This window comes from Acinetobacter sp. ANC 4216, from assembly GCF_004331195.1.
GTDB classification, from domain to species: Bacteria; Pseudomonadota; Gammaproteobacteria; order Pseudomonadales; family Moraxellaceae; genus Acinetobacter; species Acinetobacter kookii.
In genome coordinates, this window is sequence record NZ_SJOC01000008.1 from 1 (window position 1) to 57,671 (window position 57,671).

At 38.6% G+C, this 57,671-nt stretch carries 52 protein-coding genes, 3 pseudogenes and 1 other annotated feature; of the genes and pseudogenes, 22 read left to right on the forward strand and 33 right to left on the reverse strand.

Annotation, left to right across the window (positions count from 1 at the left end; genetic code table 11):
- Nucleotides 1-224 (reverse strand): transposase (locus E0H88_RS07695; protein WP_131273706.1); only part of this gene is annotated, 224 nt, incomplete at its 3' end.
- Between the two features lie 350 nt (nucleotides 225-574).
- On the opposite strand from E0H88_RS07695, the gene E0H88_RS15900 reads away from it, so the two are divergent.
- Nucleotides 575-739, forward strand: coding sequence for a hypothetical protein (locus tag E0H88_RS15900; RefSeq protein ID WP_165493299.1), 165 nt, complete (start codon nucleotides 575-577; stop codon nucleotides 737-739).
- Nucleotides 740-841: 102 nt separating this feature from the next.
- On the opposite strand, the gene E0H88_RS07700 is transcribed toward E0H88_RS15900, so the two are convergent.
- Together E0H88_RS07700 and E0H88_RS07705 are read right to left on the reverse strand one after the other, a co-directional pair.
- Nucleotides 842-1,282, reverse strand: coding sequence for an META domain-containing protein (locus E0H88_RS07700; RefSeq protein WP_092818141.1), 441 nt, complete (start codon nucleotides 1,280-1,282; stop codon nucleotides 842-844).
- Nucleotides 1,283-2,116: 834 nt separating this feature from the next.
- Nucleotides 2,117-3,331, reverse strand: coding sequence for an alpha/beta fold hydrolase (locus E0H88_RS07705; protein ID WP_502699719.1), 1,215 nt, complete (start codon nucleotides 3,329-3,331; stop codon nucleotides 2,117-2,119).
- A gap of 583 nt (nucleotides 3,332-3,914) precedes the next feature.
- Between E0H88_RS07705 and E0H88_RS07710 the strand changes: the two genes are divergently transcribed.
- Entirely contained in the window at nucleotides 3,915-5,072 is a 1,158-nt protein-coding gene (locus E0H88_RS07710; RefSeq protein WP_092818139.1) for an MFS transporter, read from the forward strand.
- 90 nt (nucleotides 5,073-5,162) lie between these two features.
- Here the strand turns inward: E0H88_RS07710 and E0H88_RS07715 are convergent, their stop codons facing one another.
- Entirely contained in the window at nucleotides 5,163-6,596 is a 1,434-nt protein-coding gene (locus E0H88_RS07715; RefSeq protein ID WP_425122034.1) for a GGDEF domain-containing protein, read from the reverse strand.
- A 301-nt stretch (nucleotides 6,597-6,897) separates the two neighbouring features.
- Between E0H88_RS07715 and E0H88_RS07720 the strand changes: the two genes are divergently transcribed.
- Nucleotides 6,898-7,377, forward strand: a complete 480-nt coding sequence (locus tag E0H88_RS07720; RefSeq protein ID WP_092818138.1) for a hypothetical protein — start codon at nucleotides 6,898-6,900, stop codon at nucleotides 7,375-7,377.
- A gap of 87 nt (nucleotides 7,378-7,464) precedes the next feature.
- Here E0H88_RS07720 and accC read toward each other — a convergent pair whose 3' ends face one another.
- The 4 genes from accC to E0H88_RS07740 all read right to left on the reverse strand — a co-directional run bounded on the left by accC (nucleotide 7,465) and on the right by E0H88_RS07740 (nucleotide 11,289).
- Nucleotides 7,465-8,829: an acetyl-CoA carboxylase biotin carboxylase subunit gene (gene accC / locus E0H88_RS07725; protein ID WP_092818137.1), complete on the reverse strand. Its 1,365-nt coding sequence runs from the start codon at nucleotides 8,827-8,829 to the stop codon at nucleotides 7,465-7,467.
- A gap of 17 nt (nucleotides 8,830-8,846) precedes the next feature.
- Nucleotides 8,847-9,263 carry an acetyl-CoA carboxylase biotin carboxyl carrier protein gene (locus E0H88_RS07730; protein ID WP_131273708.1) on the reverse strand — a complete coding sequence of 139 codons (417 nt, stop codon included), beginning with the start codon at nucleotides 9,261-9,263 and terminating at the stop codon, nucleotides 8,847-8,849.
- Between the two features lie 16 nt (nucleotides 9,264-9,279).
- Entirely contained in the window at nucleotides 9,280-9,735 is a 456-nt protein-coding gene (aroQ, locus tag E0H88_RS07735) for a type II 3-dehydroquinate dehydratase (protein WP_092818135.1), read from the reverse strand.
- A 237-nt stretch (nucleotides 9,736-9,972) separates the two neighbouring features.
- Entirely contained in the window at nucleotides 9,973-11,289 is a 1,317-nt protein-coding gene (locus E0H88_RS07740; RefSeq protein WP_131273709.1) for a Y-family DNA polymerase, read from the reverse strand.
- A gap of 333 nt (nucleotides 11,290-11,622) precedes the next feature.
- Between E0H88_RS07740 and E0H88_RS15905 the strand changes: the two genes are divergently transcribed.
- Nucleotides 11,623-11,763 carry a hypothetical protein gene (locus tag E0H88_RS15905; protein ID WP_165493300.1) on the forward strand — a complete coding sequence of 47 codons (141 nt, stop codon included), beginning with the start codon at nucleotides 11,623-11,625 and terminating at the stop codon, nucleotides 11,761-11,763.
- 121 nt (nucleotides 11,764-11,884) lie between these two features.
- On the opposite strand, the gene E0H88_RS07745 is transcribed toward E0H88_RS15905, so the two are convergent.
- The gene (locus E0H88_RS07745) at nucleotides 11,885-12,505 is read right to left on the reverse strand and encodes a LexA family protein (protein WP_131273710.1); all 621 of its coding nucleotides are present in this window, start codon (nucleotides 12,503-12,505) and stop codon (nucleotides 11,885-11,887) included.
- A 127-nt stretch (nucleotides 12,506-12,632) separates the two neighbouring features.
- On the opposite strand from E0H88_RS07745, the gene E0H88_RS07750 reads away from it, so the two are divergent.
- The 5 genes and pseudogenes from E0H88_RS07750 (at nucleotide 12,633) to E0H88_RS07770 (ending at nucleotide 15,634) form a co-directional block, all read left to right on the forward strand.
- Nucleotides 12,633-12,998 (forward strand): immunity protein Imm33 domain-containing protein, encoded by a 366-nt coding sequence (locus tag E0H88_RS07750; protein WP_092818132.1) that lies wholly within the window; start codon nucleotides 12,633-12,635, stop codon nucleotides 12,996-12,998.
- Between the two features lie 139 nt (nucleotides 12,999-13,137).
- On the forward strand, nucleotides 13,138-13,395 hold the full coding sequence (locus E0H88_RS07755; RefSeq protein ID WP_131273711.1) for a hypothetical protein: 258 nt from the start codon (nucleotides 13,138-13,140) through the stop codon (nucleotides 13,393-13,395).
- 4 nt (nucleotides 13,396-13,399) lie between these two features.
- A complete protein-coding gene (locus E0H88_RS07760; RefSeq protein ID WP_131273712.1) occupies nucleotides 13,400-14,149 on the forward strand; it encodes an ATPase in 750 nt (249 codons plus the stop codon).
- 288 nt (nucleotides 14,150-14,437) lie between these two features.
- A pseudogene (locus E0H88_RS07765) lies at nucleotides 14,438-14,641 on the forward strand (MBL fold metallo-hydrolase); the annotation flags it as partial.
- Between the two features lie 228 nt (nucleotides 14,642-14,869).
- Nucleotides 14,870-15,634 carry an alpha/beta fold hydrolase gene (locus tag E0H88_RS07770; RefSeq protein WP_131273713.1) on the forward strand — a complete coding sequence of 255 codons (765 nt, stop codon included), beginning with the start codon at nucleotides 14,870-14,872 and terminating at the stop codon, nucleotides 15,632-15,634.
- A gap of 25 nt (nucleotides 15,635-15,659) precedes the next feature.
- Here E0H88_RS07770 and E0H88_RS07775 read toward each other — a convergent pair whose 3' ends face one another.
- Genes E0H88_RS07775 through tssH form a run of 6 tightly spaced genes read right to left on the reverse strand, consistent with a single transcriptional unit; the run spans nucleotide 15,660 to nucleotide 23,086 of the window.
- Nucleotides 15,660-16,625 carry a M15 family metallopeptidase gene (locus tag E0H88_RS07775; RefSeq protein ID WP_131273714.1) on the reverse strand — a complete coding sequence of 322 codons (966 nt, stop codon included), beginning with the start codon at nucleotides 16,623-16,625 and terminating at the stop codon, nucleotides 15,660-15,662.
- Nucleotides 16,622-17,068 carry a hypothetical protein gene (locus tag E0H88_RS07780; RefSeq protein WP_131273715.1) on the reverse strand — a complete coding sequence of 149 codons (447 nt, stop codon included), beginning with the start codon at nucleotides 17,066-17,068 and terminating at the stop codon, nucleotides 16,622-16,624. Before E0H88_RS07780 ends, E0H88_RS07775 begins: the two co-directional genes overlap by 4 nt.
- A 23-nt stretch (nucleotides 17,069-17,091) precedes the next feature.
- Complete coding sequence (locus E0H88_RS07785) at nucleotides 17,092-17,892, reverse strand: DotU family type IV/VI secretion system protein (protein ID WP_131273716.1); 801 nt, start codon at nucleotides 17,890-17,892, stop codon at nucleotides 17,092-17,094.
- A gap of 11 nt (nucleotides 17,893-17,903) precedes the next feature.
- A complete protein-coding gene (gene tssK, locus E0H88_RS07790; RefSeq protein ID WP_131273717.1) occupies nucleotides 17,904-19,268 on the reverse strand; it encodes a type VI secretion system baseplate subunit TssK in 1,365 nt (454 codons plus the stop codon).
- Between the two features lie 33 nt (nucleotides 19,269-19,301).
- The gene (gene tssA, locus E0H88_RS07795; RefSeq protein ID WP_092818124.1) at nucleotides 19,302-20,393 is read right to left on the reverse strand and encodes a type VI secretion system protein TssA; all 1,092 of its coding nucleotides are present in this window, start codon (nucleotides 20,391-20,393) and stop codon (nucleotides 19,302-19,304) included.
- 23 nt (nucleotides 20,394-20,416) lie between these two features.
- Nucleotides 20,417-23,086 carry a type VI secretion system ATPase TssH gene (tssH, locus tag E0H88_RS07800; RefSeq protein WP_131273718.1) on the reverse strand — a complete coding sequence of 890 codons (2,670 nt, stop codon included), beginning with the start codon at nucleotides 23,084-23,086 and terminating at the stop codon, nucleotides 20,417-20,419.
- A gap of 378 nt (nucleotides 23,087-23,464) precedes the next feature.
- Between tssH and E0H88_RS07805 the strand changes: the two genes are divergently transcribed.
- The 10 genes from E0H88_RS07805 (at nucleotide 23,465) to E0H88_RS07850 (ending at nucleotide 36,144) form a co-directional block, all read left to right on the forward strand.
- Nucleotides 23,465-24,163, forward strand: a complete 699-nt coding sequence (locus tag E0H88_RS07805) for a hypothetical protein (RefSeq protein WP_131273719.1) — start codon at nucleotides 23,465-23,467, stop codon at nucleotides 24,161-24,163.
- Between the two features lie 15 nt (nucleotides 24,164-24,178).
- A complete protein-coding gene (tssB, locus tag E0H88_RS07810) occupies nucleotides 24,179-24,682 on the forward strand; it encodes a type VI secretion system contractile sheath small subunit (protein WP_131273720.1) in 504 nt (167 codons plus the stop codon).
- Nucleotides 24,675-26,153: a type VI secretion system contractile sheath large subunit gene (gene tssC / locus E0H88_RS07815; protein WP_131273721.1), complete on the forward strand. Its 1,479-nt coding sequence runs from the start codon at nucleotides 24,675-24,677 to the stop codon at nucleotides 26,151-26,153. Before tssB ends, tssC begins: the two co-directional genes overlap by 8 nt.
- Before the next feature lie 56 nt (nucleotides 26,154-26,209).
- Entirely contained in the window at nucleotides 26,210-26,713 is a 504-nt protein-coding gene (locus E0H88_RS07820; RefSeq protein WP_131273722.1) for an Hcp family type VI secretion system effector, read from the forward strand.
- 72 nt (nucleotides 26,714-26,785) lie between these two features.
- Complete coding sequence (gene tssE, locus E0H88_RS07825; RefSeq protein WP_131273723.1) at nucleotides 26,786-27,262, forward strand: type VI secretion system baseplate subunit TssE; 477 nt, start codon at nucleotides 26,786-26,788, stop codon at nucleotides 27,260-27,262.
- A gap of 11 nt (nucleotides 27,263-27,273) precedes the next feature.
- On the forward strand, nucleotides 27,274-29,082 hold the full coding sequence (tssF, locus tag E0H88_RS07830) for a type VI secretion system baseplate subunit TssF (protein WP_131273724.1): 1,809 nt from the start codon (nucleotides 27,274-27,276) through the stop codon (nucleotides 29,080-29,082).
- Nucleotides 29,046-30,041 carry a type VI secretion system baseplate subunit TssG gene (tssG, locus tag E0H88_RS07835; RefSeq protein ID WP_131273725.1) on the forward strand — a complete coding sequence of 332 codons (996 nt, stop codon included), beginning with the start codon at nucleotides 29,046-29,048 and terminating at the stop codon, nucleotides 30,039-30,041. The genes tssF and tssG overlap by 37 nt, the downstream gene beginning before the upstream one ends.
- On the forward strand, nucleotides 30,038-31,444 hold the full coding sequence (locus E0H88_RS07840; protein WP_131273726.1) for a hypothetical protein: 1,407 nt from the start codon (nucleotides 30,038-30,040) through the stop codon (nucleotides 31,442-31,444). The genes tssG and E0H88_RS07840 overlap by 4 nt, the downstream gene beginning before the upstream one ends.
- Before the next feature lie 57 nt (nucleotides 31,445-31,501).
- Complete coding sequence (gene tssM, locus E0H88_RS07845; protein WP_131273727.1) at nucleotides 31,502-35,308, forward strand: type VI secretion system membrane subunit TssM; 3,807 nt, start codon at nucleotides 31,502-31,504, stop codon at nucleotides 35,306-35,308.
- A gap of 74 nt (nucleotides 35,309-35,382) precedes the next feature.
- Nucleotides 35,383-36,144 carry an OmpA family protein gene (locus E0H88_RS07850; protein ID WP_131273728.1) on the forward strand — a complete coding sequence of 254 codons (762 nt, stop codon included), beginning with the start codon at nucleotides 35,383-35,385 and terminating at the stop codon, nucleotides 36,142-36,144.
- Between the two features lie 173 nt (nucleotides 36,145-36,317).
- Here E0H88_RS07850 and E0H88_RS07855 read toward each other — a convergent pair whose 3' ends face one another.
- Nucleotides 36,318-37,739, reverse strand: coding sequence for an amidase (locus E0H88_RS07855; protein WP_131273730.1), 1,422 nt, complete (start codon nucleotides 37,737-37,739; stop codon nucleotides 36,318-36,320).
- Nucleotides 37,740-37,871: 132 nt separating this feature from the next.
- Nucleotides 37,872-39,287, reverse strand: coding sequence for an aminotransferase-like domain-containing protein (locus tag E0H88_RS07860; RefSeq protein WP_131273731.1), 1,416 nt, complete (start codon nucleotides 39,285-39,287; stop codon nucleotides 37,872-37,874).
- A 217-nt stretch (nucleotides 39,288-39,504) separates the two neighbouring features.
- Here E0H88_RS07860 and E0H88_RS07865 point away from each other — a divergent pair, with 217 nt between their 5' ends.
- A complete protein-coding gene (locus E0H88_RS07865) occupies nucleotides 39,505-40,299 on the forward strand; it encodes a hypothetical protein (RefSeq protein WP_131273733.1) in 795 nt (264 codons plus the stop codon).
- Between the two features lie 62 nt (nucleotides 40,300-40,361).
- On the opposite strand, the gene E0H88_RS15910 is transcribed toward E0H88_RS07865, so the two are convergent.
- The 9 genes from E0H88_RS15910 to E0H88_RS07905 form a co-directional block, all read right to left on the reverse strand.
- Nucleotides 40,362-40,520: a hypothetical protein gene (locus E0H88_RS15910; protein ID WP_165493301.1), complete on the reverse strand. Its 159-nt coding sequence runs from the start codon at nucleotides 40,518-40,520 to the stop codon at nucleotides 40,362-40,364.
- A gap of 995 nt (nucleotides 40,521-41,515) precedes the next feature.
- Nucleotides 41,516-41,794, reverse strand: coding sequence for a DUF971 domain-containing protein (locus E0H88_RS07870; RefSeq protein WP_131273735.1), 279 nt, complete (start codon nucleotides 41,792-41,794; stop codon nucleotides 41,516-41,518).
- Nucleotides 41,781-42,773 carry a HEAT repeat domain-containing protein gene (locus tag E0H88_RS07875; protein ID WP_131273737.1) on the reverse strand — a complete coding sequence of 331 codons (993 nt, stop codon included), beginning with the start codon at nucleotides 42,771-42,773 and terminating at the stop codon, nucleotides 41,781-41,783. Before E0H88_RS07875 ends, E0H88_RS07870 begins: the two co-directional genes overlap by 14 nt.
- A 7-nt stretch (nucleotides 42,774-42,780) precedes the next feature.
- Nucleotides 42,781-43,602, reverse strand: a complete 822-nt coding sequence (locus E0H88_RS07880) for an ABC transporter ATP-binding protein (RefSeq protein ID WP_131273739.1) — start codon at nucleotides 43,600-43,602, stop codon at nucleotides 42,781-42,783.
- Nucleotides 43,603-44,451 carry an ABC transporter permease gene (locus tag E0H88_RS07885; RefSeq protein WP_131273740.1) on the reverse strand — a complete coding sequence of 283 codons (849 nt, stop codon included), beginning with the start codon at nucleotides 44,449-44,451 and terminating at the stop codon, nucleotides 43,603-43,605.
- A 43-nt stretch (nucleotides 44,452-44,494) separates the two neighbouring features.
- Nucleotides 44,495-45,940 (reverse strand): ABC transporter substrate-binding protein, encoded by a 1,446-nt coding sequence (locus E0H88_RS07890; protein ID WP_131273742.1) that lies wholly within the window; start codon nucleotides 45,938-45,940, stop codon nucleotides 44,495-44,497.
- Between the two features lie 10 nt (nucleotides 45,941-45,950).
- Nucleotides 45,951-46,196 (reverse strand): 4Fe-4S dicluster domain-containing protein, encoded by a 246-nt coding sequence (locus tag E0H88_RS07895; protein WP_131273744.1) that lies wholly within the window; start codon nucleotides 46,194-46,196, stop codon nucleotides 45,951-45,953.
- A gap of 49 nt (nucleotides 46,197-46,245) precedes the next feature.
- Entirely contained in the window at nucleotides 46,246-47,991 is a 1,746-nt protein-coding gene (locus E0H88_RS07900) for a fumarate reductase/succinate dehydrogenase flavoprotein subunit (RefSeq protein WP_131273746.1), read from the reverse strand.
- A 29-nt stretch (nucleotides 47,992-48,020) separates the two neighbouring features.
- The gene (locus tag E0H88_RS07905; protein WP_131273748.1) at nucleotides 48,021-48,761 is read right to left on the reverse strand and encodes a GntR family transcriptional regulator; all 741 of its coding nucleotides are present in this window, start codon (nucleotides 48,759-48,761) and stop codon (nucleotides 48,021-48,023) included.
- A gap of 617 nt (nucleotides 48,762-49,378) precedes the next feature.
- On the opposite strand from E0H88_RS07905, the pseudogene E0H88_RS07910 reads away from it, so the two are divergent.
- Nucleotides 49,379-49,525, forward strand: a pseudogene (locus tag E0H88_RS07910) (VF530 family DNA-binding protein); the annotation flags it as partial.
- An 80-nt stretch (nucleotides 49,526-49,605) separates the two neighbouring features.
- On the opposite strand, the pseudogene E0H88_RS07915 reads toward E0H88_RS07910, so the two are convergent.
- Nucleotides 49,606-50,191: pseudogene (locus tag E0H88_RS07915) on the reverse strand (transposase); the annotation flags it as partial.
- Nucleotides 49,809-49,925, reverse strand: a sequence feature (AL1L pseudoknot). Its footprint overlaps the pseudogene before it by 117 nt.
- Before the next feature lie 24 nt (nucleotides 50,192-50,215).
- Between E0H88_RS07915 and E0H88_RS16225 the strand changes: the two are divergent.
- Nucleotides 50,216-50,371 carry a VF530 family DNA-binding protein gene (locus E0H88_RS16225; protein WP_257234909.1) on the forward strand — a complete coding sequence of 52 codons (156 nt, stop codon included), beginning with the start codon at nucleotides 50,216-50,218 and terminating at the stop codon, nucleotides 50,369-50,371.
- Nucleotides 50,372-50,688: 317 nt separating this feature from the next.
- On the opposite strand, the gene E0H88_RS07925 is transcribed toward E0H88_RS16225, so the two are convergent.
- From E0H88_RS07925 to E0H88_RS07950, 6 genes are read right to left on the reverse strand one after another with little or no spacing between them, the layout of a single operon-like run.
- The gene (locus E0H88_RS07925) at nucleotides 50,689-51,747 is read right to left on the reverse strand and encodes a 2,3-butanediol dehydrogenase (protein ID WP_005105897.1); all 1,059 of its coding nucleotides are present in this window, start codon (nucleotides 51,745-51,747) and stop codon (nucleotides 50,689-50,691) included.
- Between the two features lie 21 nt (nucleotides 51,748-51,768).
- On the reverse strand, nucleotides 51,769-52,554 hold the full coding sequence (locus tag E0H88_RS07930; RefSeq protein WP_131273751.1) for an acetoin reductase: 786 nt from the start codon (nucleotides 52,552-52,554) through the stop codon (nucleotides 51,769-51,771).
- Between the two features lie 11 nt (nucleotides 52,555-52,565).
- A complete protein-coding gene (gene lpdA, locus E0H88_RS07935) occupies nucleotides 52,566-53,966 on the reverse strand; it encodes a dihydrolipoyl dehydrogenase (RefSeq protein WP_131273754.1) in 1,401 nt (466 codons plus the stop codon).
- Nucleotides 53,967-53,977: 11 nt separating this feature from the next.
- Nucleotides 53,978-55,513, reverse strand: a complete 1,536-nt coding sequence (locus E0H88_RS07940) for a dihydrolipoamide acetyltransferase family protein (RefSeq protein ID WP_131273756.1) — start codon at nucleotides 55,511-55,513, stop codon at nucleotides 53,978-53,980.
- Between the two features lies 1 nt (nucleotide 55,514).
- Nucleotides 55,515-56,534, reverse strand: coding sequence for an alpha-ketoacid dehydrogenase subunit beta (locus E0H88_RS07945; RefSeq protein WP_131273759.1), 1,020 nt, complete (start codon nucleotides 56,532-56,534; stop codon nucleotides 55,515-55,517).
- 15 nt (nucleotides 56,535-56,549) lie between these two features.
- Nucleotides 56,550-57,512, reverse strand: coding sequence for a thiamine pyrophosphate-dependent dehydrogenase E1 component subunit alpha (locus E0H88_RS07950; RefSeq protein ID WP_075166713.1), 963 nt, complete (start codon nucleotides 57,510-57,512; stop codon nucleotides 56,550-56,552).
- Nucleotides 57,513-57,671: the final 159 nt, after the last annotated feature.

Consider the following 57,671-nt stretch of genomic DNA (forward strand, 5'->3'; position numbering starts at 1 on the left):
AATTTATCCCATAATCCCTTACTTGCCCAGCGATTAAAGCGATTGTAAGCAGTTTGCCAAGGGCAAAGTTCTTGAGGAATATCACGCCATGTCGCACCCGTACGTAGTTTCCATAAGATGGCTTCCATAATATTTCTACTGTTTTTTGAACAGTAACAACCGTGTAATCGCATAGTATCTTGAATTTGCTGCCAAATATCATCGGTGAGAAGAGTACGTGCCATTGAAAAAATATAGAAATGAAAAGAGCTTAAAGGAGGATTTTAAGTATTTAAAACCAATTCTTCAAATGAGGACACCCCCTAAGGCATTTTACCGGTTAACTCAAGCGAAAATGACAGTTCTGAATAGTTTAACTTACTCCAATTTGATTGGAGGGGAATAGATTTTGTCTTGGATAAAACGGTCATATCATAAAGAAATGTTAACAGGGTTAAAACCGCCTTGTTGCAGATCAATCATATAGATGCATCTAAATTACATTGAATGAAATTGACACAAAGTTAAGATTGGATAAAAAAGATTAAATAGTAGATTAGCTCATGTAAATTCTAAATTGAGGAAGGACATGCAAATGATTAATCAACAACCTCTTCAAATGAGCCAGCATAATCAAGAGCGCGATCGAGACAAACAAAAGGAAAAACAAGAGAATCGGCAAGGTAATCAGCAAAACCAGCAGTCCAATGTGCAGCAACAACCCAATCAACAAAACAATCCGCAAAGACAACATAAATAACATGTTGTTCTGTTCTTAAGCGGAATGTGTTTTTGAATGATGCAGGTAATAGGATTGATCAATAAAAGCCCTCTGGTGAGGGCTAAGTTTTATCCGTATTCTCTATTTAAGGTTCTTAAACTTAAGTACCACGCGACGATTGTTATCCAAGAGCTTTAATTCACTATCGGTCGCATCATAGCTGACCACCTGGTTTAACGCCTGTGAAAATTTTTGCGGTAAATCGGTTGGATTTAAACAGGCTTTTTCGGTAGTGACCAAATTTGAAAATTTAATCTGGTTGCCTTTTATGGCATACCCACCCATAAATTGGTTACAGCCATCACTGCCGCTGAGTTGGCTGTGACCAAAACTAAGCGTTGGAACTGCGGATAAGGTAGGGTCGGCTTTATAATTCATTTGATTAATTTCGGTCATCACCCAGTTTTTATTTTGCAATTTCGCTAAATTTCTTTCGGTAGAAGGATTCAGCATTGAGGACGTACAACCTGCCAAAACTATAGAGACAGCGAAGCTGCTTGCGATCATCGTTTTATTTAACATTTGCTTTCTCCAATTGATTTACCTAAAAGATAATTGTGAGACAAACAACACATGATAATTTTATAAAAAATTTCTCAATTCATTTGATTATTAACGAATAATCCACATAAACTGATCGAAAAATAAACATGGATTTTTCAAACGAAACAGCAATTTTTAAGTGAGTCCGTTTATATCTGTACTGATTTTTAAAAATGCAATAGAGCATTAAGGTCTTTGACATTATGCATTTCAAATCATGCAATTGCAGGTATCATAGTCAACTGGAAAGCGTGATTTTAAAATAATTAACTTTCAATTAAGTTCATTTAAAAATTGTGTATGATTCATATAGATCGTTTCAATTTAGCGGTCTTTAAATCCTTTTGTAAGGGATGTTTTGAATGCGTTCATTTTTAGGACGAATTTTCTAATCGTTTTGACTTGAGGGGGAGATAAGACTTTAGGGATGGTCTTTAAAGCCAGCGAGATTCCATGAAGCCTCATCCATTCTGTTTGTAAAGGTCGAGCCCAAGATTTCTAGCCCAATGCATTTCTAATATGAAGACCGTCAGTTCATTGACTTGATATTAGAAGATTTTAACGGCGTTTACGCAGGATATTTAATTCATCAATGCCTTGTTCAGTATATGGTTTCCATCATTTGCGTAAAAGCTGTCTGGAAATACCACATCTCCGACAAACTCATCCAGCATTATTGGTTTCTTCAAATAATTTGACCTATAGGAATCTTTGTTGAATTTCTCTGTTCATAGACATCCATTATATTCAAAATGCTGTCTATGAATTCCATAAATAACCCGTATAACCTTGATTCTTAAGATTGCATCTAAGCTATTTTGCACTGCAAGTGCTTAAGCTTTTTTTATTTTCAATTGAGTTTATAAAATTTCCAATTAAAAATTCACTTTGTCTTAAGGAGTCCCGATGGTCGCCTTCTTTCAAAGGATAAAACGCAATAGGTTTTCCCATCTTGCAGATTTGTTGATAGTAGGCATAAGTACCGCGTGAATCTACTAACTGATCTTTCTCACCTTGAACAACCATAACTGGCACAGTGGGGATCATATTCTCAATAGACTGCTTCTTTAGATAATTGGTCAAAGGTGTCAGATTTACATTCGGTTTAAAGACAGTTTTAGGTGCTTGCTTCAGATCAGATTGTAATTCGGATAAACAGCGGCTACGTGCCTGATTAAGAATTTCCCCCATTTCCGGGCTAACTAAATTTGCTGGAACGAGGCTAGGGTCTGCAGCTTCCGCTCCCAGAAGAACGATTGGAAAAAATGCTGCAACACTGGTGTCAATTTGAGAGTGGGTTGCTACATATTCTGCAATTCCTTCATATTGATAACCGCCTGGAGCAAGGGCAATTGCCCCGCGCAAATTAAGTTCGGGTGCATCTTTTTGTCCATACGCTGCAACAGCAAGAGATGCAGCCCCGCCTTGACTATGCCCCATGACATACCAATTTTTATTAAATTTGTAAGGTTTTAAATGGTGTGTCGTCCTTACAGCATCCACTACAGTATGTAATTGGCTTTGAGCATTCATATAGGGATGTCCGCTTGGTGTACCTAAGCCCTGATAGTCTGGTGCAACCACCGCATATCCACGAGCAAGCCAGGCATTCAAAGCTTTTGCTGCTATTTGTTGATATATATGAACAGGTCCACCCACATAATCACTCGAAGGAGCACAAGTATCTGCAACACCTGTTGTACCATGCGCCCAAGCTAAAATAGGCCAACCTTCTTTTGGTGCTTTTCCTTTAGGCAGTAAAATAAATCCGGAAGCTACAATTGGTTCCGACTGTATTCCGCGGCTGCGATAGGTAATTAGGAAGCGTTGTGATGCATTCGGAAATAGATTGGTATTTTGTGCTTGTATGGATAATAGAGTACCGGGTGTTTTAGCGGGAAGATTTGATATTTGAATTTTACTGTTATTGGAAAGTTCAGGCGAGGCAATTGCGTATGTTGAACCTAAACATAGGCAGCTCACCGTCAGTTTGAGAACAAGGTCTTTAATTTTCATCACTTGCACCATCCTTCTTTTTTATAATGTCATTTTTAATGTACCAGTTTTTACTTGTCTTTCTGAATGAACTATTAACAAAGTTTGTAAATTAAATAAAAATAGGCAGATACCATGCTGTATTTGGCTTTAATCTCTTACATCTATAAATTATTTTTTAAAAGTGAGACCCTCATTCGAGGCTGACTTAAATTTATTTCCATGCTTTCAATCCTATTTTTTCTGCTTTAGACATTTCTTCGCATGTCCACCCGGCAAGCAATCATATGTTTGACCATTGCTGTTAAGGCCTAAACTTTTCCAGTTTTTTGTCCTGATTTTTTTCGTTGTTCAAACCATTTCTGCGCTTGTTTGAACTGAAAAGGCTGTCACAGCAGAAATATAATTTACTTATATAAAATAGACCATCTGAACGGGCGGCTTTTTATATGATGTCGCAACTTTTTTAATTTTTTACCTGCACTGTGCTTGGTGATAAAATATTAAAAATTAATGACTTTTTAAAATATTGAAATACAGGTATAGACAGTTATATGCAAATATATGCAACCCTAAATGAATTTAAATTATTGATAATGCAAGGATATGCAATGTAATGCAGCCTATTTCAATTCAGCACAGACTGGCAGGATTCTACTTCTTCTACTATTCCATAGTCGGTACGTTCATGCCTTTTTGGAATTTGTATCTGGAAGATCAGGGCTTTAATTATCAAGAAATCGGACTGTTATCTTCAATCGCAATCATTACCCGCTTTTTCGCACCGTTCATTTGGGGATGGATTGCCGATAAATCGGGCAAAAGAATGCTGTTGGTCCGTATAGCCACCTGGATGGAAGCCTGTATCTGGTTCATGATTTTTCTGATTCCAAATACCTTCCAGTCTGTGGCATTGCTGATGCTGATTTTCAGCTTTTTTCAGAATGCCATTTTAGCGCAATTTGAAGGGGTTACGCTGTTCTGGCTGGCTGAAAAGCGTACTCAGCTGTATGGGAAAGTAAGAAAATGGGGCTCGGTGGGTTTTATTGTGGGCGTTTTCGGTATTGGTGCCTTACTTGAAATTGTCCCTATTTCCATGCTGCCACTGATGTTGTTGTGTATTGCATTTTTGGCTTTCCTTTGGTCTTTTAGCATCAAAGAACCCAGCACAGCGCCGCGATCACAACAAAAACTAGAACCATTAATGCCGATATTAAAACGACCTGTAGTTGCTGCATTTTTTGCTATTGAATTTGTTTTATTATTTTCCCATGCTCCATTTTATAGTTTCTATAGTAACTACTTGCATCAAACAGGTTTTTCGACCACTGAAATTGGCCTGTTGTGGTCAGTGGGGGTGGTTGCGGAAATTATTATGTTTGCATTTGCGCATATTTTTTTAACCCGTTTTTCATGGCGCAGTCTGGCCAGTGTGTGTCTGGTCCTGACCGGTGCACGCTGGATTGTTGTGGGACTATTGCCTCATTTCTTTATGGCACAGTTCTTAGCCCAGAGTATTCACGCTTTTAGTTTTGGCCTGTTTCATATGATTGCCATGCGCATTATCTTTCAAAACTTTTCTGCCGGTCAGCAAGGTCGTGGTCAGGCCATGTACAGTACCATGTGGGGTTTAGGCGTGGCTTTAGGAAGTATTCTGGCGGGAAAATATTGGCAAGTCATCTCCGGCGAAATGGTTTTTGTTCTGGCTGGGCTTTCAACAGCTGTGGGTTTGCTGTTTGTACGCTGGCTACCGAAAGATATCCAGCAAAGCTAAAAAACCGTAAAGAAAAGTCAGCATTCTACGTAGTTAATGACAAGATTGTTGCTGTGCTATGGTTCTGGGCAGTATGCAACCGGTTTTATATTAAGAAGCAATGGTGATCTGATTGCGTCCCAAAGCTTTTGAACGATACAGGGCATGATCTGCCTGATTAATAATATGTTGCAAGCTCAGCTCGGTAGGCAAGCTTTGATGGGCAATACCAATACTGGTGGTAATAAACAATAAATCTCCATCAGGCAGTTGCATCGGGGTTAGCTCGGTTTTAATCCGGATTCTTTCAGCAATAGTTTGGGTTTCCTGTAAAGTCGTATTCATGAGGAGGATCAGAAATTCTTCACCCCCTATACGGGCGAAAAGTTCATTGGTCCGGATATTGTCTTCCACCAGTTGCGAAAAATGTTTGAGAACCAAATCCCCGATATGATGTCCATATTGGTCATTCATTTTTTTAAAATGATCCAGATCGAGCATAATCAATGAAACCGTATGGCTTTTAGCTTCACTTAGATATCTTTCACCTTTTTCAAAAAGATGACGTCTGTTTATGGTGTTGGTCAAGCTGTCATGATTGGCTAGATGTAACACTTTTTTGTAAAGTTCACGGCGATTACTGGTAATAATGCAAAGAATGAGAGGGGCTAAACCGAGCATACATAAACCAATACGTACGGAAATGGTGGTGGTTAAATATGCCGATGATGACTCCGATAAGTAAAAATAAGTCAGACTATGATAAGTCACTAAACAGACAATGCTGTTGATCAGGGCAACGCTAAAAATGGGATAACTCAATGCTGCCCAGATTAATGCAGCCAGAGGATAAAGTAAGGCACCCGGCCCAAAGAAAATATGGGTAAAAGTCACGGAAATTACAATGGCAACCAGCGGGAGCAGTTTAGTTAACCGGAACTGTTTAAGCTTCATATTTTTAAATTTTTTACCCATTTCATTCAGGGTGGGAAAAAATAAAATAATTGGCAAAATGGTAATATAATTGACAATTTCACCAGCCCACCACATGCCAAAATCCACTCCCAGACGTTGCGTGGACATGAAAGTATCAGAAAGATAAGGAACTGTAGCTATGGCAAACAGGGCACTGACCAGGCTGCCTCCTAATGCACAAATGATAAATAAATATAAGAAGGTAAAGCCCTGATTGTAATTGTGATAATTTAATGTCCAGAAGTTGATAAGAAACAATGAAACCGTGACATTCATCAGATTTGAGAGGCTAAGAATAAAGGTCAGTTGCAAAGAACTGCCCGTCATTAAATCTGCCAGCATGTAAGCGCTAAAGGCACCTAACCATCCACCCCAGATGTTTAAATGCTTAAAGCGTAAAAATAGACCCAGCAAAACCGCATTTGCTGGCCATAGATAGGCTAAAAAGGTGACAGGCCTGGATAAAATCCCGCATAAACAGCAAATCAGGACCACAGCACCCAGGATAAAAAAGGCATTCACCTGTTGCTGTATGGAAAATGATTTAGATGAAGTCAGCACAATATGCAAGATCACATCCTTGTCACTCTAAGATGGTGACTTAGTCAGAAGTATTAAAAAAATTATTTTGCTATATTCACGATTAAATAGAAATATTTTCAAGACGAATGAACATTGATGATGCCGCTGCATCATTAGTGGGAGGCTTGCTTCAGTATCTCCCAAAAGCATTGATTCTTTTCAACTTAGCCACTTGCTTTCCTGTGCAGTTAGAGTACGAAATTATATTGTTATAATATGGTGATAAATACTGGTTTTTCATAAAAATATGCTAAGTTATAGCAAAGGATTTTTAGCACTGAATGAATGCATGAAAAAAACATATCTTACAATTTTACTTACATTGTGCGCATCTGTTGCGATGGCAAATGACAATCAAGCGGTAGTGGCAACAGAAGAAACGGATCGAGCTGAAAATTCGAATACCATTCGTATTGTGACTCGTCCAGAAATTGTGGGCTTATGGGGGATGCAAGTGGCCAACAATAATAAATGCATTGAATATTATAATTTTAAAGCGAATAACAATGTCATTATTAAAAGTGGGCAGGAGTGGTCATCCGGAATTTATGACTTTCAGCCGGCTCAAGAGGAACGTTCTTTATTGTCTGCATTGGTTTTGCAAGTAAAGTATGACAATAATGAAAAGGATTGTTCCGGTTTGCAGGAAGATCAGACTGGAGAGATTTCCCAATATTTCGTGCAGTGGAAAAATGCCTCGACCATCAATTTCTGCAGTAATGAAAAGGCCGAGCAATGTTTTGCCACCTTGCGCCGTGTATTGCCTTAACGATGATTGTTCATAATTTTATAAATATATGCTCATAAATATAAAAAACCGCTCATAAAGAGCGGTTTTTTAGTCTTAATGCTTTATTTAAGACGCTTCTTGATAAGCTTCCAGCTTTTTCAACAAGTGTTTTTCCAGATAATGAATATCCATCGCTTCTTTACAGAAATTCTCATCTTCCAGAATTAAATCCCTATGCAAAGGAATGTTGGTTTTAACACCAGTCAGGATGGTTTCTTCTAATGCCTGTTTCATGCGGGCAATAGTCGTTTCACGATCTTTACCATGGGCAATGAGTTTTGCAATCATTGAATCATAGTAAGGTGGAATGCTGTAGCCTGGATAAATATGCGAATCCATACGGATACCGGCACCACCTGGGGCATAATAATTTTCAATTTTGCCCGGAGATGGAAGGAATGTAGTTGGATCTTCCGCATTAATACGACATTCTATGGCATGACCACGTACTTCCACTTGATCTTGTTGGATTTCAAGACCGAGACCGCCAGCAATACGTAATTGTTGCTCAATGATATCAATACCCGTCACCATTTCGGTCACCGGATGTTCAACCTGAACACGGGTATTCATTTCAATGAAGAAGAATTCACCATCTTCAAACAGGAATTCGAATGTACCGGCACCACGGTATTGCATGAGTTTACATGCATTAACGCAGGCTTCTAAAATTTCAGCACGTGCTTCTTCAGGCAAGCCCGGAGCAGGAGCTTCTTCCAGTACTTTTTGATGGCGACGCTGTAAAGAACAGTCACGATCATACAAGTGAATAGCATGGCCATTACCATCTGCCAAAACCTGAACTTCGACGTGACGCGGTTTTTGCAGGAAGCGTTCCATATAAACCGTGTCATCACCAAACCACATTTCAGCATCACGCTGTGCAGCCTGAACCGACTCAAGCAGGGTGTCGACACGTTCAACAATACGCATACCACGACCACCACCACCAGAAGCGGCTTTAACGATCAGTGGAAAGCCAATTTCTTTGGCTTCTGCAAGAGCATTGTGAATAGTCACTGCATGGTCACAGCCCGGTACGGTTGGTACACCGGCTTTTTTCATGGCAATAATGGCGGAAACTTTGTTCCCCATTAAGCGGATATGTTCTGGACGCGGACCAATAAAGATAAAACCAGAATTTTCAACAATTTCTGCAAACTCGGCATTTTCCGACAAGAAGCCATAACCAGGATGGATGGCATCTGCACCGGTAATTTCAGCAGCAGTAATAATTGCCGGGATGTTTAAATAGCTTTCGCTACTTGCGCCCGGACCGATACATACGGCTTCATCACAAAAGCGTAAATGCATCAGGTCTTTATCGGCATCGGAATAAATACCTACGGTTTTAATTCCTAAAGTTCTGCAAGCTCGGGTAATGCGTAAAGCAATTTCACCCCGGTTTGCAATTAAAACTTTTTGCAACATTGTGAGTCCCCGTGGTTTTAGGCGCGATAGCGGAACAATGGTTGACCGAATTGAATTACTTCACCATTTTTCACCAGAATTTCTTCAATCACGCCACTTTGAGTCGCTTCAATCGGGTTCATGATTTTCATGGCTTCAATAATACCCAGAGTTTCGCCTGCAGAAACGGTTTGGCCCACTTTGACGAATGGTGCTTCACCCGGGTTTGGTGCTGCATAGAACACACCAACCATAGGAGAAGTTTCAACTGCGCCGCGTGGTGTTTTTGCAGCAGGTGCGGCAGGTGCAGCTGCAGGCATTGCAGGAACAGCTGCTGCTACCACAGGATTGCGACGGGTGAGGGCGATGGATTGATCACCTTCTTTAACTTCGATCGCTTGTAAGTCAGATTCAATCATCAGGTCGATGAGTTTCTTGATTTTACGGATATCCATGAGACAGTATTCCTAATTATGATTGCGTAGAGAGTTGAATTTTATCGATGGCGAAGTCCAGTGCAGCGCTATAGCCTTTTGCACCTAAACCACAAATAACGCCAACGGCTTTATCGGATAAATATGAATGGTGTCGGAATGCTTCACGTGCGTGTACATTGGACAAATGAACTTCAATAAAGGGAATGGCAACACCAAGAAGCGCATCACGTACTGCAACAGAGGTATGGGTTAAAGCTGCAGGATTGATAATGATGAATTGAACGCCTTCTTTTTGTGCCTGATGAATTCGGTCGACAATTGCACCTTCCCAGTTACTTTGAAAAGTATCCAAGGAAAGAGATGCATTTTGAGCTTGAGCGATGAGCTTTTGATTTATATTGTCTAGAGTAAGGTTTCCATAAACCTCAGGTTCACGCATACCGAGTAAATTTAGATTCGGTCCATGAATAACCAAAATGGTTAAGCTCATTCAGCTTGCTCCAATTATAAGTTTGCAAATATACCTTGCAAGATGTCAGCAAAGTTTGCGTATTATGGCATATATTCCCGTATTTCTATTATAAGTTGTTTAAAATTGATACGAGAGCTATGTGTCAGAACTGAGCTATATAATGAGAACTTTGCAGGTAATTGGCAATGTTAAAAAATGACATTTTTTATAATTATTACTATTTCTTACATTGTAAGCTAAATTGACCAAAACAGTTCATTTATTTTGTGTAACAGTCAGGGCAGAGTCATGAATTGTAAGCAGTTCCTTCCAGCAGGTGGTGTAGCGTGGAGAGCGGTGCTGCTGTTTCATCTGCCAGGCCGGATTGGCAGAATGATAGCCAACCTGTATACAATCCGAGCCATAGCGTTGTTGCATTTTCAACAGGGTGTTCATTAAATTATCCCGTTGTTGAATCAGGGCTAAAGGTTGCCATAAGTCATGAATATAGTGCTGTTTAATATGCAAAGCACTCAACATGATTTCAACTTTAATATATTTCTTGTTTTCTTTAAATAAAACATCTATTTGCTTTAATACTGCGCCATTTAAGGCAAGTAAGTCATCGCTTGCATATTCCAGGCCTAGCGCATAAGAAAGCTTCTTTTTATAGGGTGGAACGGATATTTTTTCATAGAGTGAAACATGTACGCAGGCACAAAGTTGTCGCTGTTGGGTTAAGCGTTTATGGGCACGGTTGACATGAAAAATGACCGCCTGTTTGATGATTGATTTTTCGGTTAATGCAGAAGCAAAACTTCGTGATGAAAGGATGTTTTTTGCCGGTGTTGCAGGGTCATTGAGCGCAATACACGATTGACCTTTTAGTTCACGAATCGTCCGTGCAATCATCACCGAAAATTGTTTGCCAAGATGATGTTCATTGGCAAAAGTTAAGTCATAGCAATTATAAATTTCATAGTCTTGAAGCTGTTTGCTGATTTTACGACCAATCCCCCAAATCTCGCTAGCCGGTGTCTCTAAGAGCAGGCTTTCATAACTGCATAAATCTACATGCGGTAAATAACAGAGCGACTGAAAGCCGCTTCTTTTCTTTGCAAAATAATTGGCCAGTTTGGCTAGGGTCTTGGTTGTGCCAACGCCTATGCAGCAGGGCAAACCCAACCATTGCTCAATGCGCTGAATTAAATCCCGGCAATATTGCTCTACATTAAAATATTCTGCATAACTGCCGAGCTGAATAAAGCACTCATCAATCGAATAAGGTTCCAGGTCATCCGGATGGAAATGCTGTTCCAGAATCGAAAAAAAGCGCCGTGACATATCTGCATATAAAGCGTAATTACTGGAAAATACTTTTACACCTGCTGCCAAAGCCTGTTGCTCGACCTCATACCAAGGCACGGCCATGCCGATATTTAAGGCCTTGGCTTCATTACTTCGGGAAACCACACAGCCGTCGTTGTTGGAGAGTACAACCACAGGCTGGCCATTTAGACGGGGATTAAATACCCGTTCACAGCTGACATAGCAATTATTGATATCAATTAAGGCAAAAAGTTTCTGGTTCATTTTTGTTTTTGAAATTGTAACGTTTTCAAGTAAGGATAATAAAATCGTTTATAAATTTCAAATTTTAAAAATGCAGAGAATCAAGAGTCCATTCGATAAAGAGCTTGAGCAGCATGTAAGGTTCAGTGTAATTAGCGTTAATAGCGTAAAGATTAGATTTGTCGATGCACTAAAAATCAGTCAATTAATATTTTGATCATTACAATGAATTAAGTCGATACAGTTTGCGGGTTGGTTAACGGGAAATATCCGCTAGATTAATAAGAGTCGTAATACATACGGCATATCCCTAGCACTCCATGCTAGTAATCAATCGAAAGGATGGATATGAAAATGGCTAATCAACAACAATCGAACCAGCAAAGCGAAAATCAAAAGCATCAACAGCAACAGCAGCAGCAAGACAATCAACGTCAGCAAAACCAGGGCAATCAACGCCAACAGCAGCAAAAAAACCCTCAACAGCAAAAATAATCCTAAAGCTTGCTTAGGATTTATGATGAAGCCTCAAGTTTACTTGGGGCTTTTATCTGTCTATTTATGTTAAAAGTAAAATTTTGATCTGTTCCGGTTATATACCCACTCATAAAATTTATTAGCGTAATTTTTTTAAAATACAGGTCACTACACCCCAGATCGTCAGCTGTTCTTCGCTGCGTAAATAAATATCCGGGTATTCAGGGTTTTCTGCTTTTAGCCAGATTTTCAGTTCCCCATTTTTCTGTTTCTCTTTCATCAGTCGTTTAACGGTAAATTCATTATTGATTAAGGCCAAAACGATATCGCCGTGTTCTGGTTTCAAGCTACGGTCAATTAGAATCTGGTCATCAATGTCTATGCCTGCATTTTTCATCGACAATGAATTGACCCGTAATACAAAAGTACTTGAGGGGTTATGCACCAGGTATTGGTTCAAATCGATGACATCTTCAGTGTAATCCTGAGCCGGAGAGGGAAAACCGGCAGCAACCGATTCCAGCGGATAGGGAATATCGAGTCGGGTTTGAATCTGTATAGGATGCAGTTCGATCTGCCGACTACGGTCATCGGCAGGTTTGGGCTTTAACCATGCCTTGATTTCAGATACTTTAGACTCGGGTACGCGCATCACAACGGTTTTTTCCTGATACTGGGTTTTGCGGCCAGAATTTTTACGTCTACCGCCGTGACCATGCCCAGCGCTGCTTGCGAATTCTGTTGTATCTTGAAGTTTCATTTTAATCTTTTTTGATTTTGTAACTTTTTCAAGCTTAACAAAAAATCCTGCAAATAAAAAGTTTAGCCATGCTAAATCGTTCTAAGTTAAACTGTCGCTATTCGGTTTTATATGCCAGAGAAATGCAATGTCAAAAAAATCCCCACAACTTTCACCCTTAGAAGAACTGATTGCAGAACAAAAGTTATTGTGTGAAGAATTTGATTCTGCCTATATCCAGGTCAGTGGTGATGATGTTGTCGCCGTTGCAGTTCAAACTTTAAATAAAGAACCCATTGTCGGGATTCGTAAAAAGCCTGAAACAGATGAAAACATTGGCTGGTTTATTTACGGGGGCGAGCTGGAAGAAGGAGAAGACTTTTTCCAGACCATGACGGTTCGCGAGTTACAGGATATTTTACCTGAAGCGCTGCCATACCTGGCTTTGGCTGAAGGTTTCCGTTTTATGATTGATCGTGAAGACTATGAAGATGTGTGGAAAGAAGATCAATGATGCATGAACCACTGAACCAGTAGTTTCGGATCAGATTCACTGCAAAGCGTTACATTTCTATGTTGGTGTATTTATAGACAATTATTGCGGCTATGTTAATATAATAAGCAAATACACCTTGTGTAACGGGAGTTGTTCCATGACAGCTTATACCATCATGAAAGCAGGCAAATATGAGGATGAGATGATTCCTAAACTTGCCATACATGCTTTCCGTCATGCCTTTAACAAAGCATGTACGGCAGCAACGGTCGTGTATGCAAAAGAACAGCAACTATTACAACGCGAAGTAAATGGACAGGAAACCGTGATTGCGGACTTGCATCAGGCATATACAAATGTGAATGATCTTCCTAAAATTTTAAAACGCAAGAGAAAACAAGAGGCAGCTGTATAACTGAATGCCTCCACCAAGAATAAGGATGTTTGCCGGTCCGAATGGGTCTGGAAAGAGCACAGTCAAGGAATATTTATTGCCCCATCATATTGGGGCTTATTTAAATGCCGATGAACTGGAACAGAATCTTCGCTTGAGTCAACGCCTGGATTTAAAGACCTATCATCCCGCATTAACGGCCCAAGCTTTGATTGCTTTCCTTAAGCAGAAAAAACGCCCTCAATCCGGACAACTCATTCCTTTACTGCAACAAGAGCCTTGGGTAGTTGATGAATCGAATATCCAGTTTCATGAATCCGAAATCGATTCTTATCTTTGTGCACGGATTATTGACTATATCCGCCTGGAATTTTTGCGCTTAAAAATCAGTTTCACCTTTGAAACGGTAATGTCGCATATCTCTAAGGTTGAGTTTTTACAACAAGCGCAGCTGCAGGGTTTTAAAACCTATTTATATTATGTTTCTACGGTTGACCCACGAATTAATATTGCCCGGGTGAAATACCGGGTGAGTGTGGGTGGACATTCTGTTCCAGAGCAAAAGATTGTGGAGCGTTATTACCGCAGTATGGATTTGCTTATGCAGGCGATTGATGCCAGTGATCGTACCTATTTGTTTGATAACTCTTCTAACGGTGAAAAAGCGGCTTTTATTGCTGAAATTGAATCGGCCGAAACATTGAAAATGAATCCGGAAGTTCAACAGTTACCGTGGTGGTTTGCAGAAAAAGTACTCAAAGAATTTATAGAATAATAAAAAATGATCCAGAGCAGGTATGACAATATAGTGGATTATGATGCGCCGTCAGCAACAAGAAAAACGATGCAGGCTGATTTAATCATAGAGTATGCACATTAAAATAGCCTAAGCAAAATGACTTTTTGAAGTTTATTTCCATACCAATTATTGTGTAATTCTTCTAAAAGGGCAGTACAGTTACTTGATTCAACTCCATTCAAAAATTTATCAGTTGAATAATCAACTCCGGGTTTTTTCTTTGTCATGTTATCACGATTATTAACCTCAAGTTAGAAAAGAATAACGCGCTATACAAGAAATATTTTCCTAAATGAAAATACAACAAAAACGGGTTTTGTTGAGATGCGTAACCGCCGTGATGCGACTTTGTCCATGCCTAAACTGATTTTACCTGCAATTCAAATCAATATGGATGGAGGGCGGTTGCCTGCACCTGAAGCCAACGGTATCCGCTATTTAAAATTGCCTCTGAATTATTTTAAATAATTAAATTTAGAGTAAACATTAGGCTTAAAAAGAACATTGAGCCTGATTTTGTCATCTTAAAATTTTACTTCAATGTTCTTTTGAACTGCTTGCCCAAACAACACAAATTACTCATTTTTTACCTCCATAAATAGCCTAAGCAAAAAAAATATTTTAAAAAATTGGCAGTTGATTAAATTCCTGATTTACTCAAAAATAATTTCATCTAAAAAGTAATGAAAGACGTCCATGATTTTAAATCACCAAATACATCTTAACGAAGTCGCTACAGCAAAAAATACGCTGGTATTTATTCATGGTCTCTTTGGCAGTTTAACTAATTTAGGCATGCTGGCACGTGCATATTATGACTCTCATTCAGTCATTCAAATTGATGTCCGCAATCATGGTCATTCAGCACATGCAACAGAAATGAATTATGCTGTCATGGCATCAGATATTCTGGAAACACTAGATTCTTTAAATATTCAAAAATTTTCTGCTATTGGTCATTCCATGGGTGGAAAAATTGCCATGCAATTGGCAAGTCAGGCAGGGCAGCGATTAGAACAATTGATTGTTCTGGATATGGCACCATTTGCCTATCAGGAAAGTCATCATGAGCAAATTTTTAAAGCTTTATTTGCCGTCAAAAATGCCCAGATTGAAAGTCGGCAACAGGCGACCCAAATTATGCGTGAGTATTTACATGAAGAAATGGTGATCCAATTTCTAATGAAATCCTTTAATAAGGGACAATGGTTATTTAATGTCGATGCTTTATTCCATCATTATTCAGAAATCCTGAATTGGAAGACGATCCAGCCATGGCCAAAAGAGGCCCTGTTTATTCGCGGGGGAAAATCCGCCTATATAAGCAAGGATGAGCATTTTGCTGCAATCCAGCAGCAATTTCCCCATGCCAAAATAGCAGTGGTAGAAGATGCGGGACACTGGCTGCACGCTGAAAAAACGCAACAGGTTCTGGATGAAATGAATCAATATCTAAATTAAGTTTAGATATCAAATAGATTTGCTGTTATTCAAAAGCGTCATGTAGATGATTGGCCAACAGTTGACTGTCCGCAGTTAACTGTTCAGCCATTGCGGCTGTTTTTTTGAGTCCGGGCATACGATACTCACTATGACCATAATCTTGAATGGATGTCCAACGGCCACCCCAAGTTAAACCGACTGATTCTGCAACTGTTCCATATAACCGATAACCTTGCATTGCCCAGGGATCACGTTCTGAAATAACCACTTTACCATTCCGTTTAAATGCAATATCGGCAGCCAGGCCAAATTGGTGATAACTTTGAAAGCCTTTGGCACGGGTAATATGACTGTTGCCAGCCAAGGCATTCTGGCGCTCTGGACTACGGTAACCTTCTAGTAAAACCATTTCATAGCCATAACGTTGTTGCATGATTTTAAATACCATCAATAAACGTTGTTTATAACGTGGATTCATTTTATGCCATTTACGATCGGCGGATACGAGATCACCATGTAAATGTGAAGTCGCTAAACTTTCTATATTGGAGTTAAATGTTTTTGCCTGAACACTGAACTGACTAGCCTCAATATGACGTGCAGAAATAATGGCTTCTTCAATCAAGGATTGTTCTACTTCAGGAGGCGGTGCAAGTATTTGCCCATCGAGCAATGCATAAATTTGAGGATCAACTGACCTTAAATAATCTGTTTCAATTTTAGTGGGAGTTACGGGACGGGTAAAAGCAAAAATCAAGATGCTGGAAAATAGTGAAAGACCCGCAACCAGTATCCACCATTGTTGTAAATGCCAATATGACTGGAGTTGTTTAGGTGCAGCTGCATCATTGAACTGCTGAGCAAATTCCCGGGCAGAATAGAATTGTTTCTTACTTTGCAGAATAAGAATGAAAATGAAGTCTTGTGCTTTAAGACGTAAATCATAGGAAAATAACCAGGCCAGACTGCACGCCAATATAATAAAACAAGTAAAAATAGTAATCGTCATGGAGATACGGCGGTTTCTGCGAGTATGAGGAGTGTTTTAATCTCAAAAAAATTTTTAGCAGCTTGCGACAATTCCTCCGGTTTAAGATCTTTTGCTGGATTTTTTCTAGAGCTGACGGGTTGATTTATCAATCTCATATTGGCGAGAGGGGTGGCAATTATAGTCGTTGTCGCTATTTTAGCCACACTGTTATTATGGGATGAGTATGTTTGATCCCTATTTTTCTTATATTCTAAAACCTCTTGTTTGGACAGATCTATATTGCTAAATGCAGAATGACCTTGAATTTTCTGATGATCGAAACTGTTTAAATAAATATAACCCACAGTGGCACTAAAATTATCGCCAGAACAAAATCCTGAACGTCTAGAGGGAACGGCTAAATGATGTGGCTCTTTTTTAGGCTGAAATATTCTTAAAAATTTCGGTTTTAGGGCGGCCATGTTCAAATTTTCTTTTTAAATTTTTAGGGTAAATAAATGGTGATATAAGCCTGTTCGGCAGGCTGACTGATAATATTCTGATAAATAGATAATGATTTATGATTTTGATTTAGAAGCATAAAATTCAAGCATACAAATGACATTAAAGTAAAAAATGCCAAAAAGATTAAAATCCAGAAAAAAGGTAATTCTCGATGAATGACATGCCTAATTTGGTCAGGTAAAGCAGAAAAGGGCGAAAAAGCGGTTTTTTTGCCTTTTAAGAAATCAATTTCATCGCCAACCCGAGCCACCAGGTGATTCAAACTTTGTAGGGATTCAATTCGAAATTTTCCATGAAAGCCAAGTAGCATGCAGTAATGAAAGACTTCTAGGGCTGCGAGACGTTCTTTACCCAGACTACGTAGCGATTCCAGAATTTCAAAAAAACGATAGCCAGCAAGTTGCGAGCCAAAAAGGCTTAATTGTAAAGGGCTGACCATCCAGTAATTCTGTAAATCAAAAAATTGTACATCTTGTTGAGTTACAATGGTTTCATCGAGCAATGCGCAATAAGCATATTTTGCATCATGAATATCCGCTGCTGAAAAGTGCAGTTTTCGCGCCTGATTCTCAAAATGATTTAACAAGGTTAAAATTTTCTCCCGAAACTCATCTGGATTGACTGGAATATATTGATTCTTCAATAGAAAAATCACATAGAAACCCTCATGTAATAAATCAACAAGATTTGTTGTACTTGTGACTTGAGATGGAGTTGTCGTTGAGTCTAATCTCCAACCCGTTTGATCATTCTCAAATAGTGAAGGCACTTGATTATTCATATACGGATTCCTTAGCTATTCATCACTGCAATGACATCAACCGAAATATCCTGAAAGCCGGCTGGGATATAAATACACATGGATTCAGCATCCAACATGCGTTGATATAATTCATTGTTAGGCTCAACTTCAAAATAACTGACACCAGAACGTACTGGAATTGCAGTGGGAACCTGCATGAGATGATGTAATGGAATGACGGGAAGGGCAGCTACAACACGCTGTTCGACATCCACAGAATTACCTACTTTAAAACGAAGGGGTACCAACTGAACCAGCTCATGGCTTTGCATTAGACCACTCGAAACGGCAATATACAGTCGCGTGTCACGCGTAATTTTGTCGGATTCCAGACTTCCAATCCAATAGGAGGGACGTGCCTCTTTTAAGGCAATGCTGATATAGCGATTTGAAATAATGGTATCGAGTAAATCGCGCAGAATGGCATCGAGCTGTGAAAAGCTTTCCTGTAAATGATGATGTTTATAATAAGGTAACTGATCCACTGCATAGGCTGTAGAAAAGGTCAGCAGTGATCCGGTTAAACGCAGTAATTCAAAAAACAAACGTTCAGGATGAATATGTGGATATTGTAAAAGATGATTCAGGGAGGCATGTGCGGTGTTTAAGGCATTCACTAGCCAGAAAGAAACAATATCACCGGAACGGAACTCTATGAGTTTTTGCTCATTTTCACGATTGTTGCTTTGAATGGCCTTAATTTTCGCTTTAATGATATTCAGGCTACGTTTTAAACCTGACATCAGGCTCGCAGATGCCTCAATATGCAAGATCGGTGGAATAAACTTGCAATCAAATTCAAAATTTCCCGAACTTTGCCGTTTAACTTTTGCTACTGCTAAATACAGAAATCCATCCAGGTCATGATTGGGTTCAGTGCCAGATTCGAGTAATTTAAATTCTGCACGGCGTCTTAATAAAGTAATATCTGCGGCTGTAGCATCGGTAAATAAATCATGCGTTTCAGTGAAGTGTGAGTGATAACGGCTAGGCTGGCTGCTTTCCTCAAAAGAGACATTTCGTTTATTGGGTTGAATCATCGGCAAGGCCAAATAGACTGTCATTTCTCCCCGTAAATTTAAATTATCCAGTTGAATGGGCTCTGGTAATAAGTCACGTGCCGGCGCCTGGTAAATTTCGCCATCTTGCCAAAGCATATCCACTTTTTCTAAAGCCAGAACATGAGTACTTAATTGCACCTCATCAAATTGAATAGATTGAATGCCATAAGCAAAAGGAATGGTAGAGCGGATGGTGTGATTCAAGCGCTGTTCATGATAGGCATCTTGTAATTGAAAATGTTGTGGACGTAAAAATAAGCCTTCGCCCCAAAGAATTTTTTCTGCTTTAAACATTAAATTTACCCATTATTATTTGTGTTATGAGGATTATTTTTGCACACCCAAAAGTTCATGTACTGTTTCTAAAGGATTGTCGTTTTTAATCACCTGACTCAGCCATTCATGTAAAGGCATCTGGTTCCATTTAATCGTTTTTTGTAGCAGATAGCTGACTGGACTATGTGGTTCATTCATCTGGAAATAATCGGCAATATCTTGTAAAAGCTGCATGGCTTGTTCACGATTTGCTAAATGACTCTGCGCGTGTGGCTGAAATTTTTGTGCACTGGTTATGGCTATTGTGGGATCAATTGCTGTGTGTAAGGTTTTAGGTGAAGCGATCATGCCAGTTATAGAAGTTGATGGACCCGTCATGAGTACTGAACCCAAAGCATCTGTTTTGTAAACCTTTTTCAGGCTGCCATGAATAGATTCCAGTTGAGCGTCAATAGCTGCAAAACTTGGAGCATCCAAACCCATTAAGCTATCTAACACTTCCTTTAAAATATTCCACTGATTCAAAATTTCTAAAAAAGCCTGATAATTTTGATATTGCAAAGATTTTGGTGTGCTTAATAATGCCTGTTCCAATTGCTCCAGTGTGGCAGCAGGATCAACATCGCTGTTTTCTTCGCTATGCATACGGTGTAAATTCTGTTGATGTAATAAACCCTCATAGTCAATTAAAGAATAAAAAGGTGAAATATTTATCATGGGTATATTCTTAATCAACTTGGGCAGTTGATTAATCAGTCCTTGCAACAGGCCCAGACGTTGATCTAAATCATCCTCTTCAATTTTCGGGTATAAAAATAACCAGAAATTGCTTAAGCTACGTTGGGTTAATTCTAAACCTTTGGCTACTCCGTCAAACCCGTACAGATGGGACCAGGCTTCAACGAGCCAGGTATATAACCGAATATCTTTCGTTTTTTCCGTCAGTAGTTCAGTGGATTTTTCATTTACAAAACTCCAATCGGCTAGTTTCGGTTCTGCAATCCAATCACCTTGTTCTAAAAGTAAATCATCCTGAGTTCGTGCTTTTTTAATGGCATGAAACTCATTGGAAAAAGAACAATCCATCCCGCATGGGACGGCTTCTGAAATTGCTCTTAATAATTTTTCCAGTTCTAAACTCATGTTTTGCCTTCTGGTTTTTTTAATTATGCTTCAGTAAAACTGGGGCTTTTTATTACGTTTTTTTCGGCTTTGATTACCGGATCGATTTGATAAGATATGTCATTCTCTTGAACATCTATCAAGATGTGTCGTGGTATTTTTTGTTCCGCCAAACCGAGCAAAATTTGTGTGGCCAAAGCTGGCAATATTGATGAATTGAGGATGTCATCCACATTACGTGCACCACTATCAACTTCGGTACAACGGCTGAGCAATAGATCAATCAAGCCTTCACTATAGCTAACTGTAGTGGTGTATTGTTGTTCTAGACGTGCAGTAATTTTTTCCAATTTATGTCTGATGATGCGTAGCAGTAATTCATCGTGCAGAGGTAAGTACGGCACAATACGCATACGACCTAAAAATGCCGGTTTAAACTGTTGATATAAACTTGGCTTTAAGTGTTCTGTTAATTGTTCTGCTGTGGGCCAGGTCTCCACTGTAGAGTTTAAGCAGGCTTGCATAATGACATTGGAGCCGACATTGGACGTCAACAGGATCGTGGTATTTTTAAAATCAATTAAACGACCTTCGCCATCTTCAAGCATGCCTTTATCAAAGACCTGATAAAACAATTCCTGGGCATCGCCATGTGCCTTTTCAATCTCATCGAGCAAGACCACACTATAAGGATTTCGTCGTACTGCTTCAGTTAGAATCCCGCCTTGACCATATCCCACATAGCCGGGAGGAGCACCTTTCAATGCAGAAACCGTATGAGCTTCCTGGTATTCAGACATGTTAATAGTAATTAGATGAGATTCTCCACCATATAATTCATTGGCAAGTGCCAAAGCTGTTTCTGTTTTACCGACACCGCTTGGACCGACCATTAAAAATACGCCCTGAGGTTTATTCGGATCTCCCAGTTTTGCTTTAGAGGTTTTGATCCCCTGAACCAGCTGGTTTAAGGCATCCTCCTGACCCATAACTCTCAAAGAAAGCTTATCTTTTAAAGTCAAAATTTGCTTAATTTCATCATTGGCCATTTTTCCTACAGGAATTCCGGTCCAGTCAGAAATAATTTCATGAATCATCTGCGCATTTACCCGTTCAAAAACAAGCGGAGTTGTGCCTTGAAGCTGAGCCAGTGCTTCACGATATTGAGCAATATCTGTATGTGACTGACTTGTAACATTTTGTTGTTTTCGTTCTTTAATCCTGTTTACCAGTTGCAGTTCATTTTGCCACTGGGCTTGCGTATCACTGATTTTCCCGGCTAATTCAGAAATTTCTGCTTTTAACTGCAAGATTCGCTCATGATGAATAGGCATATTTTGCTGTTCTTTTTCCAAGATATCCTGTTCCAGATTCAGGTTATGCCATTGTGCCTGTAACTGATCTAACTTAACAGGCTGGGCATTTTGAGTTAAAGCCACTCGGGCAGCTGCCGTATCCAGCACACTGATGGCTTTATCTGGAAGTTGACGCCCACTGATATATCGATGAGAACTATGTACTGCTGTGACAATGGCTTCATCATCAATTTGTACATTAAAATGTTGGGTCATTACAGGAATCATGGCGCGAAGCATATCAATGGCCACTGCCTCTGTGGGTTCTTCCACCTTAACGACCTGAAAGCGACGACTCAGGGCCGCATCTTTTTCGAAAAACTGTTTATATTCAGTCCAAGTTGTAGCTGCAATGGTACGTAATTCACCACGTGCAAGCGCTGGTTTAAGTAGATTCGCTGCATCATTTTGTCCAGCCTGACCACCTGCACCAATTAAGCTATGTGCTTCATCAATAAATAAAATAATGGGGTGACTAGAATTTTGAACTTCCTGAATGACCTGTTTTAGTCGATTTTCAAATTCACCTTTGACACTGGCACCTGCCTGTAAAAGACCCATATCCAGCATATGTAAATGAACATTTTTTAAAGCATCTGGAACCTGATCATTGGCAATTTTAACTGCAAAACCTTCCACTACAGCAGTTTTACCGACCCCGGGATCACCCGTTAAAATGGGATTGTTTTGACGACGGCGCATTAAAATATCCAGCATTAAGCGAATTTCAAACTCACGGCCAATCACTGGATCAATTGCACCTTTTTTTGCCTTTTCAGTTAAATCAATGGTGTACTGATCTAAAGCTGGGGTTTTGAGTCCCTGTTCAGATAACTGTACAGTTTTTATGGTATCTGGGGAAGAAGCGGAATTTTGTTCCCATACTTGTTCAATACTCTGTGTACATACTTCTAAAAATCTATGTTTCATCTGATTTATTGGAAACAATTCAAATAAGCAGGAAGCACGAACAGCGATTTGATAAAGATCAGAAGCAGTTAATAATGCCACCAGGAGGTGACCCGTTCGAATCTGGGGCTTTTGTGCTGCCGACGCTAATAACCAGGCCTGTTCCAATAAACGCACAATTGATTTTGCGAAAATAGGAGTACGTGTATTACCTTTAGGTAATTGTGTAATACTTTTCTTTAAATCATTTATTAGTTCATGGCGCGATATTTTGTAGTTTTCCAATAACAGCTGAATATCATGCGTTGCGTGATTATGTAGAATTTCTAAAAATATGTGTTCAATTTCAATTTCATAATTTTGTTGAGCTATGCAGCTATTGGCCGATTTTTCCAGGGCTATACGGGCACAAGAAGATAATTTTGTAATCAAAATTTTTAAATTATTCATATCAAACTCAACATCTGTAAAAGAACTTCAGTTTTTATTTTTACTTATCTACTGAAATTTCCTGTTTTTTATATTTTGTATTTTTATTTTTTAAAAACAATGGTTTGTTATTGTTTTATATAAAAGCAATGAGCACATCATACACATATTTTTTATAAAATTAAAAAAATATATGCTGTTTTTTGTATTTTTTACATTAAATAACAATAAAAAGTATTGTTTTATATTTAATCACTGTTGACTTTTGATGGTTGTTTTTTGTTAAATCTGCGCATGGATAAAAAGTCAAAATAATGAATTAAAAATTTTAAAATCATTTAATTTACTTAAACATATACTAATAATTACATTTATAACTAGAACAATTAGAGGCATCTTTTGAATAAATATAAGTTTTTTGTACCTTTGCTGGTCATGCTATCGGTCAGTCCATTCACTTTCGCGAGCGAAAAAATTCTTGAACTCAAAAAATCCTGCATTCAGGATTATCCTGTGGTTCGTGACGAAACCGATCCAGACTTACTCAATATTTATCGTCAACTATGCGATAGAAAAAGTAAGAAAAATATGCAATTAAAAAATGAATTATCAATTCAGGCTGCCCAAAGATTTCAAGCCATGGGTAAAAATCTGAAAGCTTTGCAATGGGTCGAGGAGTTGCGTCAACAAAATTTTCAGCGTAGAGAGTTGACTGATGTTGCTTTTCTGGCCGGGGTAGGGATTGCCGAAAGTAATTTACAGTATATGCGTAATCATGAAATGCGTTATCTGAATGCGGAAAGTACGTATCCTGCAGCAAAAAAATTGTCTGATCATATTCAGATCGCATTACCTGAACCTGATACATCCAATTCTAAAGCTGTCACTGTCAACACGATCAGGTTAAAACAACGGATGAAACGTAATGGTTTATCGAATCGTACCGCTGGAAAAACCAGCTCGTTAAGCCGTGACGTCAATTTGCAGAGCAGAGTCACAAAAGCATCTGCACGAAATACAACCGCCACCACAAAACTTCAAAGTAACAACTCCATAACTTTGGGTTCAAGCCCATTTGCTTCATTTAATAAGAACTAAAATAGGATAGTCTTCATGGCTAAACGTGAAAGTGTACAAAAGAAATTACAACGTATTCGTCCGCCACGTGTACAACTGACTTATGATGTTGAAGTTGGCGATGGCAAAGAAATCAAAGAGTTACCTTTTGTGATTGGGGTATTAGGTGACTTTTCAGCTGCCTCCGAATTAGAAAAGACCAAATTAAAAGATAAAAAATTTATCAATGTGGATTTGGACAACATTGATGAGGTGATGCAATCGCTGGCACCTCGTGCGGCTTTTCAGGTTGAGAATACCTTGACCGAAGAAGGTGGACACATGTCCGTAGATTTAACCTTTAATTCAATGCAAGATTTTCGTCCAGAAAATATCGTACAACAAGTCGATCCCTTACGGAAATTGGTTGAAGCACGAGAGCGTTTAACCGATTTGCGTAACAAGATTTCAAATAATGAATGTCTTGAAGATTTGCTGGAAGAAATTTTAAAAAATACAGACCAGGTTCGGAAGTTACGCATGGAGGCAGAACATGAATAATTTACATGCTGCTGCCATCTCTACAGATGTGAAAGAATTTACCTTACTGGATTCAATTGTTGAGCAAAGCCGTATAGCCCGTAATGATGAAGAACATGAACGCGCAAAAAGCCTGATTGGTGAATTGGCCAAAGAAGTCATGACTGGAACCATAACCGTTTCCGAAAATATGACCTTGTCAATCGATAAGCGAATTGCAGAAATTGATGCCTTAATTTCAAAACAGTTAAGCAAAGTTATTCATCATGAGCAATTTCAAAAAATTGAATCCACCTGGCGTGGCTTGTACTATTTCTGCCAGGAAACACCATCTCATTCTTTAATTAAAATTCGAATGCTGAATACCAGTAAAAAAGAACTGGTTAAAGATTTTCAAGGTTCAACAGATTTTGATCAAAGCACTTTATTTAAAAAAATATACGAGGAAGAATATGGCTCCTTTGGTGGTGCACCTTATGCCACATTAGTCGGTGACTTTGAATTCGACCGTACGCCAACGGATTTGTATTTATTGGAACAAATTTCCCATGTTGCTGCAGCGGCACATGCACCTTTTATTTCTGCAGCCAGCTCTAGCATGCTGGGGCTAGAGTCTTTTACCGATATTGATCGCCCGCGTGATGTTTCTAAAATTTTTGAAACTGCTGAATATGTGCAGTGGCGTTCATTCCGCGAAAGTGATGATGCGCGTTATGTTGCATTGACTATGCCGCGTGTATTAGGACGGCTGCCATATCATCCCAAAGATGGAACGGTTATAGAAGGTTTTAACTTTATAGAAGAAGTGACTGGCCAGAATCATGCTGAATATTTATGGATGAACTCAGCTTATGCATTTGCGACGCGTTTAACCAATGCTTTTGATATGTATGGCTGGTGCGCTGCCATTCGTGGTGTGGAAGGAGGAGGCCTGGTTGAAGGTCTGCCGGTGCATACGTTTAAGACCAATGATGGTGAAGTGGTATTCAAATGTCCCACTGAAATTGCCATTACTGACCGTCGTGAAAAAGAACTCAGTGATTTAGGATTTATCTCGTTAGTGCACTGCAAAAATACTGATTATGCCGTTTTCTTTGGTGCACAATCGACTCAAAAACCGAAAAAATATGACAGCGATAGTGCAAATGCCAATTCTGCTTTATCGAGTCAGATTCAATATATTATGGCTGTTTCACGTATTGCGCATTATTTAAAAGCCATGATGCGCGACAAAGTGGGGAGTTTTGCCTCTGCCGGCAATGTGGAAGCATTTTTAAATGAATGGCTGTCGCAATATGTTTTGTTGGATGATGGTGCATCGCAAGAGGCGAAAGCACAGTATCCGCTTCGCGAAGCTTCGGTAAAAGTTGTAGAGAACCCAGCTCAACCTGGGCACTACAAATCTGTGGTTTTTTTACGGCCACATTTTCAGTTGGATGAGTTGTCGGTTTCTTTGCGACTTGTTACTGAGTTACCTCAGTCCTCTAATTAACTGAATTAGAGCGCAATTTTATAATAATTTAAAAATAAAACAGGAAAATTAAAAGAATGAAAGATATATACGTCCAATTTCGTGGCAAATATAAAGTTGATGGTGAATCTCGCGACTCCGAACACAAAGACTGGCTAGAAGTAAATTCTTGGGCACACAATATCCGTCAACCTAAATCAGCGACATCTTCAAGTGTAGGTGGCCATACTGCCGAACGTGTCGAACATTCAGATATGCTGTTTGTAAAGGATTTAGATGCAACCAGTCCAAAACTTTGGGAAGCATGTTCAGCTGGATATACCTTTGACGAAGTTCAAATCGATTTTTACCGTGCGAATGGTGACAAGCGGATTAAATATCTTCAAATCAAGTTAAAGCATGTGCTTGTTTCAAGCGTTACCCCAAACGTCAATGAAGAAGGGGTTCCGACCGAATCTTTTGGTTTGAAATATGCTGCAGTAGAATGGACTTATAATCAGCAGGATATTAACGGTACACAAAAAGGTGCGGTAACAAAGAAATGGTCACTTTCCAATAATACAGCTTCTTACGCTGCATAGTGTACTGACCCAAATAGTGGCCAACTGCCGTTGGTCGCTATGAATAATTTTTTCATCATTAAATAATAAAAAATGAACTTAGACCAATTATATCCTTACGGTTTTAAAACCACTTTATTTGAGCGGCTATTAGCGGATTCTGAACAGAATGAGCGTGGAATTTCACTTCAAAAATTACGAGAATCTGTAGCCTCGGATCTGGAGGATTTATTAAATAGCCGCATGTCGCTACTGGATGGAGTCATTGATGATTTTCCTTTAGTAAAACAGTCTGTTATGCAATTTGGGATTATTGACTTTGTGGGGTTGTCAACAGCCAATCCCACAGATCGGGACAAAATTTGTCAATCTATTCAACAATCGATTATTGCCCATGAACCCCGACTTAAGCAAATTAAGGTCACCATGCTAAGCGATGGTCATAACATGGGAGCATTATCTTTAAGTATTCAAGCTTATTTAAGCATACAGTCTTTATTTGAGCCGGTCATTCTGGACGTTTTATTGAAACCAACAACGCAACACTATGTTATTTCTGCAAGATCTTAAGTGGGTTCGCTGTGATTGAAGAACTGTTACCGTATTATGAAAAGCAATTACAAGAATTTGGGCAACAATCGCGTGAATTTGCACAGAAATATCCGAAAATTGCTCAACGTCTATCGCTCAATCAAGAACAAATTGACGATCCGCATATTGAACGCCTGATTCAGGCTTTTTCACTCGTCGCTGCACGTATTGATAAAAAACTAGCAGACAGTTATGAGGTCTTTACCCGTTCATTATTCCAGGTCATGTTTCCTCAGTATCTCAAGCCATTTCCTGCATGTTCAGTCGTCAGTTTTGAAGATTTAAATAAAATAAAAAAGCTGACTGAAGTACATGAAATTCCTAAAGCGACTTCGCTAAAGTCACGCAGTTTTAAAGGCGTACAGTGTGAATTTAGCACGTCCCAGCCTGTACGATTGTTACCCATCGCTTTAAAGAGCCTGAATTTTAAAACCCATCCTCGTGCACACATGCATTTAAATCAGAATGCGACGCTCAGTTTAGGCTTTGAAATTTATCAACGAAGCCAACAACTGTTAATCAGTGAGAAATTACCGATTTACCTAGATGCAATTGCAAATTTTCCTTTGCATGTTTTGGACAATATATTTCATGCCAGTACAGGATTTTCATTAAACACGGGCAATCGCATTATTGAAATTGCTAATCCATTTGCAGTCATGGGCTTTGCTGAATCTGAAAGTCTATTACCGATTGATCAACATACCCATCATGCTTACCGTTTACTGCTGGAATACTTTTGTTTTCCTGAAAAATTTAATTATCTCAATCTTAATTTAAATTTCTTAAAACATTTAATAGGCGAAGATACAGAATTTGAAATATTGATTCATTTAAAGATCAATTTAAATGATCAGGCCTGTATCCGTAACTATACTGAGCTGAATGTTGCAAATTTTAAACTGTTTTCAACGCCTGTAGTGAACCTATTTTATAAGCAGGCTGAACCGCAAAAAATAAATCATAAACAATTAGAATATCCATTACTCACCGATATCCATCATCCTGAATTTTATCAGCTTTATTCAATAGTCGAGATGAATATGATTCGGGAAAAAAGTAATCAGGATCAGACTACAGTTCCTATTTTTCCATTTTTTTCCATGAGCCATTATCATCAGCATAATGAGCACTATTTTTATAGCTTGAATTCTACACAATTGCAGAATAATCTGGGTGAAACCCGTTATTCCATTGTTTCCAAACATTTATCACCTCATAGCACCAAGTCTGATTTTATCAGTACACAACTACTCTGTTGTAATGGGGATTTACCCCATGAAGTTTTAAGTCAGGCCAATAATGTTCTGCATTTGAATGGAAACCACCTTGCACGGCGTGCATTTATGTTAAAGCGACCGTTCAAGCCGTATTACTTTGCGCAAAATAAAAATGAACAATGGCGCATTATCTCTCATTTATCCTTAAATACCTTGTCCCTGATGAAAGGGGATGCCCTCAGCCATATTAAAGAGCTTTTAGTGCTTTATAACTTGCCTAAATTGAAAGAAAACCAGCTCGTTATTGAAGCCATTAAAAGGATTGATTTTTCTTTGACACAAAAATTGGTGGAAGCGCAACCTTTTCCCTTATTTGTCCGTGGAATTAAAGTGAATTTAGCTATAGATTCACAAATTTTTAAAGGCCATAGCCTGTATATTTTTAGCCAAATTTTAAGCCATATTTTTAATTTAAAAGTTCAAATGAATAGTTATGTTGATCTTGTGGTCAGTGATTCAAATACTCAACAGGAGTTATACCAATGCGTACAGAACGTTGGTGGCAAGAAACTTCTGTAATAGAAGATCTCTTTACCACCCCTACAGCTTATGAGTTTATTCAGGCGACACGTTTGTTGCGCCATATGCCACATTCAACTATCACCCAATACTGGGCGAATGATTTTAAATTCCAGAGTTCTTTAAATCTTCATTTTCCAGTGACTGAGATAGAATCGCTAACTTTTGAAAACAAGTACATACAGATCACTAATCTTATGATGGGGATCATCGGTATACAAGGTGCTTTGCCTTATAGCTATACTTATAAAATTAAGCAAAGCCGTCGTCAGCAAAGACAAGAAACTCTAAGTTTTCTAAGCTTATTTAATCACAAGCTGACCGCACAATATGTTGATGCAAGTTTGAACTATCATTTACCCATACGGTATGAAATTGAAAAGGAAAATGATTATCTGGATATCCTGCATGCTTTAAATGGTTATGTCAGAACACAACAGAATCAGACTGAATTAGATGATTATTTTGCTGAATTTTCAGGTTTAATGCAGGGACAAAATAATACCGCATACGCTTTAAAAACCATGCTTAACTGTATTTTCAAAACTGAATTTACAATAAAACAGTGGGTAGACGAAAAATTCAAATTGCAAGAGGCACAACGAACAACTTTAGGAAGTTTAAATGGCAGTTTACTTGGAAGAAATACCTTTTGTGGGGAAAATATTCGGCAACTGGGCGGAAAAATAGAGATTCAGATTGGTCCATTATCTAGAATGGATTATCTCAGCTTTTTACCCAAGCAAAAAATGAGTGAGAAGTTAAAGAAAATACTTTCAACTTGGTGTAGTCCCACAATAATGGTAGATGTACGCTTAATATTAAAAAAAGAAAATATACAGGCGCTTTGCCTGGATTCAAAATCAGAACATGGCTTGGCCCAAGGGGCTTTTTTAATGGCTAGACATACAGAAAATCATGCAGAGACCTGTTATAGCTTATTGGGAGTCATACAATGAATAAGCTGATGCTGTGGATTTTCAGCAGTATGTTTCTATTGTTAAGTATAGTCATTATTTATTATTGGCGTGATATTCAATATGAACCTTCGGCTCTAGATTTAGTTTCATATTTTTTTATTTTACCCATTCTTTTATCTTTAATAATACTTGCGCCATATTTTATTTATCAGGCTTATCGGGCACATATACGGCGTAAAAAACAGCAAAATCAAGCCTTATTAGAACAACAATTAAATAAAGCACAGACAAGTAACGAATCAAAAGTTGAAGGGATTCAATGGTTCAATTTGAATGTTTTTTCATCCTCCGTGTGCCATGCATGGGGAGAAAATGCGTCAATAATTGATGGGTTAAAAAAATTTAAATCGCCGGAATTAGATTATAATTTGGAAAACAGTTATGGCTTAGCTATTTTATCCTACAGGATTCAAACGCTTGATCATATATTAGCGTTTGAGCCAGAAGATGATGAGCAGAATGAAAAAGATGAAGCAGGTCGCTTAGCACGTATAAAGGCTTTAATTCAACAACAATTAGAACAACAGACTGAAACCTTAATGAAAGTGGCTGAGCATTTAAAGCGGTCAGCATTATTTTATGATAGAGAACTGGCCTACCAATACCGAATGCATCCTGCCTGGAGTAATTCGGATGCTCCAGACACTGCTGATAATCAAAACATCTCCATTGAACAGGTGTCACGTCTAAATCGAATCAATATTCATATTTTATTATCGAACCATGTATTACATGTTTGGGATGAATATTCAAGCCGGGAAACATTGCTTAATTTTATGCAATCGTTGGGAATAATTTCGCAGCAAGTCCATCTGCAACATCATTATATTGCCCAGCAAAGTGCTTACGACGACTGGCTTAAGTTATTGCATCAAATATCAAAACAAAGTGAGGAATTTACATTCATCATTAATGTAGATTCTGAAGTTGACCAGACATTTCTGGATGAAAAAATGTGGCTGATGAATGATTATTTGCCAGCAGAATTTGCATCCAGTTGGTGTTTGGCGGCTGAAGATGTGAAGATCAATGATATTTACGCAATCAAGCAGCTTAAAGTTGCAAGCAACGTAGACAATTTATTGACTTGCCTCAATCAGGTGATGCCTGAGCATGCAAATCAGTCCCACCAGGAACGACCTTTTGTACTGGTTTTAGATGATGCAATGAATATCAAAAGCATTAAAAAAAATAATCAGACATTTTTACCCGCTTTAATTGAACCCCACCATTGTATCTATACAAAACCAATTTTGGGCCATACACAACAACTCGCAAAAATTTTTGGTTTTATGTTGGGTATGCATCTGCCTGAAGAGTTGACCAGCATGATATACAGTGCTGACCAGGCTTTAACCCATGCTTTTTTTAAACCCATGTAGTATTAAATTAATTCTAAAAACAAAACATTTAAATATAAATAAAATAATGAGAATCACATGTTTTACACTATTTTAAATTATGTCTGGCAATATGTAACCCATCCCAAAGCCATTATTGCACTCTCTATTTTAGTGTTACTGGTTTCTTCTTACCCGGCTATTCCGCGAAATATTTTTTGGACCTTAGTTGCAGCTTATGTTTTTACAATCATCGGCTATGGCATCTATAGACGGGTTCAAAAAAATCGTCCTGCTCAACAGGGCACAGTGCTTGCAGAAGCAATTGAGCAGGATAGAAATGCAGAATATGGCCAACCAAAAGAAACGCAAGAATTACAGCTCATCAGCCTGCAAATGAAAAAATCAATCCAACTGATTCGCAAATCAAAGTTGGGGAACAAAAAAGGCAACACGGCATTATATGAATTACCCTGGTATATGCTGATTGGGAATCCTGCCGCAGGTAAAAGTTCAGCTATTTATCATTCAGGGCTAAAATTTCCCTTTGAAAATTCCCATCAAAAAAGTATTTCTTCTGGCCTCAGCGGGACAAAAAACTGTGACTGGTTTTTCTCTACGGAAGGGGTATTGCTGGATACTGCCGGACGTTATTCAGCTTATGCTGAAGATCATCCTGAATGGTTGGGATTTTTGAATCTATTAAAGAAAAGCCGTACTCAAGCACCTGTGAATGGTTTAATTGTGATGGTCAGTATTACAGAACTGGCGAGCCAAAGTCCTGAACAATCTATAAAATTGGCTAAGAATTTAAGAACACGTATTCAAGACATTACTGAACGTTTAGAGATATTTGCACCCGTATATGTGGTGTTTTCCAAAATGGACTTGATTGCAGGCTTTACCGATTTTTTTGAATGTTATGATGTCGATGAATTGAATCAGGTATGGGGCGCGACCTTAAAATACGAACCAGATTCTGTACAGGATATAATGGCACTGTTTGAACAGCATTATGCTGTTTTATATGAGGGTTTAAAAGGATTAAGTAACACGCATCTTAGCCGACGTCATAGCCAGAATATTTCACCCAGTGTAATCACATTTCCCTTAGAATTTAAAAACTTAAAACCGGTGCTGAAAACTTTTATAGCGACTTTGTTTGAAGACAATCCCTATCAGTTTAAACCCGTATTTCGTGGCTTCTATTTTACCAGTGCCTTACAACAGGGAATCACTGAAAGCCCAATGACCGAACAGATGGTACAGGATTTTCATTTATCAGCAAGCTTAAAGAGTGAAAATACTGTGCCGGGTCATTCAGTTTCACAGAACCGTGGGTACTTTCTGAAAGCTCTGTTTTCGGATGTGATTTTAAAGGACCAGCATCTGGTTAAACAGCATATTAATCCTAAACGCAAGAAACAACGTCATGTTGCCTTTATGGCTGCCTTGCTGGGAATCTCCATAATATTGAGCTTGTGGATTTGGTCATATCGCAATAATCAACAGCTGATTGCCGATGTTCAGGCCGATTTAGACAAGGTGGTTCATTTGCAAAAGCAATCTGGCCAACAGCTCTCTACACAACTGGATGCGTTGCTCATTTTGCAGGAGCGTATGCAGCAGCTTGATCAGTTTGAACAAAATCAGCCTATACGATTTGGCTTTGGTCTGTATCAAGGTGATACATTGCGAGAAAAATTACAAAGCGAATATTTGGCGGGAATTAGACAGCTACTTTTGCAGCCGACCCAGCAGAATATTGCGCAGTATTTACAACGTATAAAAACGAATGAAGCCACTTTAAAAGCCAACCATGTCAATGTGACAATAAATCAGGGAGTTAAAAATCAGCAATATTTGGAACCCTCTGAAACCAATCCTCAGGATGCTTACAATGCTTTAAAGGCTTATTTGATGCTGAGTAATTCTCAATATATGGATTCAAGCCATTTAGGCGATCAGTTGACTCGTTTCTGGCGTCCTTGGCTGGATGCAAACCGAGGACAAGTGCCACGGGGTGAAATAATCCAGAAAGCCGAGCAGATATTATCCTATAGCCTTGCGCTGGCAAACGATCAAAAATTTCCCATACTTGAAGCTGACCCTTTGCTGGTAGATCAGACCCGTCAGGTCTTGTTGGCTGTTATTCGGGGGATGCCTGCACGGGATCGTGTGTATAACGAAATCAAAATGCGCGCTGCAGTGCGTTATCCTGCTGTAACGATAAAACAGATCGTTGGGGAAAATAATCAAAATACTGTACTGGGAAGTTATGCCTTACCTGGCATGTTTACATATAAAGCCTGGCAAGAATATGTAGAAAAAGCCATTGATGATGCGTCAAACCGCCCAACCGATAGCAAAGACTGGGTATTAAATATCACCCAATCGGATGATCTGACGTTGAGCGGCAGTTCAGACCAGATTCGTAAGCAATTAACTGCATTATATAAACAGCAATATATCACTGAATGGCACAAATTTTTAAATGGCATTTACTATGCAAAAGCCAACGATTTTAACCGGCAAACAAAAAATATTGAAATCTTGGGAGAGCCAGAAAATTCACCCATTCGAGCCATTGTCCAGCAGGTGGTTAAAGAAACCAGCTGGGATAATCCAGTCATTCAGGCTGAACTGGCTACACCCAAAACGGGCTTCATGGCGTGGTTTAAAACTAGAATTTTAAACCGGAATGAACCTAGAGTCGTACAACAGGCATCGAGTCAGGCACAGGGCACCATTTCAAAAGAATTTCAGATATTCTACCAACTGGTGCGTAAACGTGATGATCAACAAAACCAATCTTTATTAGATGAATACATGCAATCATTGGCCCGGGTGAGGAGCAAGTTCAATGATTTGAAAAGTGCAGGGGAAATTGGTCCTGCAGCCATCATTCTGGTCAGGCAAACGATTAATGATCAGAACTCTGTGTTTAATTATAGCCAAAAAATGATTGATGAAAAAATGATGGTTGGCCTGAATGAGCGGGATCAACAAGTTTTGCAGAAATTATTGATGAGTCCATTAACCCAATCCTTTGAGGGTATATTGATTCCCGCACAACATGAAATAAATAAATTATGGATGATACAGGCCAACCAGCCATTTATGGCTAACTTAAGCCAAAAATATCCATTCACTGCTTCTGCGACCTTGCAAGCAACCCGTCAGGAAATTAGTCAAATTTTGGGTGAAAACGGCAGTATTGCACGGTTTGTCAAAGACAATCTCGATCCACTGGTCATTCGTCGAGGTTATCTATTAACGTCTAAAACCTGGAAAGATTTGGGAATTAACCTGAATCCACAATTTGTGATGAACTTCCAAAGTTATGTTGCCCCTAATAATGGCATGGCCACCGGGGAGTTGAACCAAACCACAGGAACGGCCACAGTCAATCCATCAAATTTCCAGTTTTATCCCTTAGAGAATCCACAACTGCTTTCTTATACCATTGATATTGATGGCCAAAGAATGGTTTATGAAAATGGTGTTCAACAATGGGTGAATTTTGTTTGGCCAAATCAGGGAGCTATGCCTGGTGCACGTATTACCGCAGTAGATTTGCAAGGGCAAACGCATACCATTTTTGATGAACCGGGGGAATATGGCATTAACCGCCTCATTGATCATGCACAGCGTACTCAACGGGGAAATTATTTTGAAATGATCTGGAAAGACCAGCAAAACCCTGGTTTAGCTGTGAAGGTAAATTTCCGTTTGATTAGTGGCAATTCAGGCCATATTGGTTCGAATCGCGGGTACGCTGGCATGCAACTGGTGGATCAGGTCGTAAATGATAAATCGATTCGTGTTGTTTCAGCACAGACAGCTCCTGTATCTGTAACCGTGGTTAAAACAAATACAACGAATAGTGCTGGAGCTATACCATAATGAATAAAAAGCAGCTTAGCACCACTCAATACATGAAAATGTTTAGAAAAACCTTTATTAATGAATATAATATTATGAAAAAACAATGCATTAAAAATATTTTTCAGAGCACTTTTTTAATTGTGAATTTATCTATAGTGGCTCATGCAGTACCGGTTGTCATTGAGGGCGCAGTCCCCAATGAAGCCAGTAAACAAGAAATTTTAAATAAAATGTATCTCATGTATGGTCAGGAAAATATCATTGACAAGATTCAAGTCCGTGCTGTAACAGCTCCGAATGGCTGGAGTAATGCGATCAGTCATGTCATTACCGAGGATTTAAAAAAAGTCAAACATGGTAAACTGAAGGTACGTGGTACGCAAATGGATTTATCCGGCAAACTCAATAATGTAAATACCATTCAGCCAATGACTGCAAAATTTCAAAGTCTGGTATCTGCTCCTTATCGCTTAAATGCACAGTTATCCGTAAACCAAGCTGAGCAGCAAATGATTGATGCTGCATTAAAGCACCGTATTATTGAATTTGAATCTGGAAGTGCCACCTTAACTGCCTCCGGTCAACAGATTTTAGATGAAATGGCGATAGCATTGAATAAAGTCGATGGCAAGAAAGTGAAGGTGATTGGCCACACGGATAGCTCTGGTGATGCAGATAAAAACCTGACTTTAAGCCAACAGCGTGCAGCAGCAGTTAAAAACTATTTAATTGGGAAAAATATTGCAGCTGAAAATTTAACCGCAGAAGGTTTTGGTTCAAATCAACCTGTTGCTGACAATATCACTGCTGAGGGACGTCGAAAAAACCGTCGTATTGAGTTTGAGGTTCAATAGATGTCTTCCATAAGTCCCTTTTATTTCTCCCTGAGCCTGGTTTTAAGCAGTGTTTTAAAATCAAGCGCAAGAGAAAAATAAAAAGGGGGCAATAATGATGAAAGACGTTAAATCATTGCATTTAATCCTATATAGAATAAGGAAGCTGCTCACTTCCTAATTTGTTTTTATGATCAAGCATCCTGAATTCTACGCCAGGGTTTTGCCTGTTCAATTTCATAGGCCAATTCAATTAAAGTTTTTTCATCCCCAATATTGGCAGAAAGTTGCATGCTAATTGGTAAGCCATCTACTTGCGTTTGTCCCATCGGAATCGACATTCCTGGAGCACCCACCACATTCTGAATAGGAGTAAAAGTAACGTAATTTTGAATCCGGTCAAATAATTGGTCAAAGGGAAGCCGAGGCGATAGATAACCAATTTGTGGCGTTGTATGGGCTAATACGGGTGAAAGGAGCACGTCATACTGCTTAAAAATGTCTTGATACTGTTGCTGCATTCTTTTTAAACGGTATAAAAATAATGGCGTTTTGTAAAAGTTCTTCTTATAGAGTCCGGCAAGTCCCACGGTTAAGTTATCCAGCTGTTTAGCATTAAATCCGGCACCAAAAGCCTTTTTGCCAAAAGTTTGCAGCATGAAGGACAAAAAGCCCCAATATTCACTAAAATCGTCAACAAAGCTAATGGAGATAGGTAACTGGAATTCTTCAACATGATGTCCTAAATCTGACAGTAACTTTGCAGTCTGGTTGAGGGTGAATGAAGTTTCCTGATCAATTTGACCGGTGATGGATTGGGTAACCAGGCCAATACGTAAACGGCGCTGGTTAGGGTGTTCAATTAAACCGATTTTAGGCAGTTTTTTATTATGGAATCTTTGTTCCATACCTGCATAAAAATAAGCTGTATCCCGGACACTACGGGTAACGACACCTTCACTGATAATATTAATCGGCAAAGAACGTGCGGCATCACTGTCAAAGGTACGACCGCGACTCGGTTTAAGACCAATCAGACCACAACAGGCAGCAGGGATGCGAATTGAACCGCCACCGTCATTGGCATGGGCAATGGGTACTACACCTGAGGCAACCATGGCAGCCGAACCACCCGAAGATGCACCGCAAGAATAGTCAGTATGCCATGGATTGAAAGTTGCACTGCCATCCTGAAACTCGGTGGTAGCATTTAAACCAAATTCTGGCAGGGTCGTTTTGCCTAAAACCACAAAACCCTGATCTAAAAATTGTTGACTGATCTTTGGGTTAATTAATACGGTTTTACCATTTACAGCTTTAGAGCCATGATTGGTTGTCAAACCCTGATAATCGGTGTTGTCTTTAAAAAAGAAGGGAACACCGGCAAAAATTCCCGTTTGCTTGAAATGTGGCTTTGCTAAAGCACGCTCAAAACATTCAAGCTGAATTGCATTAAGATGCGGATTGACACGTTGTGCACGTGCAATAGCCGCTGCGGTGACTTCTTGTACGGAAGCCTGTTTGTTGCGAATCAATTGTGCGATACCTACGGCATCTAGATCTGACATGACATCATTATCAAATGCATGAATACGTTTAGAATTTTGCGATTCCATTTCGTGATAATCCTGTATTTCCCTATATTTTTTTGTTTTTCATTTTGTCTTAATAGCGATCAGCATAACAAAACCATGCCGATCAAAATCATTTTACAACATAGTCATGACAATACCCGCTGTCAATTTAAACTATTCATCTCTTATAAATTTTTGCAGCGTAACAATAACCTGATCAAGTGAATGCTGAACTGAGTCTGACCATTCAAATGAGCAGTTTATTCTTAAATAATGCTGTTTTTGTGCGGTAATATTAAAAAGTTGTCCTGGTGCAATGCCAATTTTCTGCTGGATCAGGCTTTCATAAATAGGCATGCTATCTATATTTTTGGGCAGTTTTAGCCATAAAAAATAGCCGCTCGGGTGATATTCGATTTTACACTCAGGGGGTAAATTTAACTCTAAATATCTATAAAATAATAATTTATTATGCTGTAAGTTTTTTCGTAGATTGCGCAGATGTTTTTCATAATGAAAGTTGGACAAAAATTCCACTAATGCGGTTTGTAGTAAAGAGTTGACCGAGATCGTGCTCATTAATTGCAGGTGCTGAATATGCTGTGAATATTTTCCGGCATGCACCCAACCCACCCGAAACGTCGCACCCAGGGTTTTCGAAAAAGAAGAGCAGTGTAGAACTAAATTATTTTGATCATAATAGGTCATGGGCAAAGGCTTTTTATGCCCAAAATACATTTCCTCATATACATCATCTTCAATCATATGAACTTGATATTGATGCAATAATTTTGAAATTTGAAACTTTATATCCTCTGAAACGGTAAAACCTACCGGATTATGGCTATTCAGCATGAACCAGCAGAGTTTCACCGGATAGGTTTTTAAGATATGTTCAAAAGCGTCCAGATCAAATCCATGTTTGGGATGTTCAGGAATAGTCACCACTTTCAGGCCTAAGCGTTCGGCTGCTTGCCAGGCGCCATAAAAAATATTTTGCTGCAGGATTATATAGTCACCCGGTTTGGCAATCGCTTGTAAAGCCAAATTCAGCGCATCCATAGCACCCGATGTAATGACAATGTCATCAGGATCAGTGGGTATACCTTGCATGCAATAGCGTTGCGCAATCAGTTTGCGTAAGGCAAAATTTCCCGGTGGCAAGTTATCAATGGCATCATAGCTTTTTTTATTACGCGCAATTTGTCCCATAATCTGGGTCAGTTTTTTGGAGTAGACCAAATCCCTGGAGGGAAATGCTGAACCAAAAGGAACGATGTGTTCGCCTTGAATGGATTTCAGATATTTAAAAATTAATGAATTGATTTCAATATTGGAATTGAGAGAAACAATTAAAGGTGCATTGTAGTCATGCTCGGCATATGTATTTGCAATGTAGTAGCCAGATTTTTCTTTCGCATAAATCAAGCCTCTAGATTCAAGCTCTTGATAAGCATTCATCACGGTTATCAGGCTAAAACCGGAAAGCTGTACTTGTTCACGTAAAGAAGGAAGTTTTTCATGGGCTTTCAGTGTGCCACTTTCTATCAATTGTCTTAATTGATGAGCAAGCTGTTCTGACTTATACATATTGAAAGATGACTGATGAAAAGTGACTGTATATAAATATAGCGATATTTAATTAATATTAAAGTATTTTTATAACAGATTTTTTTAAAAATACTGATCTGTTATAAATTTTATGATTAATGCTGTATCTATGAAGTTTAAAAAAATTTGCGATACTGGCGAACACTTCATGCAAACGTGTGATGAAGGTGTGTAAAAGGTTGAAATGGAGTAACAAATGTTTGAAATATCGCAACTTAATTTGATCAATCAGTTGCTGGCAGGATACGAAATTTCTTCGCAGGTTAAAAGCTTACTCAAGCAAAAATATGTAAATGTTGAAGCCACATTAGTAAGAGCAAAAAAACTCAGAGAGATAGAGAAAGCAGGGCAGATCGTGATTCTGCAAGACCCTATTACAGAGCAGGTTGAAGATTTAGCCTATTTATTCTCACCCTTTATATTGGCGAATCTGAACCAGAAGGTGATTTATCACACAGTTAAAAATAAACAAAGTTTGAGCATTTTGTCGCGTTATTATCAGGCGAACCATAACAACCTTAGCTTTAACTTTGATCAATTATTGGACAGTCTGGGATTGTCTTTACAATTAAATGATGAAGAAATGACAACTGAAGATTCATTTTATCTAAATTTAATCAATAGTTTATGTAATTCAAAAGTATCGAGAATAATCTGTATTACACGTTTAAATGTTAATCTGGAACTGATTGATTTCATTGCTTATTTTTTACATGTACAAATACAGGTCATTGCGCTGGAACAACAATCTGAATACTTAGATATAAATAAAATCAATATGTTACAACTATTATTTAAGAATAAAAATGATGAATATATCCAGCTTTGTACAAAGTTTTCAAAAATTAATGCCAAGTTGCTGAAAATTTTAAATTTATATAGCTTTGACCAAGCGCAATTGCTGATAGATGATATGTTTTATTCAGAACATATTTTTGAAAAGCTTTCAGTTTATGGTGAATATATGCAAACTAAAATTCAATATCATTGAACTAAAAAGCAGCATGTTTTCATTAAATATGCTGCTTGATCATAAATTTAGTGATAGAGGAATTAGGGAAGATATGAGTTATCTGCACCAACCACAAATGCCACACCAATACAGAACAATAAAGCGTAAATTCCAAACCAAATAATGGCTCGTTTGAAAGCCTTATCTGAAATTTCACTGTCAGCGTATTTTTGCTGCTTTTTTGGCTCTTGATTGTTCATCAGACTGTCTCAATTTGTCTATCTGTTAGATTGATTATTGACGATGTAATAGAACATCTATAGATACAAAAAAGTGAAATATTTATATAACAGTTATAGTTGTTCATTTGCAGCTATGGATTGGCGAAGTGTAATGTAGAACGTAGAGCTATAAAAGAATAAAACTTTCTGAGTATGGTATAGCTGTAGCGTATTCATTCAATAAATAAGTTTAAGTTGTCTAAGCAACAAGTAAGTAGTCAGGAATACTGGGGATGTTCCGAAGATATTTGATTTCGTATAATGTATATTATGTTAAATTGAGTACATGATACTTTAAGTTCATTAATATTGATATAGAGTAAATATTTTCTGTTTTAATTGTCAAGTTTTTCCTAAAAATATTCTCTTTCACCCTATTTACTCACATTTTGAAGATGTATATCTGAACAATATGTAAGGCAATATCTTCTGCTAATCTTAATAGTCTTTGGACAAATTCTTTAAACTTATACTCTTTAATTTTTTCACGTCACCTACTGAATTTTAAATAAATATATATTTATTGATCTTTATTTATAGATCAGTATTTCTATGATTAATTTTTTATTTTAAAAGCTAACTTATTTGCAAAAAAATGATCCATTTTAAAGAAATAGATGATACCTATTACAATAAAAAAGCTTACAAATAAATTAAAATATATATCTATATTTGTTTTTTGTGAATCCAAGCAATATAAAACTAAACAAAATATAAAAAGTATATTTGATAGTAATATTAATATTATTTTTCTAATTTTTATTGCCAGGCTTCTACAGGATAGTAGTCTTCTATATCTTATTGCATACTTTTTTATATATAAGTCTTGAAATTTCATGAGTTTGAGCTGATGATTTTTTTATATTATTAATATTTTGAATTATAATTTAAAATAATTATTTTTCTTAAGTATCTAAGTATTTAATATAAGTGGAAGATGAATATTTAGAAAAATAATTCATCTCCCAATATTTTTATGGGATGCTTTTCAAATATTCCCAAGGAAATATTCCTTTATCATGTCCATCACTAAAACAGATTTGAACACCATAACCTTGATGATTTAACTCAGTCACAAAGATATTTTGATCATCGGTAATGTCTATATTTTTAATACGTTTTGAGCGACAAAAGGCACAAGGGCAAATTTCCCGTAATCTTTGATAAGTAAATCGTGCTCGATAATCTGGCCAGATAAAGTCAATAGATTTTGACTGAACATCGACTATAAGCTCAGGTTTAAGTAGTTGCATGTCGTTCTCGAATTTGGTTTAAGCTAATTCGGATAGCCTTACGTACCTCTGGATCTGGATCTGATTCATGCGCTTTTAGCAATATTTCTGCCTGTTTACCTCCAATCTCACCTAAAGCTAATGCAACTTCTTTACGTAAATTGCTAATTTCATAAAAAAAGTTTTCAGCCAATCCATTAAGCGCTTTAACTGATTTCAACAAGCCTAAACTACGAACAACTGGAATTCTTACTTGCCAATAAGGATCGGACATTAGCTCAATAAGTCGGTCTTCAAGAGCTATTAATTTGAGTTTTCCTACAGTCAACGCCGCCTCAATACGTAATTGCCAGTCATCTGCTAATAAAGCCTGTTGTAAAGCATCACTAATATTCTGTGTTGGCTCTTTACTATAAGCTAAGCCACCAGTAGCAATTCTACGCGTTTCTAAATCACTTTCTTGTTTAGCAATATGAGCTAAGCTATCTAAAGCTAATTCCAACTGTAACCAGCTTAAGGCGCTTACAGCCTCACGACGCACTAATACATTTTCATGATGTATATGTTCTAGAATTTTTTCATACAAGCTCCCTACCCTTAACGGTTTCAAGGCTCGTAAAATTGCGACTTTTACCTCAACAGAATCTTGGTCAAGAAATGGAGCTAGTACAATTGCAGCCTGAGGATTTTTTACTTCACTTAAACTTTGTGTTGCGGCATCAATAACTTTCTTTGAGTCGTCAGAGAGTGCATGAGCTAGGGCTAAAAGACTGTTTTCATCTTCCCATCCCTCTAAGCGTTTAGCTGCTTCTTCACGTACGATTTCAGCAGGATCATGAGCTAAAGCATGATATAACCAAGGTAATAATTCTTCCCGTTCCTCATCTGCAATATTCATTAAAGTAATAAAGCGAATTTTTTCATCATCTTGATTAAGTTGAACGAGTAAATCTAGATCATCTTCGTCAAGTGCTTCAAGTTGTGGGTAATTTGGATTCATTAATTATTTATCCTTCTCTAACGGCTTTCTTCGGCAGACCTAAAGGATTTAAACGTTTTAAATTGCTTAAGTCATCATGTTTAAGTGCCTGCATACAATACTTTTTCAATTCCACAAATTCAGGCGTAGTAACGATTTCAATATCTCGTGGACGTGGAAAATTTAATGAGATTTCATCAATAATCCGTCCTGGTCGATGACTCATAATCAATACACGGTCCGATAAATAAAGGGCTTCATCAATATCATGGGTAATAAAGAGCACTGTAGTTTTGATGTTTTGCCAGATATCTAATAATAGCTGTTGCATATGCACACGAGTTTGAGCATCTAACGCCCCAAATGGCTCATCCATAAGTAATACTTTTGGTTCATTAATCAAGACACGTGCAATTTCTACACGTTGTTGCATCCCACCAGAAAGTTCAGCCGGAAATTTTTTCTCAAAACCTGTTAGACCAACTAAATCAATCATCTGTTTAGCTTTTTCTAGTCGTTCCTTTACAGGTATGCCTTTCATTTTTAAGCCAAATGCAATGTTTTCTATAATGCTTTTCCATGGAAATAATGTGTGATGCTGGAAAACAAGTCCTCGATCTGGATGCGGTTGATGCACTATTTCATTATCAACCAATAAATCACCTGAGGAATAACTTAGATGGCCTGCTAATGCACCTAATAAAGTAGATTTACCGCAGCCCGAAGGTCCAAGTAAACAAACGAACTCACCTGGCGGAATTTGGATATTGAGGTGATCTAAAGCTTGAAAACGCTGTTCACCTTTGCCTAAATGCAGGCATAAATCACGGATTCTTATTTCTCCTTGCATTTAAGACTTCCTCATTTGATACCAAGGTGTAAATTTATGTCCTAACCAACGCACAATAAAGCTACTTAACATACCTAAAGCGCCAATCAACAACATGCCTACTACGATACTGCTATAGTTTTGTAAGGTGAAAGATTCCCAAGTAAAATATCCAATACCGTGTTGTCCAGAAATCATTTCAGCAGTGACAAGACAGAACCAGCATGTTCCCATACCAATTGACAAACCAGTAACTACGTTAGGTAAAGCACCAGGAATAACTACTTCACGAATAATAGCTAGATTTGTTGCCCCCAAACTTTTTGCAGATGCAACTAAACGTGGATCAATAGCATCTACACCATGAATGGTATTAAGCAAAATAGGAAATAAGGCTCCAATAAAAGTAATGTAGATCATGGAAGCTTCAGAAGAAGGAAAAACCAATATTGCCAAAGGAATCCATGCAACTGCAGGAATTGGTCTCAATACTTCTAAAGGGGGCATTAAAAACGCCCCAAGATTCTTAAACTGACCAATGAATAAGCCAAGTAAAACTCCTACACCTGAAGCCAATACAAAACCTGCTAGGACACGAAAAATACTAGATCTGACATGAGCCCATGCAGTTGGTAATTGAAAAAATCGCAAGATGGCATCGATTACTGCTACTGGAGTTGGCACATTACTAAAATTAACAACTCCTAAATTAATTTTGTTCATTGCTAAAGTCTGCCACACAACTAAACAAAGCAAGATAGCAACCGTGCCCATCAGAAACTTATTTAGCTTCTGATGGCGCTCTGTTAGCCAACGCAAAGTAGTATGTGGTTTTACAATTTTTAAATTTTGTTCGGCAATACTATTCATACCGATATACCTCATTGTTGGCTTATGGCTATACAACGTGGTTTCACTTAACTAGCTGTTTTACAGAGTTAAAGTCGTAAACCTTACCACCTTGTGCTGCTGCCCACTGAGTTGCATCACCTTTAAGTAGAAATGCATGGATTTCACCAACACGGTTAGTAGCAAACCAAGCTAAATTTGATAATAGTTTGATATCATTTTGAGAATCTTGGTTATAAACCACACGTACAGATTTTCCTGCTGATTCAATCGCTTTTAAATCCTTAAATGCATGCTCTGGTGTTGCATAATTACGTACCTTCTCTTCGCCCTTAACCCAAATTTGAGTCACGCGCTTAAAGGTTTTAATTTCTTCACCAGTTAATGTATCTTTAGCAATTAGGGGGGATTTGCCATAGTTATTTAGTGCTTGACTGTAATCCAAATTAGATGCAGCGAAAGCATCTTTGATATATTTGTCTTGAATAAAGGCATTTACATCAACTTTACCGTCATTTTTACCTAGATATTGCAGTGTATCGACTGCAACTTGTGTTGCCTCTTTGTATTCAGGTTTCCAAGTTAAATCGCGAGTTTGCAAACCAAGTGGACCATGGAATAAATAAACTACTTCGGCTGGAATTCCAGTTTTTTCAGCAATTACTTCACTATATTTTTCAGGTTCTTTTTGTACCAATTGATCCGCTTCGATAGTCGCTTTTAAATATGCTCTTATCACTTCAGGATGTTTTTCTGCGTATTGCTGATTAGCTAATACTCCATGGAAAGTAGCTCCTTTTGCTTGAGAGCCATCGTAAATTTTCTTGGCAAAACCTTGATAAGCAAAGAGCTCACCAAATGGAACGAAATCTGCGTGTGCATCAATTTTATTGCTCTTTAAAGCTGGACCGGCAACTTCAGGTGCCTGAGCAATAATTTGTACATCTTTGTTTGGGTCCCAACCTTGAGCTTTTATGGCACGAAGTAATAAACCATGGGCAGTTGATGCAAAAGGTACTGAAATAGTTTTACCTTTTAATTCTGCTAATGAAGTCACATTAGAACTATTTGGAACAACAATCGCATTACCACTCCCTGTGGTACTACCAGAGAGAGGAGTCAAGAAAATACTTGCTTTACCTGCTTCTTTAAAAGCTACTAAATTATTTACTGCAGGAAACTCCGCCATTGCACCAATATCTAAACGATCAGCAACCATTTCACTAGTTAAAGGAGCACCGGATGTAAAGTTTTTCCATTGGATATCATATTTAACATTTTTATAGTCACCCTCTTTAGGAAGATGCTTTTCTAACAAGCCTAATTCCCTGACCAATAAACCGCCAGTAGCGCAGTTAATGGTAGTATCTTGTGTTCCAATAGCAACTCGAACAGTGCTCACAGGTGATTCAACACTGCTCTGCTCTTTACTACTACAGCCTATAACCCCAGATATACCCAGTGCCACTAAACTACTTAATAATATTTTTTTAGCTGGTAATGTGGACATTTTTTACTCTCTACTTTAATAAATAAGGAATATTTACGTGAATTGCATCAGTTGGGCAGTCTTTTTCACAAGGCATGCAATACCAACATTCATCAAATTGCATAAAAGCTTTCTTTGTTACTGGATCAATCGCCAATAGATCCATCGGGCATACATCGACACATACAGTGCAACCTTTGTCTGCAATACACTTATCTTCATCTACCAAAACTGGTGCAACAGTACGGTGTTGAACTTCTTTAAATATAAGGGCCATAATTTATTTCCTTACTCATCTGTGAAAAGGTATGCTTTACCTACCTGTATTAAATTGCTTCAGCAGCTTCCACAGGTTGATCTTTTTGAATACGTAATTGGTGATAAGAATTTTTTTCTTGGGCTTCAATAGGCACAACATACGGCTCAACAGGCTTTTTAAAGCTGACCATATTGTCATTTTCATCTTTCTTAAGATGAGCATGACAGAACCATTCATTATTGTTAGTTTTTGGAAAATCAGCACGATAGTGATACAAACCCCAGCGACTTTCTGTGCGGAATAATGAGGCTCTTGCAGCCATTTCAGCACAGTCACGAATTACTGATACTTCTGCTGCTCGCATGAGTTCATGTGGATTGTTGGCTTTAATTTGTGCAATATCGTGTTTAATTTCCTCAAAACGACGTAAACCAATTTCCATTTTTTGCCGAGTCTTTGGTGGTTGCAGATAGTCATTCACAAATCTACGTAACTTATATTCGACTTGCTCAGCAGGTAAACCCTCTTTAAGTTCAAGCGGTGCAAAAATTCGTGCTTTTTCAGCATCAATTTCTGCTTGATTCAGCTCACCCGAATCAACATTTACTACATACTCTGCCGCATTAACACCAGCAAACCAACCATAAGTAAATGCACCTAGCATATAGTTATGAGGGACAGCGGCCATATCACCAGCGCTATATAAACCTTTTACAGAAGTCTCAGCTTTTTCATTAACCCAAACACCCGAAGCACTATGTCCACTACAGAAGCCAATTTCTGAGATATGCATTTCCACCATATCTTTGCGGTAATCTGTATCACGACCCTCATGGAAGCGACCACGACTTGGACGTTCATTCGTATGCAGAATTTCTTCAATAGTTTGAATTGTTTCTTCGGCTAAATGATCCATTTTTAAGAAAACAGGACCGTGTCCACTTTCTAATTCTTGATAAAACTCCCACATCATCTGACCACTCCAGTAGTCACATTCAATGAATCGTTCACCTTTACTGTTAGCGGTATAGCCACCCAATGGGCCTGTTACATAAGCACAAGCTGGACCGTTATAATCTTTAATTAATGGGTTAATCTGAAAACATTCTAAATTCGATAATTCTGCTCCAGCATGGTAAGCCATTGCATAACCATCGCCAGCATTAGTAGGGTTCTCGTAAGTACCCATTAGGTATCCTGAAGAAGGTAAACCTAAACGCCCTGCTGCCCCACAACATAGTATTGCTGCTTTGGTTTTGATGACATAGAACTCTCCAGTTCTGCAATCAAATCCAAGTACACTGTTAATTGCGCCATTCTCATTTTTCAATAATTTAGTAGTAACGATCCGATTATTGATTTTTACTTGAGCACGCTTCATTTGGCGATACAGCACTTTCTTTACATCGTGCCCTTCAGGCATAGGTAGTACATAAGCTCCCATATGATGAACTTTTTTAACCGCAAATTCGCCAGTTTCATCTTTTTCGAACTTAATACCCCACTGATCTAACTGTTGGATCGTGGTAAAACTATGTTTTGCATAGGCATAGATAGTGTTTTGGTTCACGATGCCATCATTAGCAATAGTGATTTCTTTAGTGTATTGCTCTGGTGTGGCATATCCTGGAATGACAGCATTGTTTAAGCCATCCATTCCCATAGAAATGGCACCACTGCGTTTAACATTCGCTTTTTCAATCAGTAATACGCTTAAATTCGGATTAGCTTGTTTGGCTTTAATAGCTGCCATTGGACCTGCGGTTCCTCCACCGATCACTACAATGTCATACTCTAAGTATTTGGTATCCATAAGATTCCTTTTGCTTTTTTCTTGATGCATTAACGGAAAATGCGTAATTGGTACTGGAAGCTTTCACCTGAGAAATACAGGTATTCATAGTCAATTGGGCGGTTCTGAGCATCATGAGTTAAACGTTCAACACGTAGAATTGGTGTATTCACATCAACCGCAAGTAATTGAGCAAGCTCATCATCAGCCTTAATCGCATCAATATTTAAATCTGCATAACCAAGTGGAAGGTCTAAATCACGCTCAATAGCACTGAAAATATCGGTACTACGTAAGTCCACATTTTTCTCTACTAATTGTTCGCCAAGCGATGCGGGTAAATAAGTCAATTCATATGACACAGGTTCGTTGTTGAGAAGGCGTACGCGTTTAATTTCAACAACTTGGCTTCGGATTGAAACTTTTAATTTAGAAGCAACTTTTATAGGTGCTTCAATAAATTTCACAGAAAGCACTTCATTGAGAATTTGGTGTCCAGTATGAGACATCGCTTCAGCAAAACCCTGTAATTGGGTAATGTTCTGATATGCCTTTGGCTTGCTAACAAAAGTTCCTTTGCCATGAACTTTGAAAATTAGCCCTTCTTGCGACAACTTATGTAAAGCTTGTCGCACTGTAATTCGACTTACATTGAATAATTCTGAAAGTTCATTTTCTGAAGGCAATTGACTTAACGGGGGATATTCGCCCTGTTGAATTTTGCTATGTAACCGTTCTTTCACTTTTTCATACAAAGGCTGCTGGCTATTTTTACTGGCAAGATCAGACATGTTTTATCAACTTGTTATAACAACTTGAGCAAACAATAATTAAACTTCTTAAGAAAGTGAAATACCAAGATTTGATTTATTTATGAAAAATAACGATGAAAAAACTTTTAACCAATTATTATTAAAAGTAATTTTGTTTTCTTAAAAAAATATAAGTCAAAGCTCACAAACATAAGTTCATGAATTAGAAATTTATGAAGAATAGAGGATAAGGATATAATACTTTGTTTTTCAAATGGAAATTTAGATAAATATTTTATGAAGTTGACTTTAGGTGAACATAAGTTAAATAAATAACACCTGCTAAATTGTTCATTATTTCTGATATAGATTAAATCAGGTTTTATTATCTGTCAAATTAGTAATGCACTTTTATGTTTGCTTCAGTTAAATAGGTTTTCTTTAAGGTCTTATTCTATAAAAAGAAAGGTCTACATTTTAAGACACCAAATCAAATGGCAGAAGATTTTTACAAGTCGGCTGCCTAGAATCTCACAAGTGAATGTCTCCTGCTATTTCAGCACACATCAATGTTAATTACGTTTAAATTCCAACCCTCTCATTTTTCAACTAGCTCAGGTTATAATGATGGCCTCCCAAAATATGGTTGATCTATTATGAACGCCTCCAATGACCCTCTACACTGCAAAAAACTTGCTGACATTTTGGATGAATTATTAGATTACTACGGTGGCTTTGAAGGCTTAAGTCGTAAAATTGAAATTAGATGTTTTTGCATAGATCCAAGTGTTAAGTCATCATTGAACTGTACCGGGGTTGTCGGAGACTTTTTTATTTAAGTTAGGCCACCTAGCTTAACGGGTTAGTCTTATCATAGTAGACCAATAAATAATCTCTTAGATAGGCTGTCTGATGTTTTTAAAATGCCATAACGCCCGGAGCTTTCTTTCCAAATTCGTTTAATTTATTCAGCATGATGCAAATCATGTAGATCTCGCTTTGTTTGATGTTCCCTTGCGAAGCGAAGCTTCCCATCAACTAGATCTAGGGGTAATACCCCCATTTTTAATTAAATTAATAGGTAGAAGCTGCGATCGGTACAATCTTACAATTCGCCTCAACGCCATATAGGTCTTTATTGTTATGGATGAAATCCAGCATTATTTGTGTGGGCGTTCGAGCTCCACCTGGGCGAAAAAAGTGACTGCTTTACGGAGAATTTCATTCGCACGTTGCACTTCTTTATTTTCACGTTCGGGCTGTTTAATACGTTCTTGATATGGAAGTTGCTGTACTTTAATTGAATTTTGTTGATCTAAATATTTTTGATACCAAACTCGTAAAGTTTCAGGAGTGCAACCAATTTTAGGCACAATCGCAGCCCAATTCGATGGATAATCTTTTTCAAATTCAATCAATAATTGAACCGCTCTATCTCTGATTTCAGGGGTATATTTAGGTTTTTTCATCGGATCACTACGCTTCGCTACGTCTTGCGAAGCAATGCGTCTCATCTCAGAAAGTTTGGTCTCCGACAAACCCGGTACGGTTCATCATTGAGATTTTTACGTACCACACCATGGGCACGTGAAAAAGTAGAAAGCTTATATTTGTATGTCTTACGCCAAAAAGCCAAACAGAAATCGTAGCTTTCAAAACCCCAACCTCAGCCTAATATTTTATACTAAACAGTAAACTAAACTTATTGAATAGCCAATGATTTTGTAGACACCTTTTAATTAGTGGTGGACTGCCACCACTCTCCTGGCAAAATTTAGTCTATATCCCTATGGTTTATTTAAAAACTTATTTTCTATCTTTACTAGGCTGTATGATCAAAATCATACTGACACTCAACACTGTAAATTTGAGAATGAATCTGTACGTACAGACTCATTCTCTATCAATAAAGATATTAGAAATAGCTACATAGAGTTTATTTCTAGCTTATTCAAATTAGGCGTTACTACGGATGAACAATAATTTTTACAGCAGACTCATTATTATGAATCAATGTTTCAAAGCCTTTAGAAACAAGATCATCTAATGCAATCCGTTGGGTAATAAAAGGTTCTAGATTAATCTTACCTTGCTCAACCAAACGAATAGTTTCCTGATGGTCATTGACGTAAGCTATCGTGCCACGAATGTCTAGTTCTTTCATCACTACACTATGTACATTAATCGTGGCAGGATGGCTCCAAATAGAAACAATTACAACGACACCAGTTGGTTTCATCGCTGCGACGAGTGTATCCATAACTTTATTCACACTACTACACTCAAAAGCAACATCTACACCGCGGTCTTGAGTAATTTTCATTACTTCATTTACCACATCAACCTGAGATGGATCCAATACATAATCGGCAACACCAGCCTCTATCGCTTTTTCTTTACGTTTTGCACTCAGTTCAGTGATGATAACCGTAAGACCTTTGGCCTTTAAAATGGCTGATAAAAGTAGGCCTATTGGGCCTGCTCCACCAACCAGTGCGATATCACCAGCTTTTGCACCACTTCTGACATAGGCATGATGACCGACAGATAAAGGTTCTATCAATGCTGCTTGGTCTAAAGGAATATCATTTGAAATAGGATGTACCCAACGCCGCTGAACTGCAATTTTTTCAGAAAGACCACCACCGCGTCCGCCTAAACCAATAAAGTTCATATTTTTTGATAAATGATACTTATCATTGGGGCCAGTCGGGACATCATCCGCAATAATATAGGGTTCAACTACGACATGTTGTCCAATTTGGATATCGTCTACACCCTCACCAACTGCATAAACTACGCCTGAAAATTCATGTCCCATTGTTACAGGTGCAGATTCTCCCGAAATTGGATGTGGATGACCACAAGGTGGAATAAAAATAGGGCCTTCCATGAATTCATGTAAATCTGTACCGCAAATACCGCACCATGCAACTTGAATTCCAACTGTGCCTGGAAGTACTTTCGGTTCAGGGATATCTTCAATTCGAATATCCCCTCGGTCATAAAAACGAGCTGCTTTCATTTTATATTCCTTATATTGATGTTAACGGTAAACCATTCCACCATCTGTCAAAATAGACTGACCTGTAATATAGTTTGCATCCTCACTGGCTAAAAATGCAACTAATGCAGCCACGTCATCTGGTGTTTCAGCACGTCCTAAAGCAATACTATCTACATATTTTTTATACGTTTGACCAATTGGTGCACCTGTAATTTCAGAGAACCGCTGATCTATTTCGACCCACATGTCTGTACCCACAACACCCGGACAATAACTATTTACAGTAATTTTAGCACTGGCATATTCTTTAGCCGCAGCTTGCGTCAATGCACGAACTGCAAATTTAGTTGCCGAATAAACACCGAGCAAAGCAAAACCTTCATGACCTGCTATTGAGCATGCATTAATAATTTTTCCAGCCTGTTGGCGTTGTTTAAATTTATTTGCTGCGGCTTGAATCCCCCAAAGTACACCACCGACATTGATGTTCATAATTTGGGTAAATTCACTCGGCGTTACTTCTGCCAAAGCTTTGACTTGTGCAATACCTGCATTATTAATCATGATATCAAAACCATTAAGTGTCGATTCTGCATGATTAATAGCGTCACTGATTTGTATTGGATCTGAAATATCCGCAATAAATGTGGTGGCTTTTACGCCAAAGGCTTCAACCTCTTGTTGAACAGTATTTAACTTTTCTTGGTGAAGATCGACCAATCCAATATGAACACCTTCTTGTGCTAAACGTAAGGCAATACCGCGTCCAATACCTTGTGCCGCACCCGTAATTAATGCAACTTTATTGTTTAAACCTCTAGGCATGTTGAGACTCCTTAAATATGGATTGCACGTTGCATCGCCGACAAGACCGACTCATGCATCGCCTCAGACAAAGTAGGATGAGGGAAAATGACCTGCGCTAAGCTTTCATCTGTAGCTTCTAGGTATTTCGCGATGGCAAACCCTTGAATGTGTTCGGTGACTTCATGTCCAACCATGTGAGCACCCAACAATTCACCTGTTTCCTGACTAAAAATGGTTTTAACAAATCCTGCGCTATCGCCCAAAGCCAATGCTTTACCATTCGCTTGTAAAGGAAACTTACCCACATTGATATTCAAGCCCGCAGCTTTCGCTTTCTGTTCTGTCAAACCAATACTGGCCACTTGCGGATGGGTAAAGATACAGCCCGGAATTTGTGTACGATCTAAAGCATGTACATGACTTAGGCCTGCAATTTTCTCCACACAAAGAATGGCTTCATGACTGGCTTTGTGTGCCAAACACGGTGCGCCTGCGACATCACCAATTGCATAAATGCCCACTACATTGGTTTTACACCATGAGTCGACTTTAATAAAACCATTCTCAAATTCAATTCCCAAAGCTTCTAGGCCAAGATTTTCAGCATTCGGTTTCACGCCAATAGCTGAAAGCACCTTTTCAACAGTAATTATTTGCACACCTGTGGCAGTTTCAATATGACAATGTACTTGAGCCTGATCAGTTTCTATTTTTTTTACAGTCGCTTCGGTTAAAACCTGCATACCCTGCTGTTCAAATTGCTTTTGTACATACTTCGCAACTTCAATGTCTTCGCTAGGGAGAATCTGCTTTGCAATATCAACCAAGGTAACTTGGCAGCCTAAGTCTTGGTATAGGCTTGCAAACTCACTGCCTATAGCCCCCGAACCAATGACCAGTAAAGATTTTGGTAATTGTTCCGGAACTAAAGCCTCTTTATAACTCCAGACCTGATGGCCATCTACAGGAATATGAGGCAAATTGGCCGCACGTGCACCTGTTGCGACAATAATATGCGGTGCAGAAATCTGCTGTTTTTGACCATTCGCATCTGTAAGCTCTAATTGCTCTTTGGCAATAAACTGGGCTGCCGCGTTAAAAACAGTGATTTGATTTTTTTTCAATAATTGACCGATACCTTGCACGAGTTGCTCAGAAACCTGTCTGCTATGATGGACCAGTTTTTGAATGTCAAAATCAATCGCGTTAAGAGTAAAGCCAAACTGCCCTGCATGTTTGAACTGCTGTGCAAGCGCAGCCCCGCTCAATAATGCCTTGGTTGGAATGCATCCCCAATTAAGACACACTCCGCCTAAGTGTTGTTTTTCAACGATTGCAGTTTTTAATCCCAGTTGCGCTGCGCGAATCGCAGCGACATATCCTCCAGGACCAGCACCAATAACCACAAGATCAAATTGTGTATCTGACATGACTATTCCTCCTACACCAAAATTAATGCAGGATTTTCGACAAACTGCTTAAATGCCGATAAGAATTGAGCACCCAACGCACCATCAATGACACGATGATCACAAGACAATGTTGCGGTCACCATTTCACGAACAACAATCTCATCATTTTCAACGACAGCACGTTTCTCTGCTGCACCTAAGGCTAGAATTGCACCTTGAGGCGGGTTAATAATGGCATCAAACTGTTGAATACCAAGCATGCCCAAATTGGAAATACTGAAACTGCCCCCTTGAAACTCATCAGGTGCCAATTTTCCAGTTTTGGCACGTGTCGCCAGATCACGCATATTATTGGAAATTTGCGCCAAAGATTTACGGTTCGCTGCTTTAATAATTGGCGTGATCAGTCCATTTTCGATGGCTACAGCAACCGAAATATCAGCCTGTTCAAACTGTAAAATCTGCTGATTCTCTTCATCAAACTGAACATTAACTTGTGGAACTTTAATCAGTGCAGCAGCAGCAGCTTTAATCAGCATATCGTTAATGGACAGTTTGACTTGCGGTACAGTACTGTTAATTTGCTGACGCAAAGCCTGAACCGACTCAACATTTAAGTCTATCGTTAAGCGAAAATGTGGTGCATTGCGTTTTGCCGCTTGTAGCCGTGCAGCGATTGCTTTACGCATACCATTCATAGCTACGGTGGTGAATTTTGCAGACTCTGTTGGATGCGCATACTCAGTATGTTGAGCTTGTACAGGATTTTCCCGTTGATATACAGCTTCAACATCTTCCTTACAGACTCGTCCACGTGAACCTGATGCACGACAATCATGCAAATTAATGCCCCATTGTTTTGCCAAACGGCGGGCAACAGGTGTCGCTAGAACATAACTGTCATCTGCTTTAGATTTCGCGGCTTTCGTGCTGGCTTGATGACGTACATCTGGCCAAGAACCACCAGCAGCTTGAACTGCGGCCTGAATATCTTGAACACTGATACGGCCTTCACGTCCAGAACCCGTAATCTGAGCCAAGTTTACATTATGCTTTTCAGCCAATTTCAAGGCATGTGGCGTTGCAAAAATATCATCGCTTTGTTGGTAGCCTTGTAACGCAGCAGGAATAGAATATCCGCCCTGAGTCACCGCTTTTGATCCATTACCAACACTGTTCTGTTTAGGAGCAGCTTGCACTTTGGTTTCAACTTGAGCTACAGCTACTTTTTCAGGAACCGCTGCTACCGCTTTATTTTCTGTTACAGCAGGTGTTCCACCTAAGGACTGTGCAAATGCTTCAACTTCTGTATCTGAAACTTGAGCGTCTGCACAAATTGCAATAACTCCACCTACGACCAGAGTGTCACCATCTTTAGCAATAATTTTGCGTAGCAAGCCATCAAAAGGTGCTTCAAGAACATTGACGATTTTTGTGGTTTCAATTTCACAAATTTCCTGTCCTTTACTAAATTGCGTACCTTCCTCAATCAGCCATTGGGCAATCGTACCCTCTTCCATGGACAAACCCCATTTTGGGATTTCTAAAGTTTTAATTTCGCTCATCCTAAGCCTCCAACGTCTTACGTACAGCCTGTTCGATGCGTTCTACACTGGGTAGCCATTCTTTTTCTAATACTGGTGAAAATGGTACGGGTGAATGTGGTGGAGTGACTAACTCGATTGGTGCTTTAAGATAATGAAAGCCTTTCTGTGCAATGAGTGCAGCCACATCATGTCCGAAACCGCAACGCGCCGCAGATTCATCTACAATCACTACGCGACCTGTTGACGCCACTGATTCTAAAATGCCATCTTCGTCTAATGGAGAAATGGTTCGAGGGTCAACCACTTCAACCGAAATGCCTTCTTTTGCGAGCTTGTCAGCAACTTCATTGGCACGATGCACCATCAAGCTTAAGGCAATAATGGTAATATCAGTGCCTTCACGGGTGTAATTTGCGACACCAAAAGGAATAGTGTAGGCTTCATCTGGCACTTCGCCCTTAATGTCATACAACAACTTGTGTTCACAAAATACTACTGGGTCATCATCTCGAATGGCTTGAACCAACAACCCTTTTACATCATAGGCACTTGAAGGCACCACCACTTTTAAACCAGGCACTGAGGCAAACACGTTATATGGCGACTGAGAATGCTGCGCTGCTGCGGAAAAACCTGCACCAATCATGCCACGTACAACGAGTGGCGCTTTGGCTTTGCCGCCAAACATGTAGCGAAATTTAGCCGCTTGGTTATACAGCATGTCATAACACACGCCGTAAAAATCCATAAACATTAAATCTGCCACAGGTCTTAAACCCGTTGCAGCAGCACCTGCCGCCATACCAATAATCGCTGATTCTGTAATTGGAGTATCAATGACTCGTTCAGAACCAAATTCAGTCCATAAGCCTTTGGTTACACCAAGTACACCGCCAAAACCTTCCAGCTTATTATCATCGGTATTTTTACCACCATGTCCACCACGAACATCTTCACCGACCACAATGACACTTGGGTCTCGGCGCATTTCTAATTCAATTGCTTCTTTAATCGCGTTTCGATAACTTTTATTTGGCATTTTTCTACTATTCCTTTAGTAAGAGACGTATACATCGGTAAGTAACTGAGAAACTTCTGGGTACTTAGCTGCACGTGCCTTTGCAACGGCATCGTCTACATTGGCTTTAGACTGAGCATCAATCGCATCGAGCTTGGCTTCGTCAATTTTGTCTTTGACTTTTTCGCGGAATATTTTCAATGGATCTTTATGTTCTTTGACATAATCCAGTTCTTCTTTAGAACGGATAAGCCCCGGATCACCTTCAAAATGTCCATAAAATCGGTTGGTTACCGTTTCAATCACACTCGGGCCTTCACCACGGCGGGCACGTTCAATGGCTTTTTGTGCAACTTCATACACAGCAAAAAAGTCTGTTCCATCTACTTTTTCAGCGGGTAAGCCAAAACCTGCTGCTCGGCCTGCAATATCTTTACTGCCTACGGCATAATCATGTGCAGTACCTTCACCAAAACCGTTATTTTCAAAAACAAAAATGACAGGAAGCTTTAACACCACAGCCATATTAATGGCTTCAAAAGTTAAGCCCTGATTTGAACCGCCATCACCAGTAAAAGATAGACCAATCCCACCATTTTTGAGTGTTTTAGCACTTAAAGCTGCCCCAATAGCCAAAGGTGGACCACCACCTACAATACCGTTTGCACCGAGCATGCCTTTATCTAAATCCGCAATGTGCATTGAGCCGCCTTTACCACGACACAAACCATCATCTTTACCAAAAATTTCTAACATCATGGCGTGAATGTCACAGCCCTTAGCAATACAATGTCCGTGACCACGATGTGTTGATGTAATGAAGTCCTTATCTGTTAAATTTTCACAAATCCCTACTGCAACAGCTTCCTCACCGCTATAGAGATGGATGAAACCAGGGATATCACCTGTATTGTTTTCATCGTGAAGTCGATCCTCAAATTCACGAATGTCGCGCATTCTTTTGTATGCTGCTAGCAATTGCTCTTCCGTTAATTGCATATATTTGTTCCTTATTCACTACGCTTAAAAGAAAACCCAAAATTGAATAATTGGATTTTTAAATCGTATATTTATATAAGAATATTTTTATTTAATTTCATATTAGACTAAAAAAATATAATGCATAAAAAGATGAGATAAATATTAAAAACAGAAGGT

Coding starts and splice junctions, on each gene's coding strand:
- E0H88_RS15900 (WP_165493299.1), top strand. CDS start 575: ATGATTAATCAACAACCTCTTCAAATGAGCCAGCATAATCAAGAGCGC.
- E0H88_RS07700 (WP_092818141.1), bottom strand. CDS start 1,282: ATGTTAAATAAAACGATGATCGCAAGCAGCTTCGCTGTCTCTATAGTT.
- E0H88_RS07705 (WP_502699719.1), bottom strand. CDS start 3,331: ATGGTGCAAGTGATGAAAATTAAAGACCTTGTTCTCAAACTGACGGTG.
- E0H88_RS07710 (WP_092818139.1), top strand. CDS start 3,915: ATGCAGCCTATTTCAATTCAGCACAGACTGGCAGGATTCTACTTCTTC.
- E0H88_RS07720 (WP_092818138.1), top strand. CDS start 6,898: ATGAAAAAAACATATCTTACAATTTTACTTACATTGTGCGCATCTGTT.
- accC (WP_092818137.1), bottom strand. CDS start 8,829: ATGTTGCAAAAAGTTTTAATTGCAAACCGGGGTGAAATTGCTTTACGC.
- E0H88_RS07730 (WP_131273708.1), bottom strand. CDS start 9,263: ATGGATATCCGTAAAATCAAGAAACTCATCGACCTGATGATTGAATCT.
- aroQ (WP_092818135.1), bottom strand. CDS start 9,735: ATGAGCTTAACCATTTTGGTTATTCATGGACCGAATCTAAATTTACTC.
- E0H88_RS07740 (WP_131273709.1), bottom strand. CDS start 11,289: ATGAACCAGAAACTTTTTGCCTTAATTGATATCAATAATTGCTATGTC.
- E0H88_RS15905 (WP_165493300.1), top strand. CDS start 11,623: ATGGCTAATCAACAACAATCGAACCAGCAAAGCGAAAATCAAAAGCAT.
- E0H88_RS07745 (WP_131273710.1), bottom strand. CDS start 12,505: ATGAAACTTCAAGATACAACAGAATTCGCAAGCAGCGCTGGGCATGGT.
- E0H88_RS07750 (WP_092818132.1), top strand. CDS start 12,633: ATGTCAAAAAAATCCCCACAACTTTCACCCTTAGAAGAACTGATTGCA.
- E0H88_RS07755 (WP_131273711.1), top strand. CDS start 13,138: ATGACAGCTTATACCATCATGAAAGCAGGCAAATATGAGGATGAGATG.
- E0H88_RS07760 (WP_131273712.1), top strand. CDS start 13,400: ATGCCTCCACCAAGAATAAGGATGTTTGCCGGTCCGAATGGGTCTGGA.
- E0H88_RS07770 (WP_131273713.1), top strand. CDS start 14,870: ATGATTTTAAATCACCAAATACATCTTAACGAAGTCGCTACAGCAAAA.
- E0H88_RS07775 (WP_131273714.1), bottom strand. CDS start 16,625: ATGACGATTACTATTTTTACTTGTTTTATTATATTGGCGTGCAGTCTG.
- E0H88_RS07780 (WP_131273715.1), bottom strand. CDS start 17,068: ATGGCCGCCCTAAAACCGAAATTTTTAAGAATATTTCAGCCTAAAAAA.
- E0H88_RS07785 (WP_131273716.1), bottom strand. CDS start 17,892: ATGAATAATCAAGTGCCTTCACTATTTGAGAATGATCAAACGGGTTGG.
- tssK (WP_131273717.1), bottom strand. CDS start 19,268: ATGTTTAAAGCAGAAAAAATTCTTTGGGGCGAAGGCTTATTTTTACGT.
- tssA (WP_092818124.1), bottom strand. CDS start 20,393: ATGAGTTTAGAACTGGAAAAATTATTAAGAGCAATTTCAGAAGCCGTC.
- tssH (WP_131273718.1), bottom strand. CDS start 23,086: ATGAATAATTTAAAAATTTTGATTACAAAATTATCTTCTTGTGCCCGT.
- tssB (WP_131273720.1), top strand. CDS start 24,179: ATGGCTAAACGTGAAAGTGTACAAAAGAAATTACAACGTATTCGTCCG.
- tssC (WP_131273721.1), top strand. CDS start 24,675: ATGAATAATTTACATGCTGCTGCCATCTCTACAGATGTGAAAGAATTT.
- E0H88_RS07820 (WP_131273722.1), top strand. CDS start 26,210: ATGAAAGATATATACGTCCAATTTCGTGGCAAATATAAAGTTGATGGT.
- tssE (WP_131273723.1), top strand. CDS start 26,786: ATGAACTTAGACCAATTATATCCTTACGGTTTTAAAACCACTTTATTT.
- tssG (WP_131273725.1), top strand. CDS start 29,046: ATGCGTACAGAACGTTGGTGGCAAGAAACTTCTGTAATAGAAGATCTC.
- E0H88_RS07840 (WP_131273726.1), top strand. CDS start 30,038: ATGAATAAGCTGATGCTGTGGATTTTCAGCAGTATGTTTCTATTGTTA.
- tssM (WP_131273727.1), top strand. CDS start 31,502: ATGTTTTACACTATTTTAAATTATGTCTGGCAATATGTAACCCATCCC.
- E0H88_RS07850 (WP_131273728.1), top strand. CDS start 35,383: ATGAAAAAACAATGCATTAAAAATATTTTTCAGAGCACTTTTTTAATT.
- E0H88_RS07855 (WP_131273730.1), bottom strand. CDS start 37,739: ATGGAATCGCAAAATTCTAAACGTATTCATGCATTTGATAATGATGTC.
- E0H88_RS07860 (WP_131273731.1), bottom strand. CDS start 39,287: ATGTATAAGTCAGAACAGCTTGCTCATCAATTAAGACAATTGATAGAA.
- E0H88_RS07865 (WP_131273733.1), top strand. CDS start 39,505: ATGTTTGAAATATCGCAACTTAATTTGATCAATCAGTTGCTGGCAGGA.
- E0H88_RS15910 (WP_165493301.1), bottom strand. CDS start 40,520: ATGAACAATCAAGAGCCAAAAAAGCAGCAAAAATACGCTGACAGTGAA.
- E0H88_RS07870 (WP_131273735.1), bottom strand. CDS start 41,794: ATGCAACTACTTAAACCTGAGCTTATAGTCGATGTTCAGTCAAAATCT.
- E0H88_RS07875 (WP_131273737.1), bottom strand. CDS start 42,773: ATGAATCCAAATTACCCACAACTTGAAGCACTTGACGAAGATGATCTA.
- E0H88_RS07880 (WP_131273739.1), bottom strand. CDS start 43,602: ATGCAAGGAGAAATAAGAATCCGTGATTTATGCCTGCATTTAGGCAAA.
- E0H88_RS07885 (WP_131273740.1), bottom strand. CDS start 44,451: ATGAATAGTATTGCCGAACAAAATTTAAAAATTGTAAAACCACATACT.
- E0H88_RS07890 (WP_131273742.1), bottom strand. CDS start 45,940: ATGTCCACATTACCAGCTAAAAAAATATTATTAAGTAGTTTAGTGGCA.
- E0H88_RS07895 (WP_131273744.1), bottom strand. CDS start 46,196: ATGGCCCTTATATTTAAAGAAGTTCAACACCGTACTGTTGCACCAGTT.
- E0H88_RS07900 (WP_131273746.1), bottom strand. CDS start 47,991: ATGGATACCAAATACTTAGAGTATGACATTGTAGTGATCGGTGGAGGA.
- E0H88_RS07905 (WP_131273748.1), bottom strand. CDS start 48,761: ATGTCTGATCTTGCCAGTAAAAATAGCCAGCAGCCTTTGTATGAAAAA.
- E0H88_RS07925 (WP_005105897.1), bottom strand. CDS start 51,747: ATGAAAGCAGCTCGTTTTTATGACCGAGGGGATATTCGAATTGAAGAT.
- E0H88_RS07930 (WP_131273751.1), bottom strand. CDS start 52,554: ATGCCTAGAGGTTTAAACAATAAAGTTGCATTAATTACGGGTGCGGCA.
- lpdA (WP_131273754.1), bottom strand. CDS start 53,966: ATGTCAGATACACAATTTGATCTTGTGGTTATTGGTGCTGGTCCTGGA.
- E0H88_RS07940 (WP_131273756.1), bottom strand. CDS start 55,513: ATGAGCGAAATTAAAACTTTAGAAATCCCAAAATGGGGTTTGTCCATG.
- E0H88_RS07945 (WP_131273759.1), bottom strand. CDS start 56,534: ATGCCAAATAAAAGTTATCGAAACGCGATTAAAGAAGCAATTGAATTA.
- E0H88_RS07950 (WP_075166713.1), bottom strand. CDS start 57,512: ATGCAATTAACGGAAGAGCAATTGCTAGCAGCATACAAAAGAATGCGC.